Raw genomic sequence first — 57,671 nt, 5'->3', positions numbered from 1 at the left:
TACCAACAAATTTATAACAATCCTTCTAGTGTAGAATATAGCTTTGTTTATTGGCTGTCTGGAGTAATTGGTGGTTTATGGTATGCTATTTTTCCTAATGGTGGTATACTATGGTTTAAGTTTTTTACCGTAATAATTAATACACTTACTTTTTTAATAGGGTATAAAATATTTAAACCCTTTATGCCTAAACGCATTGTATTATTAGGAATGCTTATTATTTTATTTGTAAACGATTTTGGTTTTTTAATATTCTACCATAATCACTTAACTGCACTATTAGCACTAATTAGTGTGTATTATCTTTTAAACGGATTAATTAAAAAAAAGCCTTTATTCATAATACTTTCTGGACTTATTATAGGCGCAAACGTGTTTACTAGAATACCAAACTTAACGTTATTTGTATTCATATTAGCAATTCCTTTTTACTACATTCTTAATAAAGAGCATTTAAAATACGCTTTAAAACCAATGTTGCATTACATTTTGGGTATTATATTGGGCTTTGGTGTTATTGCTTTGTTACTTGTTTCATTAGGCCAATTTAAAATTATGCAAAATGCAATTTTAGGTTTGTTTGATTTGGGCGTAACTAAAGACAGTACACATAACTTTGGAGGTTTATTAAAAACATATTACTACAATTACCGTGTGCTATTTAGTGTAATAGGAGAGTTGTTACTTATTGTTAGTTCTTTTTTATTTATTCAAAATGGTTTAAAAAAGTACAATTGGCTTAAATATACATTACTTCTAATATGGTTAAGTTTTGTGTTTATATGGTTTAAAAACGGAAATTTATATACTACTTACGCTATTGCATATACAGGAAGTATTATTGCCATATTTTCAAAACAAAAGCCAGCTTTTAAAACATTAGCATTATTAGGTATTTTAATGCTAACGTTTTTACCAATGGGAAGCGGTGGCGCAATTGTAAGTAGCGGTTATATGTGTATTTGGCTTTCTGTACCTTTCTTTTTTAATTATTTTTATGGCTTAGAGCATACCTCAATTATTTTTAAAAACACTCAGGTAAGTACTATTAACTTAAATAAAAAAGGATTTACAACACTTATTATTTTTATAGCAGTTGCTTTCTTTTTGGCTAAAGCATTAAATGTTTCTAGAGAAGCTTACTTTGACAAAGGCAGCCGATTAAAAAAAACGCACACCATAAACAGTGATTTGGCAAAAGGAATCTATACAACCAAACGCAGAGCAGAAATTACCAATGCTTTATTAGTTAATCTTGAAAAATATGTAAAGCCAAACGATTATTTATTGACGTACGATAAAATACCTATGATTCATTTCTTAACCGAAACAAAACCATACATGTACAATTCGTGGGTTTGGATTTACGATAGCTATTCGTTTGAAAAAAAATTAAGCAAAGCAGAAAATGAAATAAAAACTTATCCTATTGTAGTAACACAAAAGTTTGAAACAACACGTAGCTTTTCGCAACCCATAACTAATTATTTAGCCGAAGACTTAACCAATACAAAAGGTATTATAAATGCTTACGATGCTAAGAAAAATATAACCATGAATAGGTTTTTAGAGCAAAACGAATATAAAATTGTTTGGAGCAATGCTTATTTTAATATTCTTAAAACTAAAAAAACGCACAAATAATTAGATTTACTTTTTATATTGTGATTTAAATATGAAAACACCCGAAAAACTTTCTGTAATAATTCCCATATTTAATGAGTCTGGTATAATAGATACATTATATGCTAGATTAGTAGCAGCAGTAACTAAAATAACAGATAATTACGAATTTGTATTTGTAAACGATGGTAGTAAAGATAATTCTATAAACGAAATTAAAGCAATTGCTTCACAAGACGAACAGGTTTTTTTTATAGATTTTAGTAGAAATTTTGGGCATCAAATAGCTGTGTCTGCAGGTTTAAAAAACGTTACAGGTGATAGTATTGTTATTATAGATGGCGATTTACAAGATCCTCCAGAATTAATACCAGAACTTTATAAAGCCTATAAATCTGGTTTTGATGTAGTGTATGCTAAACGAAAAAAACGTGATGGAGAAACTTGGTTAAAAAAAACAACTTCAAAATGGTTTTATAGAACACTTTCTAACATTACAAATTTTGATATCCCATTAGACACAGGAGATTTTAGATTAATATCTAAAAAAGTTGTAGATGCTTTAAATACAATGCCCGAGCAAAATAAATTTATAAGAGCTCAAATTGCCTGGTTAGGTTTTAAAGACACATCTGTAGAATTCGATAGAGATAGTAGAAAAATAGGCGTAACAGGATACTCATATAGCCGTTTAATTAAAATGGCTTTAGACGGTATTACAGGCTTTTCAGATAAACCTTTGCTTTTTGTAAGCCGTTTAGGGTTAATTATATCTCTATTATCTTTTGCAATAATTTTATACGCACTAATAGCTTACTTTTTCTTTAATCAACAAGTTACAGGATGGACATCTTTAATAGTAAGTACAATGTTTATTGGAGGTATTCAACTCATTTCGGTAGGTGTTATAGGTGAATATATTGCACGTATAAATACAGATGTTAAAAAAAGACCGTTATACATTGTAAATGAAACAAATATCGCTTCCGCAGAAGTGTTAGACGCTAACTAAAAACTAATTTTTATTCTTACTGTAAAAACATATCAATCTAGTGATTACAAGCTTTGGAATAGCTTTGTAGCCGAAGCAAAAAACGCTACGTTTTTATTTCAACGTGATTTTATGGAATACCATAAAGATAGATTTACAGATGGTTCTTTATTAATTTTTAAAGCCGATAAACTAATAGGTATATTACCCGGAAACACTGTAGATTCAGTATTACATTCGCATCAAGGTTTAACTTATGGTGGTTTGGTTTTAAATAAAACATTAAAGCTAAACGATACTATTGAAGCTTTTAAAGTGCTTTTAAAGTTTTTAGAAACAAACAATATTAAAACTCTTCATATAAAAAATATCCCAAGTATTTATAATTTAGTTCCAAGTGAAGAGTTAGACTATATTTTGTTTTTGTTAAATGCAAGTATCACTAGAACCGATGTGCTTTCTGTAATCGAAAATAATACCGTTTCACAACCTGTGTCTAAAGTAAGAACAAGAGGTGTAAAACGTGCAGAGGCTTTAGATTTAGAAATAAAAGAAGATGAAAACTTTAAGGCTTTTTGGGAAGACGTTTTAAAACCAAACTTACAAGAAAAGTACAATAAAAAGCCAGTACATAGTTTAGAAGAAATAATACAATTACAGCATAAATTTCCTAAAAATATTAGACAATTTAATGTGTATTATAAAAATGAAATTGTAGCAGGAACAACAATTTTTGAAACAAAAAATGTAGCACATGCGCAATACATTTCGGCAAAAGAAAATAAACAAGAATTGGGTAGTTTAGACTTTTTATTTAACCACTTAATAAATACTACTTTTAAAAATAAAAAGTATTTCGATTTTGGTATTTCTAACGAAAACAACGGCAAAAAATTAAATCAAGGTTTGTTGTATTGGAAAGAAAGTTTTGGCGCAAGAACAATAACACAACAATTTTATAGTATTTCAACAAAAAATCATAAACTTTTAAATAACGTTATGCTATGATTAAGTTTTTAGATTTACAAGCCATAAACGCTAGGTTTGACACAGCGTTTAAAAATCAGTTTCAACAGTTTTTAAATTCTGGTCAATACATTTTAGGTAACGGTGTAAAACAGTTTGAAACAGCATTTGCAAATTATTGCGGTACAAAATATTGTATAGGTGTAAGTAATGGTTTAGATGCTTTAATTATTACGTTTAAAGCTTATATGCAATTAGGAAAATTGCAAAAAGGAGACGAAGTTATTGTACCAGCAAATACATTTATTGCAACACTATTAGCTATAACAGAAGTAGGTTTGAAACCTGTTTTAGTAGAGCCAGATATAAACACTTTTAATATTGATGCTCAAGAAATAGAAAAGCATATAAATGCAAAAACTAAAGCCATAGTAATTGTTCATTTATATGGGCAATTGGCTAATATGGAAAGTATTAATTTATTAGCTAAAAAAAATAATTTATTAGTAATAGAAGATGCTGCACAGGCGCATGGAGCAATAAATAACAGCAAAAAGCGAGCAGGAAATTTAGGCGATTGCGCAACGTTTAGTTTTTATCCAGCTAAAAATTTAGGTGCTTTAGGAGATGCAGGAGCAATAACGACCAATAATAAAGATTTTGCAAATATTTGCAGTGCTATTAGAAACTACGGTAGCAGTGAAAAATACATTCATAATTATCTAGGAAGTAACAAACGTTTAGACGAATTACAAGCGCTGTTTTTAAACGAAAAACTTAAGGTATTAGATGCAGATAATGAAGCCAGAAGAGACGTCGCTAATAGGTATTTAAACGAAATTAAAAATAAAAAAATAACGTTACCATACTATAATGGTTCTAAAAACCACGTATTTCATTTGTTTGTAATTTTAGTTGAAAACCGAAATAAGTTTATAAATTATATGGAAACATATGGTATAGAAACGGCCATTCATTATCCTGTGGCACCACATAAACAAGAAGCTTTTAATACGTTCACACCGAAACATTTACCTGTTACCGAAAATATACACAACAATTGTGTTAGTTTGCCTATTAGTCCTATATTGTCTTCCAAAGCTATTACATCCATTATTACCACAATTAATAATTATAATTGAAAAAACTTCTTAATTATATAAACAATAACGTTTTAGTAAAAGTTGCTTCTCTTAATTCAGTTTCTGTAATAATTAAGATTATAGCTGGATTTCTTACATCTAAGTTTATAGCGATATTTGTTGGAGCCGAAGGTTTAGCTTTAGTTGGTAACCTTAGAAACTTTGTAAGTTCGGCACAATCTTTTTCTATTTTAGGTTTATACAATGGTGTTGTAAAATACATTGCGCAAAATAAAGAGAATAGGTTAGAGCTATCTAAAACATTATCGACAGCTTTTTATTTAGGTTTTATTGCAACTTCGGTTATTTGCATCTTTATTTATTATAATGCAAGTTTTATTAACGACACCATATTTCATGAGTATAATGATTACGCATACGTAATTAAAATTTTTGCAATAGTACTGCCATTTTATGCTTTAAATATGCTCTGCTATTCTATAATGAATGGCTTTTCAAAATTTAAATTCTTAATTGTCTTTAATATTTTCGGACAAATTTTAGGTGCGGTAATCGCCATTTTTCTAATCTGGCAAAACCAAATAGACGGTGCTTTAATATCTGTTGTTATAGCAGAATCCTTACTGTTTTTAATAACATTAGTAGGTATTTTAAACAGGCAAAATTTTACAAAATTAGTTAACGTAACACAATTTAGTTTAAGTTATGTAAAAAAATTAAGTTCATATTCAATAATGGCCTTGTTTTCTGCTATTGTAATGCCTTTGGTAGCAATAAGTGTGCGTTCATATATAATAGAAGAAGTTGGTTTAAAAGAAGCTGGTATGTGGGAAGCAATGAATCGTATTTCTAAATACTATCTCATGTTTGTATACTCGTTACTAACATTATATATATTACCACGTTTTTCAGAAATAGATTCAATTAAAGGTTTTAGAAAAGAAGTCTTTGGCTTTTATAAAACCATAGTTCCAGTTTTTGCTGCAGGTTTATTAGTTATTTATTTTCTAAGAGAATTTATTGTTCAAATTCTTTTTACTTTTGAGTTTGAGCCTGTAACCGACTTGTTTTTTTGGCAATTACTAGGCGATTTTGTTAAGGTACTTTCTATTATTATTGCTTATCAATTTCTTGCTAAAAAAATGTTTTGGCATTATATAATAACCGAAGCTTTTTCGGTAATAATATTATATTTAACAAGTATTTATTTTATAGATAATTATGGAGTAAAAGGTGCTAATATCGCGCACTTTGTTACTTACGTCATGTACTATGGAGTAATACTATTAATATTTAGTTCGTCGTTATTTGGAGTTTTGCCAGATGCCGAAATAGATAATGAAGATTCTCACGATTCCCACAACTCTAAATAGCGTTTTGCGCTATTAATATAATTATGTTCTTTATTTACAAAGCGTTGTGCTGCGCGTCCTATTTTGGTAATATTATCTGGGTTTTCTATAAGCGCGTTTAAATGCTTAATTAGCTCATTAATATTTGGTGTAGCATTAATGGCAATGCTATTTTTTTCTAAATTATAGTGTAGTAAACATTCATTTTCTAAACCTGTAAAAACAACTTTACCCTTAGCCATAGACTCTAAAGCATTATAACCTTGATCGTAACTATAAACCTGGTCTAGTATAATGTGTGCATCATTATAAGCTTTAATATACTCATTGTACGGTAAATTATGAGTTGTAATTATCTTAACCTTATCGCCATGAGTGTTTTTTATTTCCTTTAAAGCAATTTCAAATAAATCGTTACCTTTTTTGTAATAATTATTTTTGTTAATACCATGAAATATTACAATGGGATTTAAGTTTGTTAATGCTTTAAATTCTAAAACATCAACATTAATTGGGTTAGCAATCATACCTAAATATTTAGGATGGTTTTGTAATGGTAAATGGTAATCAAAATCTGAAGCAATTACACCTTCAATACCTTTAAAAACGGTATCGTGCAATTTTTTATATTCTGGTTTTAAGTATTTTAAAACAGATTGGTAGTTGCTTTTTTTTCCTTTTTTATCAAAATACGGTGTTAATATAGAGTATTTTAAGTTTTTATTATAGGCGTAGTTAACACTTGTATAGTCTGTACCACAAGAGAGCAAATAAGTTTTACTATTGTTTTTTTGTATTAAATTAAAAATATACGCTTCAATATTAGGCGTGCACATAAAAGCACTTTCGTTAATAAATTGCACAACATCAAAACCACTAAGTTCTGGTAAAGCATGTTTAATTTGCCTTTTAATATCTAAAGAATATAAATCGATTTTACTAAGCTTATAAATAAGCACTTTTAGTTTTTTAAAAAATCCTTTTTGGTAGCGTTTTTTTAAAAGAATATCTACTGGAAAATTTTTAAAACCATCATTTAATCCAGCAATAACAACAGTGTGTCCTAACTTTTCAAGGCCAGCCTTTAAAGAATTGTGTAAATTGCTATATTCTCCTATTAATAAAATCTTCATTCACTATATTTGATGCATCCAATAAACTAAAACGCTTGCAAAGTAACAATAAAAAAAAAATATGCCTAGTCGTATCATCTTTAGGTCAAGGTGGCGCACAAAAAGTAGGTGCTTTATTATCTAAAATGCTTCATAATTTAGGTCATGAAGTGCACATTGTTAGCGTTTTAAATATTGTAGATTATAGTTACAAAGGCACATTATTTAATTTAGGAAAAATAAATGCGAGCAGATTTAAAAAACTACTAATTTTTAAAAACTATTTAAAAGCTCATAATTTTGACTGTATTATAGATAATAGGTCGCGTGTTCAAGCTTTAAGAGATTTTATAATTAATAAGTTTATTTATAAAATTCCTACAATTTACATTGTACATAACTATAAAACATCACATGCTTTTTCAAAATACAACTGGCTTAATAAATATTTGTATAAAAATGAAATGCTAATTACAGTATCTCAAGCTGCAGAACATAAATTTAAAAGCTTATATAATTTAAAAAATTGCCGTACAATTTATAATCCTATAGATTTTATAGCGTTAAATAAAGAAGCTGAAATAACGCAACATTTAAATTCTAGTTTAACTAATTATATTTTGTTTTTTGGAAGACTTAATGAGCACCACAAAAACTTAAAATTTTTACTACGTACTTATAAAGCATCAATTTTAATAGAGAAAGGTTATAAACTGGTATTATTGGGTAATGGTAACGATACAGATACCTTAAAGGAATATGCTCAAAATCTAGATTTACAAAAGCATGTCGTTTTTATACCATATGTAGAAAATCCTTTGCCATACGTTAAACAAGCAAAGTTTACAGTGTTAACTAGTAATTTTGAAGGGTTTCCTATGGTGTTGTTAGAATCATTAGCATTAAAAACACCAGTTATTGCTGTAGATTGTAATTCTGGTCCAAGAGAAATTATAGAACATAAATTTAACGGACTGTTAATTGAAACTAATAACGAAACAGCTTTTGAAAATGCTATGAATAGCTTTATATTAGACGACACTTTATATCAAAACTGTAAGCAAAACAGTGTAAATAGCGTTAAGCAGTTTAGTATTAGTGAAATAGCAAAACAATGGGATAAAGCAATTACAGACCTTTTAAATTAAAATGAAAGACACCACAATAGAATCAGCCAGAATAATAGAAATTCCTAAAATTGAAGATCCTCAAGGTCGTGGCAATTTATCGGTAATTGAAAAAGATTGTGTGCCTTTTAGTATAGAGCGTGTTTATTATTTGTACGATGTGCCAAGTTCTGCTTATCGTGGTGGTCATGCTCATAAAGAATTGCAGCAATTATTACTACCATTAAGTGGAAGTTTTGATGTGATTTTAAAAGATGGTAAAAACACAAAAACAGTAACATTAAATAAGCCAAACAAAGGCTTGTTAATTGTACCTGGAATCTGGAGAGAATTAGAAAATTTTTCGTCTGGAGCAGTGTGTTTGGTTTTAGCTTCTGCTGTTTATAATGAAAACGATTATATTTCTAATTTCGATACTTTTAAGCGTATAAAAAGTTAAGCTTTTTCATTTACATATTGGTAACACATATAACTAATTCGATAAAACTGTAATAGTTTTATACTCGGTTTATTACTAAGTAAATTAGCTTTCATTTTTTCTTTAAATACAGCATGAATTTTACTAAAAATTCTTACTAATTTATATTTATTAAGCGTTACAAATAATTTTAAAAGGTCATTATCTGTGTCAAGCGCCTTATTCTTTTTATAAAACCTTAATAAGGTATTAACCGCTTGTTCAACTTTATTTAAGTAAACCTCATTTTCATCAAGACCTAAGTGGTACACCTCATTATCAATGTGTAAAACATTAATATTATTAGTTTTTAAAAACGCGCCAAAATAATAATCAAAACCATAACCTTTGGCTTCATTAATTTTGGAGTTTATTAATTTAAAAGTCTCTTTTTTAATTAAATAGTTGGCAGATATTATAATTTTATAGGCTTTTTTGTTACGTAGTTTTGCAGGTTTTTCTTCTTTAGTTTTCCCATACGTCCAGCGTAAAGTTTTATTGTGGTTTGGTGCTTGTTTTTTGTAAGCAAAGCCACCATAAATAGCTTTGTAATTAGTGTTCGTGGTTTTTAAATAATTTGTAATAAAACTTTCGTTTTTAGGCATAACATCTGCATCTAAAAAAAGTAACCAACTGTATTTAGCTTTGTTAGCTAATTCATTTCTAGCTCTTACACGACCAATATTTGTTGGGTTTGTAATTACAAAAGTATTACTCAAATCTATAGTGTTTAAATTTTGAGTACTACCGTCTTCAAAAATTAAAATTTCAAAAGGTGTAGTTTGTAAACTAAGTTGTTTATGTAAAACATCAACTAAGGCAGAAACGTTATAATTATATGTAGGAATTAAAACTGAAAGCATATTATTTATAAGGCTAAAAATACACTAATTTCTGTATGAAAAAATATAAATTCAGGTTTTTAACTTACTTATTATAATTACTAATAAAATGCTAACTTGCAATTGTAATTATGTTTAAAAAGCAATTTTTATTAACCAGAAAAAACTATCCGCTAATTCATGGTTTTATTAAAAAACCTATTGGTGGATTTTATTTGCAATTTCACAAAAATTGTGTGTTTACTACTGCACGAAACTCATTTTGTGAAGTTATAATTCTTGGAGAATTATTTAGTTATACAACTCCGGAATTAACAAATCAAAACATTTTAAATCAATTAATTGAGCAAGAAAATTTAGAAAGATTCCAAGCTGAAATTTCAAATTATTACGGGCAGTACGTTGTTATTTATAAATCTAATACGCAATTTTCTGTTTTTAATGATGCTTGTGGTCAAGCAGAAATTTATTATACCAAAAATTTTGAAAATTATGCATCACAAGTAAAATTGCTTCAGTATATATTACCATTACAACAAACAGATGAAACGTATTACACTTCAAAAGAGTTTAATAAATTAAGGCTGTTTATAAATAATTCGACGCCATTTAAACAAGTAAAAAAGTTGTTGCCAAATCATGCTATTGATATTATAGCTAAAACGTGTAGCAGGTTTTTTCCTATTAAAAAATTAGAGCAAGGAGATTATAAAGCGGTTGCAGTAGAAGTTGCTAATATGCTTAAAGGGTATTTAAAGGCCATTTCATTAAGGCATAAAATATGTTTGCCAATTACAGCAGGTTACGATAGTCGTGTTTTATTTTTAGCAAGCCTGGATTTAGACTGCGAATATTTTGTAACTCAATTTAAAAACATGCCAGATACACATAACGATTTGGTGATTTCTAAACAATTGGCAGCAATTTACAATAAGCCGTTTAAGGTTATTAAAGATGTGGAAATGCAACCTAAAGATTTTGATTTAAATTACTCGGCGAGTTTAGATTTTCCGTTGTATTTAAGTCCAGATTTGGTTGATGATAAGGTTATTATAAATGGTAATATTAGTGAAATTGGCCGCAACGGATTTTATTATTGCATTAAGCCAAACGCTAAAAATTTAAACGTTATTAATTTTTTTAAACCTCATACCTTTATTCAAAATGAGTATAAAAAATGGTTAGATAACAATAAGGCCGTTTTAAAAAAATATAAATACCATATTTTAGATATTTTTCTTTGGGAACAATTTATGGGTATTGTTCATGCAAAAGCAAAATCTCAAAACAAGCAATTAGGTGTTAATGTAATGACACCTTATAATTCTAGGGTTTTATTAAATACATTGTTGAGTGTAGATAGAGGTAAAAGAGACAGAATGGATAATGTTTTATACAATGAAATAATTGCATATTTATCTAAAAATAATACAAAGGTTTTAAATTTATCTATAAACCCAAGTAAAGAAAAATCTAAATATTTAAAGCTGAAAAAGTTTGGATTGCATAAAGTATATAGTACAATTAAAGTGAAGCTAAAATCTTAATAATTTGAAATTTAAAACAAAAATTTATAGTATTTCTGCACTTGGTTTTTGCTTGCTAATCTTACAATTCGCTGTAAATAGAAGCTTATGGCTTGACGAAGCAAAATTGGCTTATAGTATTGTAGATCGTGATTTTTTAGAATTATTGAAACCTTTAGATAGCGGGCAAATGGCACCAATTTTATATTTATGGTGTACTAAATTATTTGTTTTAATATTTGGTAGTAACGATTTGGCTCTTCGGGTTTTTCCGTTTTTAATGTCTTTATTATCAATTATTTTACTTACTAAACTTAGTATGCTGTTAATTAAAGATAAAACGATAACATTAGTAGTTTTATTGCTGTTTTGTTTGTGTCCTTCTGTAATTTATTATAGTTCTGAAGTTAAACAATACAGTACAGATATAATGGTGTTTTTATTGCTGCTATATGCTTATTTTAAAACTTATAAAAGTGTAAAAAATCAATTGATAATTTTAAGTTTAGTTGGTGTTTTAGCAGTAGCATTATCTAATGTATCTATAATAGTTTTTTTTATTTTAGGCTTATATACTTTAATTTTTAAGCTCGAAAAACTTAAACTATTAGTCTTTCCTTTTACAGTTTGGTTAATAGCTTTTGCGTTGTATTATTTTACGTTTTTATATAATCACCCATCTAAAGATTTAATGCAAAATTATTGGGAGTTTGCATTTATGCCATTAAATCCTTTATCTATAGATTTTTGGCTTTGGCACAAAACGAATACCACTTTGGTATTTACACAATTATTAAAATTTCCTCCACAATTGTATGTGTACTGTATTATAATTGCGGTGTATGGTTTTGGTGTTTTTAATTTAATTAAAAGTAAAAATTACAAGTTACTATACCTTGTTTTAGTTCCTGTATTGGTTCATTTAATCTTATCGGCATTTGGTTTGTACCCTTTTTATGTTAGAATCATTTTGTACCAAATACCATTGTACTTAATTACTATAGCATTTGGTTTAAGCTTTTTAGTAAAGCAGTTAAATATAATAGTGGCAAAACAAATAGCTGTATTATGCTTTTTGTTTCCTGTAGCTATATATACGTTTATAAATGTTGTAAAAATGCCTTATTTAAAAGAACATATAAAGCCTGTTTATAGTTTTGTAAACGCTAATATTAAACCCGAACATCAAGTATATGTATTTAGCGGTAATGTAGATGTGTTTGATTATTATAAAAAAATAGAGTACATAAATTTTAATAATTCAATTGTTTTAGGTGAAGCGCACCATTACGATTATACAGGTCACCATTCCCAATTAAAAACATTAAAAGGTAAAGTATGGTTTGTGTTTTCGCATGTGTTTAGTCCTGGAAAAAGTGGCGAATTAGAATCTAATTATATTATAGATTACTACAAAAATAAAGCGACCATTATAAAGCAAGCACATCATGGTAGATGTGCAGCTTATTTATTAGATATTAAATAAATTAGGCTTTACGTTGTACAACTTCAAAAACTTGATTTTCATCACACTTTAAAGTTTTACTTGGGTACTTTAAAAGCAAAGCATAATCATGAGTTGCCATTAAAATAGTATTACCGTTTTTATTAATTTCTTGTAATACTTCCATAATTTCAACACTAGTTTGTGGGTCTAGATTTCCAGTAGGCTCATCGGCTAAAATTAATTCAGGATTATTTAAAAGGGCACGAGCAATTGCAACACGTTGTTGCTCTCCACCAGACAATTCATGTGGGAATTTAAAACCAGTGGTTTTCATGCCAACTTTATTTAAAACTTCTTCCATACGTGTAGCCATAGCAGCTTTGTCTTTCCAACCAGTTGCTTTTAAAACAAACTCTAAATTTGCATTTACAGTACGGTCTGTTAACAGTTTAAAATCTTGAAATACAACACCAAGTTTACGTCTTAAAAACGGGATGTCTTTTTCCTTTAAGGTTTTTAAATTAAAGTCTACAATGCTTCCTGAGCCTGTTTTTAAAGGTAAATCGGCATAAAGTGTTTTCATAAAACTACTTTTTCCAGAGCCCGTTTTTCCTATTAAATAAACAAAATCGCCTTTGTTAATTTGAACGTTAACGTCTTTTAAAACGAGACTTTCACCTTGAAAAATAGAAGCATCTTTAAACTCTAAAACAGTATTTGGCATAAATATATTGTTAGTATTTTTTAAACGTGATTTTTTTAAGAATAGTATAAAAAATGCACTGTGGTAAATGTATCATTTTTAGTTGAAACAATAAAAATAGAGATTAATTTTTTAAGAATATAATTAAGAATATACTTAGCTTTAAATTAACATTTAATAACTCGGTTTATAATTATAACAAAATTCTAACGTTAACATATTAACATTAATTTATCTTTGATTTTAAATAAAAAAACCTTCAGTCTATGACTAAAAATCACATAGCAATATTTCTTTTTTCAATTGTGTTAAGTATCAACGCTTTTGCTCAAAAATCTGAAACATATACCAATCCTATAACAGATTTTCAAAAAGCTTTGTCTTTATATAATAACCAGCAATATTTAGCAGCACAAACTGTTTTTAGCAAAATAAAAAAGAATACTCAAGAAGATAATATAAAAAGTGATTGCGCATACTACATTGCTAATTGTGCGGTTAGGTTAAACCAGCAAAATGCCGATGAACTTATAGAAAGCTTTGTAGAAGATTACCCAACAAGCACAAAAAAAAATACCGCTTTTGTAGATGTAGCCGATTACTATTTTGAAAACGGAAAATATGCTTACGCACAAAAATGGTATGATAAAGTAGACGAGAGTGCATTAGCTAGAAAAGAACGTGAGAAGTTTTATTTCAATAATGGTTATACAGCATTTACAACTAAAAATTACGACGATGCTAAAACCTATTTAAATAAAGTAGAAAGCTCTCAAGAATATGGATCGCAAGCCAAATATTACATTGGTTTTATGGCTTATCAAGGTGATGATTATGATAAAGCAAATACCTATTTCGACCAAGTTAAAGATCAAGAAAAATATCAAGAGAAATTATCATATTATCAAGCCGATTTAAATTTTAAACTAGGTAAATTTAAAGAAGCAATCGCGCTTGCTAGTGCAAGATTAGATGATAGTAGCCAAGAAGAAGTTTCAGAATTATCAAAAATTATTGGAGAAAGCTATTTTAACTTAGAGCAATACGAAGAATCAATACCATTTTTACAAGCCTATAAAGGCAAACGTGGAAAATGGAACAATACAGATTATTACCAATTAGGTTACGCTTATTATAAGCAAAAAGATTACGAAAAAGCCATTTCAGAATTTAATAAAATTATTGGCGGCGATAACAGTGTAGCACAAAACGCTTATTATCATTTAGGTGAAAGTTATATTAACTTAAACAAAAAACAAGAAGCTTTAAATGCTTTTAGAAATGCATCTCAAATGGATTACGATCTTAAAATTCAAGAAGATGCTTGGCTAAATTATGCTAAAATTAGTTACGATATTGGTAATCCCTACCAATCTGTACCACAAGTTTTATCGGGTTATTTAGAGCAATACCCAGAAACAACTTACAAAGAAGAAGTTGAAAATTTATTAATAGACTCTTACATAACTTCAAAAAACTATAAAGAAGCTTTAACGCTATTAAAAGGAAAAAACAGCCAAAAAAATAAAGCAGCATACCAAAAAGTAGCATTTTATCGTGGCGTAGAATTGTATAACGAAAGTAATTATAACGAAGCCGAAACATTATTTGATAATTCTTTAAAAGAACCTCAAGATCCCAATTATGTCGCAAAAGCAACGTTTTGGAAAGCAGAGACAGATTATAACCTTACTAATTATAACGATGCTTTAAATGGGTTTAATACATTTAAACAAACAGCTGCTTCAAACTTAAAAGAAACACAAAATTTAGATTACAATTTAGCATACACTTATTTTAAGCTTAAAGATTATGCTAATGCAACACAATACTTTAATACGTTTATTTCTAAAAAGCCACAAGACCAAATAAGATTAAATGATGCTTATTTAAGATTGGCAGATGCACATTTTGTATCAAGTAGATATAATGATGCAATTATTGCCTACAATCAAGCAATAGAAATAGGAAAAATTGAAGCCGATTATGCTTACTTTCAAAAAGCAATTAGTTATGGTTATTTAGGTCAAGCTAATAAAAAAATAACAGAGTTAGAAACGTTTATTGATACATATAAAGCATCTAAATTAAGAGATGATGCCATGTATGCTTTAGGTAATGCTTATGTAAAAGCAGGAAGTAAAGAAAAAGCAATGGCTACTTATAATAACTTAACAGCCACTTATAGTACAAGTCCATTTGTATCTAACACATTATTGCGTCAAGGATTAGTGTATTATAATAATAATCAAAATCAAGAGGCTTTAACCAAATTTAAAACTGTAGCTAAAGACTTTCCAGCATCACCAGAAGCAAACCAGGCAGTAGCAACAGCGCGATTAATTTATATAGATTTAGGAGAGGTAGAAAACTATGCTGCATGGGTTCAAACTCTAGACTATGTAGAGGTAACAAATGCAGATTTAGATCATGCATCATATCAAGCAGCAGAAAAACAATATTTAGACGATAATACTAACAATGCAATAAAACAATTTGAAAAATATAATAGGGAATTTAAAAACGGATTACATGCTACTCAAGCTCACTTTTATTTAGCTCAACTATATTTTAAAGAAAACGAAAACCAAAAAGCAGCACCAAATTACCGTTATGTTGTAGATGCCTCACAAAGTGAATTTACAGAAGAAGCTTTATTAAGGTTATCGCAAATAACTTTAGAAAATAAAGATTGGGAAAGCGCTTTGCCAATTTTAAAACGATTAGAAACCGAAGCAAATTTTCCTCAAAACAGTTTGTTCGCACAATCTAATTTAATGCAAGCCAACTATCAATTAAAAAAATATAATGATGCTGTGGCTTACGCCGAAAAAGTCCTGAGTAATTCAACTTTAGATAATAAAGTAAAAAGCGATGCTCAAGTCATTATAGCACGTTCTGCAATAAAAACAGGAAACGAAGCCAAAGCAAAATTAGCTTATGAGCAAGTAGAATTAACAGCAACAGGAGTAACTGCTGCCGAAGCCTTATACTATAATGCATACTTTGAAAATAAAGCCGGAGCATACCAAAACTCTTTAAAAGCAACGCAACGTTTAGTTAAAGATTTTTCTAGTTATAGATATTATGGAGCAAAAGGATTAATTGTTATGGCAAAAAATCAATATGCGCTTAACGATGCTTTTCAGGCTACATATATTTTAGAAAGCATACCTAAAAACTTTGGCGAATTTGAAGATGTTGTTGCAGAAGCAGCAGAAGAGTTATCTAAAATTAAAGCAGAAGAAGCTAAAACAAATGCTTCAGTAGATACTCAAGATTAATTAGTTATAAAATAAAGCAGTTAAAACTGAATAAAAAAATTAAATTTTTTCAACTTTAGAAATTTAAAAGCTATAAAAACAAACACTTTTTTATGTTTAATAGAAAAAAACAAATCATCTTATTAATTGCATCAATAGTTACAACTATTATGGTTGCTCAAGAGCGTGAGCAGGACACATTAAACCCAGATGTTATAAATGTAATTAAACCTTACACACCATCAATAAGTGATGCCTTTAAAGTAAAAGAGTCGCCAACCATAGATGACGACCAAACACAAACTAAAAAAGAAATAGAATACAATATATTTTCTTTTCCAGTAGCATCTACATTTACACCTGCAAAAGGTAAAGCAGCCGTTGTAGATAAAGCGAAAAAAGTAAAGTTGTACGATAACTATGCGTCTTTAGGTTTTGGGTCTTATACAACTATTTTAGGCGAAGTATATTTAAATCACGAGTTAGGTCGTGGCGAAAATATTACAGCTTACGTAGGTCATCACTCATCAAGTGGTAATATAGATGGAAACTTTGTAGATGATGATTTTTTAGACTCTAAAATAGATTTATCCTACACTAAACGAGAAAGAGATCTCACCTGGATGCTAAATGGAGGTTTTCAATTACAAAAATATAATTGGTATGGTTTTCCAACTTTTTTAGTAGGTACAGAAATTCCTTTAGAAACGGTAAACGGTTTTGATGTTGGACATAATTTTACCAACGCATACATTGGTGGAGATATAGAATTTAACGATGGTATTTTTAAAGGAGCAAATGTGCTTTTTAGACGTTTTGGAGACAATCAAGGTTCTGGAGAAAATAGATTTAAAATAAAAGGTTTTGTAGATGTTCCTGTTAATAACGAAACATTAAATACCGAAATTAAATTAGATTACTTAAGCGGTAGTTTTGAAAGAAATTATTTTAACACTAATGAGCTAAATTACAGCAATTTTCAAGTAGCAATTTCTCCAACGTATCAATTAAAGCAAGACGATTTAACGGTAGATTTAGGCGCTACAGTAACCTTTTTAAATGATGGAGAAGCTGGTGAAAATAAATTTTATATATATCCAAATGTAAGTGCGACATATAGAGTTTTAGACGAAACAGTTATTGCTTTTGGTAGTATAAAAGGAGAATTGCTTCAAAATTCTTATTACGACTATGCTACACTAAACCCATTTGTCTCTCCAACATTATTTATTGTACCAACAGACCAGCAATACAATGCCACAGTAGGAATAAAAGGAAAACTATCTAACGCTTTAAATTATGCAGTTAGCGCAAGTTATAAGTCGGAAAAAGACAAAGCTTTATTTCAAAATAATTTAATGCCTTATGGTTTTGCAAGTGAAGAAGCTTATCAATATGGTAACTCTTTTGGAGTTGTTTACGACGATGTTTCAACCTTTGGTTTTGTAGGAGAATTAAATGTAGATATTAATAGAAACTTTACTTTAGGAGTTAAAGGTGAATATTTTTCATACAACACAAAAGCACAAGAAGAAGCTTGGAATTTACCAGAACTAAAAGCATCAATATTTATGGATTACCAAATTACAAACCAATGGTTTGCTGGAGCAAATGTATTCTATACAGGAGAACGTAAAGCATTAATTGGTTTTAACGATGTTATGAATCCAGATTTCCCAACATTTATTAACGCTACACAAACAGTTGTTTTAGGAGATTATTTAGATTTAAACGCACATGTAGGCTACCATTTAAACGACCGTTGGTCTGTATTTTTAAAAGGTAATAATCTTGTAGAAGGCACATATAATAAATGGCTAAATACAAGAGTGCAAAGTTTTCAGGCATTAGCTGGAGCAACATATAAATTCGATTTTTAAAAAATAAAAAATGTATTAATTTAAATAGGAAAAACGTCTGTATAAAAAAGACGTTTTTTTTATGCCTATCTTTATCCGAAAAATTTTAAAAAACCATGAAAAATCTTCTTACTAGTTTCCTTTTAATTATTTGTTTCAGTTGTACTTCTGGTAAAAAAGAAGTGGATACCATTGTAACCAATGCAAAAGTATACACGGTAAATTCAAATTTTGAAACAGCCGAAGCTTTTGCTATTAAAGATGGTAAGTTTGAAGCTGTAGGTAGCACTTTAGAAATACAAGAAAATTATTCAGCAGAAAATATAATAGATGCGCAAGGAAAAGCCATTGTACCTGGTTTAATAGATGGTCATTGCCACTTTTACGGTTTAGGTTTAAATAGGCAAACCGTTAATTTAGTTGGTACAACAAGTTTTGATGAGGTAATGAAACGCGTTATAGACTTTCAAAACACCAAGCATACCAATTTTATTATTGGTCGTGGTTGGGACCAAAACGACTGGGAAGAAAAAACATATCCAAATAAAGCATTACTAGATAAATTATATCCAAATACTCCAGTAGCATTAACACGTATAGACGGTCATGCTATGTTATGTAACCAAGCAGCATTAGATTTAGCAAATATTACTAGTAAAACCGAAGTTTCTGGAGGAGAAATAAAAAAAGAAAACGGAAAACTTACAGGTATACTAATAGACAATCCTATGGAGTTGGTAGAAGCCATTTTTCCTGAGCAGACGAGACAGCAGCAAATAGACGCACTTTTAGATGCACAATCATATTGTACAAGCTATGGTTTAACAACAGTAAGCGATGCAGGATTAGACAAAAATGTTATAGAACTAATAGATAGCATGCAGCAAGCCGGTGATTTACATATGCGCGTTTATGCTATGATTAGCAATAAAACCGAAAATCTAGACTACTATTTATCTAAAGGTAAAATTAAAACCGAAAGATTAAACGTGCAGTCTGTAAAAGTTTATGCAGATGGTGCTTTAGGATCTCGTGGAGCTGCATTAAAACAACCTTATAGCGATGAGCATAATCATTTTGGAGCTATGGTAATTGGTACAGAAGCTTATAAGGAATTGGCAAGTAGAATTGCGAAAGCAGGTTACCAAATGAATACACATGCTATAGGAGATTCGGCAAACCGCTTTGTATTAAAAACCTACGAGAAAACTTTAAAAGGAGAAAGTAATAGACGTTGGAGAGTAGAACATGCACAAGTAATTACAGATAATGATTTCGATTATTTTAAAAATGAAAACATAATACCTTCAATACAACCAACACATGCTACCAGCGATATGTACTGGGCAGAAGATCGAGTTGGAGCAGAAAGAGTAAAAGGAGCTTACGCTTACAAAACACTATTAGAAAAAAGTGGAAAAGTAACCTTGGGTACAGATTTTCCTGTAGAGCAAGTAAATCCGTTTTATACTTTTTATGCAGCAGTAGCAAGAAAAGATTTAAAAGGATTTCCTGAAAACGGATTTCAAAAAGAAAATGGTTTAACAAGAGAAGAAACTTTAAAAGGAATGACTATTTGGGCAGCTTATGCCAATTTTGAAGAAGAAGAGAAAGGAAGTATAGAAAATGGTAAGTTCGCAGATTTTGTTATCTTACAACAAGATATAATGGAAGTTCCAGAGAATCTACTACCCAAAACAAGCGTTTATAAAACCTACATTAATGGCGTGGCACAATAATTGTGTTTGCCAATAAAACAATATTATACCAAATGAAAAAAATACTATCCCTCATTTTAATGTTCACAGTAACATTAGCTGTTAATGCTCAAGTTGATGATTATAGTGCAGATGTAAAAAAATGCATTACAAGTAATGGTACAATGTCTTATTACGAAGATGTAATGGAACAAATGTACGAGATGCTACAAGTACAATTTAAAGAAGAAAATGTACCAGATACTGTTTGGGCTCAAGTAAAAGAAGGAAAAAGTGATGCTATGGATAAATTGGCACAAATGATAGTGTCTGCTTATCGAGGTCACTTTACGCATCAAGATGTAAAAAACATGAACGCTTTATATGCTTCTCAAGCAGGAAAGAATATGTTTAAAAAAGATGGATTAACAGAAAGTGATAAAGTAGCTTTAAGTAAGTTTTATAGTAGCGAAACTGGTAGAAAAATTACAGGATCTCAAGATTCTATGAATGAGTCTATGAGTAAAATTTCTGAAACTTGGAGTAGCAATGTTTATCGTGGTGCTATTGCTTTCCTTTCTGAAAAAGGATATAATCTTTAAACGTAAATTTTAGCTAAATAATCAAAATGCTCGCCTTGTGTGAGCATTTCGCATTTTAAACCAACAGAAGCGCAAGCAATATTTAAGGTTGTAAAATCTAAGTACAACCATTTCATAGGTGTTTCAGCTTCACCTTTGTAGCTTAAAAAATAATCAAGTTCACCATAATAGCCAGAGTTTAAATCTTGCCAAAAGCCACCATCTTCATCTTCATACATATATTTAATATCACTAGAGTCAATTAAAATTTGTCCGTCTTTATTTAATAAACTTTTTAAATGTTTTAAATACTTTGGTAACTGCTCAATGGTTTGAAAAATTCCGGTGCCATTCATTAATAAAAGAATAGTGTCAAAAGTTTCAGTTTCATCTAAAAGAGAAATTTGCTGCGCATTAATAACACCTCTTTTTTTTGATACTGCAATTGCACCTTTAGAGACATCTATTGCTTTTACTAGTTTTCCTTTTTCTTGTAAGTATAAACTATGACTTCCTGCACCACAACCAACATCTAATATTTTTCCTTTAGAAATTTCAAGCGCCTTTTGTTCTACCTTAGGCATGTTAGTATAGTCTCTAAAAAGGTAGTCTAATGGTAAGGTATCTTCGTCAGATATATTTGTTGAGGTAATAATATCTTCTGAAGCTGTATTGTTGTAGTAATCTAACAAAGCGTTTCCAAAAAGGTCTTTCATTTTAAATGTTTTTTTATTTCTATAGCGCAAACTCAATTAACTTTTTCAAGCTATAAAACTCGTTTTAAAAGTATTATTTTTGCACGATGCAAGATTATATAAATAACCTACCAAAGCTCGCCAAAGATAAGCATAAGGAAAACAAAACCTTTTTTACAAAGCTTAAAAAAAAGCCGCCAAAACAGTTAGATTATATTATGCAGGAATTGCATGAAGAAGAGTTTACAAAAACCGATTGCTTGGAGTGTGCAAATTGTTGTAAAACAACAGGACCTTTATTTACAGATAGAGATGTAGAGCGCATTGCAAAGCATTTTAAAATGAAAACTCAAAAGTTTATTGATCAGTTTTTAAGAGTTGATGAAGATAACGACTATGTTTTGCAAAGTGTGCCTTGCACTTTTTTAAGTGCAGATAACTACTGTTCTATATATGATGTTAGACCAAAAGCATGTAGGGAGTTTCCGCATACAGACCGTAAAAAGTTTCAGCAAATTTCAAATCTTACTTTAAAAAATGTAGCCATTTGTCCTGCAGCATTTAATATTGTTGAAAAAATGAAAGCACAAATTAAAGTTTAAAACAATTTCAGCTTTAGGATTGGTAAAACTCATTTTTATTTTTTCGTTATATTTATAAAAATTAAGATTTTGGAAACTATAATACATTATTTTGAAACCATACCATCATTACACAGAAGTATTCTATTAGTAGGTGGTATCACTTTGTTTTGGCTACTTGAAGGTGTATTACCATTATTTAATTTTAAGTATAAAAAATGGAAGCATGCTTGGCCAAATTTGTTTTTTACAATCACCACTATAATTGTAAATTTTGCCTTAGCATTTTTATTATTAAAAACTGCAGATTGGGTAACCATAAATAATTTTGGGATACTTAATTGGTTACCAGATATGCCATTATGGTTATTTGTAGTTTTAGGACTGTTACTTTTAGATTTTATTGGAGCTTATTTAGCACATTTTACAGAGCATAAAGTTAGTTTTTTATGGATGGTGCATTTGGTACACCATAGCGACCATGAAGTAGATACTACAACAGCAAATAGGCATCATCCACTAGAGAGTATCATTCGTTTTTTGTTTACGCTTTTAGGTGTGTTTATTATTGGAGCTCCAATAGGTGTAGTCATGTTGTATCAATCAATATCTCTAGTTTTTGCACAGTTAACACATGCCAATATTAAAATGCCAAAGCAGTTAGATAAATTGCTTAGCTATGTAATTGTATCGCCAGATATGCATAAAGTACATCATCATAATGTATTGCCATATACAGACTCTAACTATGGGAATATATTTTCTATTTGGGATCGTATTTTTGGCACTTTTATGAGTTTAGATAGAGAAAAAATAATCTATGGTGTAGATACTTTTCCTAATGCCGAAGAAAATGCTAGTTTAAAACACTTATTAAGGCAACCATTTCACAAATATAGAAGACCAACTACAGAAATTAAAGCTTCAGAATAAAGTACATAAAATCAATAATTTTCTATTAAAAACCTATTCTTTTTTAATAATATGTTGTCACTTGTTTAAAACATTATTAATTATATAATTTGTACGTAGTTTTACGTAGCAACCTATTGATTATCAGAATATATTGCGCTTAAACGAATAATTTATGTGTTTTAACTAATTTCTCTTAATTTAAAGGTAATAAACTATGGTATATTCTAACAATGCGATAGTTTTACAGTCCCTGAAACGAACAATTGATTTTTAGCAGAATTAAACTAATTGTAAAGTTTTAATTATGAGAAAAATAAAAACATACTACTTATTCGCTTTAACATTTATGTTAAGTTTTACTTGCTTTGGTCAAGATTTAGCTGTTACAAATATTAAAAAAAATATTAATGACGAAGCTAAAGGCTTAGAGCAGCGTTTAAATACTACGCTTGATACATTAATTCTTAAAAGTGATAAAGAAATTTTACGTGTAACGTTTTTAAGTCACGAAGAAAAAGACAGTGAAATTATAGATGTAGGAAGTCACGAAGTAAACATCCCATTATATCATTTAAAACAAGGAAGATACACTATCGCAGTATATAGAGAAGACAAAATTATTGCTTTAGGTGTAAAACGTGTGGATCCTATTCCTGTACCAGACAATGCTATTGCAGATTTAGAAGAAAGTATATTAAGATCAAGCTTAACCGAAGAACAACAACTTGATAGAAATATTAAACCGCTTAAAAAGAAAATTTATATTTCTAACGACAATACTAAAAATACGCGATTAGCATCTGCTAAACCTAAACAAAAAGTAAATAATAGAACATCCTCGAATAGAGCTAGTAAAGATAGAACTTCTAGAGCATCTCAATCTCAGTCTACTAAGCAAAATACTAAAAGTAAAGACATAAGAGTTGCAAGTGCTAATTCTAAAAGTCATAATCACTCAAATGTTAATTCTAGATATTCTAGATACAATACTAAAAACAAGCAGAATACTAGGATAGCTAGTGCAAAATCAAAATCTACAGACGATAATAAAAATACAAGTATAGCATCTGCCAATTCTAAAATAAAAGAAACAAGCAGAGATAAACAAGAAAAGTCTATTAAAACAAACTCTAAAACAAGTACAAAAAACAATAAAGATGTTAGAGTAGCAAGTGCTAATTCTGAAAAAGAAACGAAGCCAAAGCGTAAAGTAAAAAAGAGACCAAATGCTGGTAAAAAATCTGGTTTCGCTTTAGCGTTAGAGCGAAAAGAAAAAGCAGCGAAAGAGTCGTTAGCTAGCCTTGAAAAAGAAATTGATTTAAAAGAAACAGTAGCTAATAAACCAGCTTCAAAAGATAAAAAATCTCAAGGTACTTTAATTACGGTAACAAAAGTTACTTACAATTTAACCGATAAAAATAGCGAGACTTTAAAAAAGCAAACGCGAGCAGATTATAGAGCAAATAATTTAAGGCCAAACGGAAAGCCTTACGAAAACTAGTTATAAAGCAAATATTTGTTTCTAATAGAATTAAAATTATCTAAGCCATCTTTCCAGGTGGCTTTTATTTTGTTTTCTGTCCAACCAGCTTCAATCTGGTTTTGCAGTTTTTTAGTACCAGCTAATTTTCCAAAAAAACCATTTTTTAAAAAAAATGTACTCTTATCTTTAGTAGTATTATATGCAGAAATTATATAGCTTAAATTAATAGAATCAAGCCTTGTTGTATTAGTAAGGTTAAAACCATAGCATAACTTATTTTCATGTTTAGGGTATTTTGCACCATCATTAGGTTGAGGTGTAAAAGTAAAATTAGTTCTAGTTTTATTTAAAAATGGCGAGCCAAAAACTTGAAACTGCAAATCTGTACCACGACCAGCACTAACATTTGTACCTTCAAAAAAACATAAACTAGGGTATAAGTTAATAGCAATATCGTTAGGTAAATTAGGTGAAGGTTTTATAGGTAAACTATAAGGTAAATCATGCGAATAGTTTTTCATTTTAATAACTGTTATGTCGCATTTAATATCGTTATCCAGCCAATTTTCTCCATTAATCATTTTTGCATATTCGCCAATAGTCATGCCATGAACAATAGGTATTGGGTGCATACCAACAAAACTTTTGTATTCAGGTTCTAAAACAGGACCATCAATATAGTGACCATTTGGGTTTGGTCGGTCTAAAATAATCATAGGTATGTTGTTTTCTGCGCAAGCTTCCATTACGTAATGAAGCGAAGAAATATAAGTGTAAAAACGTGCGCCAACATCTTGAATATCAAAAATAACAATATCTAAATCTTGTAATTGCGAAGCAGTAGGCTTTTTGTTTTTGCCGTATAAAGAAACAATGGGTAAGCCTGTTTTAGTATCAATACCATCTTTAACCACTTCACCAGCATCTGCAGTACCACGAAAGCCATGCTCTGGCGCAAATACTTTTTTTAGGTCAACATTTAAAGAGACTAAAGAGTCAACAATATGCGTTTGCGAGTTACATTTAAAAATTACACTCGTTTGGTTAGCAACAACACCAACACGTTTGCCTTGTAATAAATTTAAATAAGCATGAGTTTGGTTAGCACCAATAGTTAGAGGTTTTACGGTTTCAGTTTGTTTTTCTATACTTAGCTTAGAGTGTTCACTTTTATTAGCAATAGTACTATTAATAGTTTTATCTTCTACTTTATTAGCCTTTCCGCATGAAAATGCTAAAAAAAGAAATAATAAAACTGTATTTTTGAGGAAAATTAATTTCATATTATAATTTGAATTTCGAATACTTTATAGCTAAACGCATAATTGATAGTAAAGCGTATAAAAGTAGTATATCGGCACCAATAATAAAAATTGGTATAGCTGCAATTGCTATTGGTATAATAGTAATGATGATTGCTATAGCAACCGGTATCGGGCTACAACACAAAATTAGAGATAAAGTAGTAGCCTTTAACGGTCACGTAACCATTACAAATTACGATAATAATAATTCACAAGAAAGCGAAAACCCAATAAGTACAAATCAAGAGTTTTATCCTAATTTTACAAGTGTAAGTGGAGTTCGCCATATACAAGGCGTAGCAACAAAAGGCACAGTAATACGTTTAGAAGACAATGTAGAATACTTAGTAATAAAAGGTGTTGGTGCAGATTACGACTGGCAGTTTTTCAAAGAATATTTAATAGAAGGTCGTTTACCAGATTTTACAAAAAAAAGAAACGAAGACTTACTAATCTCCAAATATTTTGCAAACAGGCTTAAAATAAAAGTTGGCGATAAAATACAAGCCAATTTTATAAAAGAAAATCTAAACCAACCGCCAAGAATCATGCAATATAACATTGTAGGAATTTATGATTCTGGATTTAAAGAGTACGACCAATTATATGCCATAGGCGATATAAAGCACATACAACGTCTTAACAAATGGGACGACAACCAAGTAGGCAATTTTGAAGTATTTATAGAAGATTTTAATACCTTAGACCAAACAGGCCAAGCCATAAGGCATGAAATTCCATCTATTTTAGACTCTAAAACCATAACGCAACGCTTTCCAACAATATTCGAGTGGATAAGCATATTTGTAAACAACATATTTGGCATAATAGGTATCATGATACTTGTAGCAGGAATAAACATGATAACAGCATTGCTGGTATTAATTTTAGAGCGCACACGCATGATAGGAATAATAAAATCGCTAGGCGGTAGCAACCTAAGCATACGAAAAATCTTTATTTATAATGCAACCTATTTAATAGTATTAGGCTTATTTTGGGGAAACCTTATAGGATTAGGCTTACTATTAGCACAAAAATATTTTCAGTTTATAAAATTCCCAAACCCAGAAAATTATTACATGACGTATGTTCCAGTATATTTAGACATAAGCTACATACTAGCCTTAAACATAGGCACATTTATACTCTGTTTAGTCATGCTATTATTACCATCTTACATTATAACAAAAATATCACCAGTAAAAGCAATGCGCTTCGAATAAGTAAAAAATTGGGCGTTACCTAAAGGTCGCGTTTTCCGCAGTCGCTCTCTGCGAGGAGCTCCAACAATGCTACAACCGCTAACGCGGGCAAAACGATAAAGAATAGTTAATTATAAAGGCAATTCTCTTTTTAGTACTGCGGTTTTTACTACTTTTGCATAAGCAAAAAAACACATATGCAATACGCAAAAAATATTCTCGAAACCATAGGTAATACACCATTAGTAAAACTAAATAAGTTAACCCAAGAGTTACCGTGTTTAGTACTAGCAAAATACGAAACCTTTAATCCAGGAAACTCTGTAAAAGACCGTATGGCTTTGCAAATGATAGAAGATGCAGAAGCCGATGGTAGACTAAAACCAGGCGGAACCATAATAGAAGGAACCTCAGGAAACACAGGAATGGGACTTGCATTAGCAGCCATAGTAAAAGGCTACAAATGTATATTTGTAATGGCAGATAAGCAGTCTAAAGAAAAAGTAGATATATTAAAAGCCGTAGGAGCAGAAGTAGTAGTATGCCCAACAGCGGTAGAACCAGACGATCCAAGATCGTACTACTCAGTATCAAAACGATTAGGAGAAGAAACACCAAACTCTTGGTACGTAAACCAATACGATAACCCAAGTAATGCAAAAGCACATTACCAAAGCACAGGACCAGAAATTTGGAAACAAACCGAAGGTAAAATAACACACTTTGTAGTTGGAGTAGGAACAGGTGGTACAATCTCTGGAGTAGGTAAATATTTAAAAGAACAAAATCCAGATGTTAAAGTTTGGGGAATAGATACTTACGGTTCTGTATTTAAAAAATACCACGAAACAGGAGTTTTCGATGAAAATGAAATATATCCTTACGTAACCGAAGGTATTGGAGAAGACATATTACCAAAAAATGTAGATTTCGATATCATTGATGGCTTTACAAAAGTAACCGATAAAGATGCTGCCGTTTACACACAGCGTTTAAGTAAAGAAGAAGGTATGTTTTTAGGCAACAGTGCAGGAGCAGCAATAAAAGGCGTGTTACAACTTAAAGAACACTTTAAACCAGAAGATGTAGTTGTGGTACTATTTCATGATCATGGCTCACGTTATGTAGGTAAAATGTTTAACGACGAGTGGATGCGTGAATTAGGTTATATAGAGTAACAAATACCTGCAAATACAGGAATCCCATATTATAAAATCAAAAAGCACAGTTTTAAACTGTGCTTTTTTTATGTTATAGAAAAGGTTTTTTTAACGGGTTTGTATAAGATTAGTTACATGTTTTAAGGACTAAAGTTAGCAAAAGTGGACAAGTCATAGGGATATCCGAAGGAAATTCTGAGTAGACCTGTACCAAGCAATTAATTACACATGTTGTTAGGCTTAGTTGTTTTTCGTTTTCTTATAATCAGTGATTTCGCCATCATTATCTATGATAAATGTGAACTTATATTTTTTAGATTTAAAAACGAATTTTGCTACTTTACATTTAGATGCGTCATCTACGAAATTAAAATCTTCGTCAGGTTCGTTTTCCTGTATTAATTTTTTTGTTTTAATAAGTTCAAACTTCTTAATGTCATTTTGCATTAATTCAAATCGGCAAAGGTTTTCAAGAATTTTCATATTTAAAAGTCTAGGAAGCCTATCTACTTCTCTAGTTGCTTTAAAATGCTTACTTATTTTTTCCCAAATTACAATTGTCGCTAAAGTGCATTCTGGCAGAGAAAGAATTACCTCTATTAGTATTCCTGCAAACTCACCACTTACAGCTCCAACAAATTGCCTATGTAATTTAAAATCAAAAACAGTTTTATCTTCTAAAGTTGAGAGAACATCAGTTTTTATTTCAAGCCAAAATTTTTCAATTTCAGTTTCGTAGTTTCCACATTTTATATATTCGATACTTCCTTTTTGCATTTTTTTTATTAAGTCAAAAGCGTTTTAATATTAAACATTAAATACATTTTATATCAAACGCTAAACGAAGTTAGTAGAAAAAAATAACAAAGCCAACATTGTAATGCGCTAAAATTCGTACATTTAAAATATGCAAGAAGATTTTCTACATTACATTTGGAAGCATAAAAAACTAGAGACTTCAAACTTAAAAACTCAAAATAACGAGTTGGTAAGTATTTTAAAAACTGGAGAGCATAACCATAATACAGGACCAGATTTTTTTAACGCGCAATTAAAAATAGGTAATCAGCTTTGGGCAGGAAATGTAGAAATTCATGTGAAATCTAGCGATTGGTATTTGCATAATCACGAAACAGATAGCAATTACGACAATGTAATTTTACACGTTGTATGGGAGCACGACACAGCAATTTTTAGACAAAACAATACAGAAATACCTACGGTAGAACTTAAAAATAATGTATCTAATCAAGCATTAAATAACTACGTAAAGCTTTTTAATAATTCTCAAAAATGGATAAACTGTGAAAACGATTTTACATCTATATCCAGTTTTACAATGTCTAATTGGTTAGAGCGTTTGTATTTTGAACGTTTAGAACGAAAAGCAAAAGATATAAACATAATTTTAGAACAAAGTAAAAACAATTGGGAAGCAGTATTATTTAAATTACTTGCAAAAAACTTTGGTCTAAAAGTAAATGGCGATTCTTTTTTTAGCCTTGCCAATAACCTTGACTTTTCTATTGTTAGAAAACAACAATCTAAACAAGTTGGTTTAGAAGCTTTATTTTTTGGTCAAACTCAATTGTTGAGAGAGGATTGTCAAGACCCTTATTTTTTAGAACTTAAAAAAGAATATACTTTTTTAAAGCAAAAATTTAATTTAAATGAAATAGGTGTACTACCGTTACAGTTTTTTAGATTACGACCACCAAACTTTCCAACGATTAGACTATCTCAATTAGCAACATTATATACAACACATAATAATGTGTTTTCTAAAATTATAAAAACAAATAACATAATAGATTTTTATACTATATTTAAAATTGAAGCATCCCAGTTTTGGCAAACGCACTACACCTTTAATAAAGAATCTAAAAAGTCTAAAAAACAACTTACAAAATCGTTTATAGATTTATTATTAATAAATACAGTAATACCTATTAAATTTAGTTATGCAAAACAGCAAGGTAAAAATATAGATCAGGACATTGTTTTATTGCTTGAGCAAATAGCGCCAGAGAAAAATAGCATTGTTTCCAAGTTTAACAGTTTAAAAAATGTAGCAGACTCTGCATTGCAGTCTCAAGCATTAATTCAGTTAAAAAACGAATATTGCAATAAAAACAAATGTTTACAGTGTGCAATAGGTAACCAATTAATAATTAAGTAGTGCCTAAATTTATTTTAATTAGAATTTTTAAAATTTATAATTAACTTGCAACATGCAATTATTTCACAAGCCATTATTATATTTTCAAAAAAGAGGCTATTATGTTTGTCAGCGAATAGCCGATAAATTAGGTATTCGCGCAAAAATTGTTAGAACCTCTTTTATGTATCTAACCTTTGTAACGGTAGGTTTTGGTTTTGCTTTATATTTATTTCTTGCGTTCTGGATACGTATAAAAGATATTATTTATACCAAGCGCACATCGGTTTTTGATTTGTAAACTATGCTAAATCCAATACTATCTTTTTTTAGAAAAAAAATATATGTAGCATTAGCCTTATTGCTGTTAGTGTTAGTTATTGGGGTTTTTGGATATAGATTAATTTCTGGTTACACTTGGGTAGATTCTATTTACATGACGGTAATAACAATTACTACCGTAGGATTTGGAGAAGTACAACCATTAGATGAAACATCAAAACTCTTTACAGTTTTTCTTATACTAACCAGTGTGGTTATTGTTGGTTATGCACTATCAATTATTACAGAATATATTTTAAGTAGAAACAGCTTAGAAGAATTAAAACGAAAGAAAATGCAAAAAAAAATTGACACTTTGCAAAACCATACAATAATTTGTGGGTATGGAAGAAACGGAAAACAAGCTGCAAAAAAATTAATGTCTTATAAAAAACCTTTTGTAATCATTGAAAAGGATAAAGAAATAATAGAAAAGTTTGAAAGTGAAATGATACCAATGGTTCATGGTAATGCAAATGAAGATGATATTTTAATGCTTGCAGGTTTAGATAGAGCAAGCACATTAATTTCTGCTTTGCCAAGTGATGCAGATAATTTATTTGTAGTACTATCTGCAAGACAATTAAATAAAAATGCTTGTATAATTAGTCGCGCATCTCAAGAAACATCTTATCAAAAGCTAAAATTAGCAGGAGCAAACAATGTTATTTTACCAGATATTATTGGTGGTGATCATATGGCATCTTTGGTTGTTGTACCAGATTTAATTGAGTTTATAGATAACCTTGCTGTTGGTGGAAATGAAGACGTAAACATTGAAGAGATCGATGTCGATAGATTGTATAACACATCTAGTAAAGTGCAAACAATCAAAGATTTAGATTTAAGAAATAAAACGGGTTGCACCGTAATAGGTTATAAAAATTGCGATGGCGAATACATTGTAAATCCAGAAGCAGAAATAAAACTTGTCCCTAATTCTAAAGTAATTGTACTTGGTAGACCAGAACAAATTCAAAAAATGAATTCTATTTACGAATTAGATTAAAGCTGCTTTTTAACAACTTCCGTTTTAAATATTCACCTTTTTTTTGCATATTGCTACATTAAATTTAACATTAAACTAACAAAAACTAATTATGAAGAAGTATCTTCTTTCAATTTTTACATTAATAATACCAATTCTAACTTTCGCACAAGACAGCACAGCAGACCAAATTGATGCGACATTTAAAAAATATACAGGCTGGTTTGTTGAAGGCATTTTCTCAGAAATCCCATTTACAGACACAATAAAAATTCCATGGGTATTAATAGTATTAATTGGAGGAGCTTTATTTTTTACAATTTACTTTAAATTTATAAACATTACTGGTTTTAGAACCGCAATCAAAGTTGTTCAAGGTAAATATGAAGATATCGAAAAACACGGTGTAGACTCACTTTATGGAGATCAAACTCCTGGAGGAGATGTTATCGAAACAATGAAAAATGAAGGTGCAGACGGTGAGGTTTCTCACTTTCAAGCATTAACAGCAGCACTATCTGCAACCGTAGGTTTAGGTAATATTGCAGGTGTTGCAGTAGCATTATCAATTGGTGGTCCTGGAGCAACGTTCTGGATGATTATTGCAGGATTGTTAGGTATGGCTTCTAAGTTTGCAGAATGTACCTTAGGTGTTAAATATAGAGACGTAGGAGAAGATGGTACTGTTTATGGTGGGCCAATGTATTACTTAACTAAAGGTTTAAAAGAAAAAGGTGCTGGAGGAATTGGTAAGGTTTTAGCAGTACTTTTTGCAATATTTGTAGTTGGTGGATCATTTGGTGGTGGTAACATGTTTCAAGCAAACCAAGCAGCAGCGCAGTTTACAAAGTTATTTGACTTAACAGGAGAAAATGCAGGTATGTACTTTGGTATAGTTATGGCCGTTTTAGTAGCAATTGTAATTATTGGAGGAATAAAACGTATTGCATCTGTAACAGAAAAAGTAGTACCTTTTATGGCAGGAATTTATGTATTAGCTGCTTTAATAATATTATTTGCTAATTTCACTTTAATAGATGATGCTTTTGCAGCAATTTTTAGCGGAGCATTTACTCCATTAGCTGGTTTAGGTGGTGTAATTGGAGTTATGATTCAAGGTGTGCGTCGTGGTGCATTCTCTAACGAAGCAGGAGTTGGTTCTGCAGCAATTGCTCACTCTGCAGTACGTACTAAATATCCAGCAAGTGAAGGTATAGTTGCATTATTAGAGCCATTTGTAGATACTGTAGTTATTTGTACAATGACTGCTTTGGTAATTGTAATTACTAATTTTGATGGTGGATTTATAGAATACGGAGTAGAAATTAAAGAAGGTGTTGAAATTACAGCTACTGCTTTTGATAGTGTAATACCTCATTTCTCAATTGTATTAACTATTGCTGTTATATTATTCGCTTTTAGTACCATGATATCTTGGTCTTACTACGGTATGCAAGGTTGGGTATTCCTATTTGGAAAAGGAAAAATAACAGACTTAGTTTATAAAGTATTATTCTTATTCTTTGTAATAGTTGGAGCTTCAATTAGTTTAGGAGCAGTAATAGACTTCTCTGACGCTATGATCTTTGCAATGGTAGTTCCTAATATTATTGGTGTGATTATGCTTTCGCCAATAATTAAAAAAGAACTTAAAAAGTATATGAATGCAATCAATAAAAAAGAAGAAGCGATAGAAGATGGCGCAACAGATTTAACAGAAGAAATGTAAAACATACGTTCTGTCTTATGTGTTAAACATATAATTATGACATTTAAATCTCATTTCAAGTTTTCAAAACAACAACGAAATGGGATTTTTTTATTGTTGCTTTTAATTATTGTACTTCAATGTGTTTATGCTTTTGTAGATTTTAATTCAAAAGAAATAACTGTTAATTCTAAAGAGTTAAAAGAATTTCAAGCAGAAATTGATTCTTTAAAATTAGTAGAGATTGAAAATAGAAAGCCTAAAATTTTTCCGTTCAATCCTAATTTTATTACCGATTATAAAGGCTATACCTTAGGAATGTCTAACAAAGAAATTGATAGATTACTAAAATTTAGAGCCAAAAATCAATGGATAAACTCAGCAAAACAATTTCAACAGGTAACTAAAATTTCAGATACTCTTTTTAATAAAATATCACCATACTTTAAATTTCCAGATTGGGTAACAAACCCTAAGCCTAAAAAGCAATACACAAAGTCTTTTAATAAAAGTAAAACAATAACCGAAGCAGAGAAAATAGATTTAAATAAGGCAACTTCTGCTCAACTTCAAAAAGTATATGGCATAGGAGAATATTATGCAAATAGTATTATAAAGTACCGTTCTAGACAAAATGGATTTGTTTCTATGGTAGAATTAAATGAAGTGTATGGCTTAAAACCAGAAACAATTAATGAAATTAAAAAGTCTTTTACACTAAAAACACCAAAAACAATAAGTAAAGTTAATATCAATACAGCTACAAAAGCACAATTAGTAACGGTTAGATTTATAGATTACGAAATTGCCCATAATATTATAGAGTACAGAACACTACATGAAGGTATACGTTCTCTTGACGATTTAATAAAAGTTAAAGACTTTCCTATTAAAAAAATAGAGATAATTAAGTTATATTTACAACTTAATTAGAATATAATAAAATGGATAACAGATACTTCACAGAAGAGCATAATTTATTTAGACAAAGTTTAGCAGATTTCCTTCAAAAGGAAGTTGTTCCTCATATCGAAAAATGGGAAAAAACAGGACAAATAGAACGTTTTATATGGGAGAAATTTGGAGAAATGGGATTCTTTGGTATTGCATACCCAGAGGCCTATGGAGGGATGGATTTAGATTTATTTTATACTGTTATATTTTTAGAAGAATTACAAAAAGTTAATTCTGGAGGATTTGCAGCAGCAATGTGGGCACACGCTTACCTTGCTATGACTCATGTTAATGCAGAAGGCAGTGAAGAAATAAAACAAAAATATTTAACTAAAAGTATTACAGGAGAATACATTGGTGCCATGGCAGTAACGGAGCCTTTTGGAGGTAGTGATGTAGCAGGAATGCGAACTACAGCAGTTAAAAAAGGTGATACTTATGTTTTAAATGGCTCTAAAACATTTATTACAAATGGCGTGTATAGCGATTATATAGTTGTAGCAGCCAAAACAAGTCCAGAACTTGGTAATAAAGGAATAAGCATGTTTATTGTAGATAGAGATACAAAAGGTGTAAGTGCAACCAAGCTAGATAAATTAGGTTGGAGAGCAAGTGATACAGGAGAAATTGCATTCGATAATGTTACCATTCCAGCAAGTCACTTAATGGGAGAAGAAGGGAAAGGTTTCCCGTACATTATGCAACACTTTGCATTCGAGCGTTTAATTATGGGAATCAATGCACATGCAAGAGCAGAGTTTGCTTTAGAGTATGCTGTAAAATATATGGGAGAACGTCAAGCCTTTGGTAAATCTATAGATAAGTTTCAAGCCTTACGTCATACAATGGCAGATTGCTTTGCAGATATGGAAGTATGTAAAGAATTTAACTACACTGTAGCAGCGCGATTAGATAAAAATGAATATGTTGTAAAAGAAGCAACCATATCAAAACTACGTTCCACTAAAATGGCAGACGAGGTAATTTACCAATGTCTTCAAATGCTTGGCGGTTATGGTTATATGGAAGAGTATCCAATGGCACGTTTATTGCGTGATAGTAGGTTAGGACCTATTGGTGGAGGAACTAGTGAAATCCTTCGAGAGATTATCGCTAAAATGGTAATTGATAAAAAGGAGTACAAACCTGCAGTAAAGCATTAAATTAAATTATTGTTTTAGCGAAAATTATTTATCAATTCGCTAAAATGGTAATTGATAAAAAGGAGTACAAACCTGCAGTAAAGCACTAAGTTAAATTATTGTTTTAGCGAAAATTGTTTACCAATTCGCTAAAATGGTAATTGATAAAAAAGAATATAAGCCAGCAGTTAAGCATTAATTACTATTTAAATAGTAATACCTATAATCGATTTTTATATAAATTAAAACCCTTATTTAAAGGGTTTTAATTTATAATTCAATAATTTATAAATAACTTCGTTTATAGAAAAGGTTGTAATAAAGTATAACGCATTATTATTTTTTTAAAATGAAACACCCAAACAAAATTACCTACATTCTATTTTTATTTCTATTATGCACAACATTTGCATTTTCGCAAGTAGAATTAAAAAATAAAGTTGTCGATTTTCAAAAAGATGAACCAGTAGAAAGTGCTAGTGTATATATAAAAGGCACAGCAATTGGGACAATAACAAATGCAGATGGTAACTTTTCACTTAAAGTACCAAAAGAAAACATAAACGACACCCTAGTTGTATCCTCAATAGGATACTCGACCGAGAAGTTTCCAATATCACAATTCGATGCTCAAGCACCAATCTATTTAATAGAAGAAGTAGCCGCACTAGACGAAGTAACAATAGAATCAGACCCAAGACCAAAAACAGGAAACGATATTGTACTACGCGCATTAAGGCAATTGCCAGAAACAATGCCAGACTCATCATACATACAAAAAGGATTTTTAAGACATAAAGAAAGAAACAAAGTAGAATTCAAATGGTTAATAGAAAGTGCTATTTCAGTTTACGATTCAGGGTATAGTGTTCCAGCACAAGACTATCTCAAAATCAATGTAGACCAAATGCGAAAAAGTTACGATTTGCGAGATGTCGATAGTATTTTCGCATATGCTTCCTACTTAAATCAAACCACAAAAAGAAGAACAAACTACAGAAATTTAAAAAGAAGCCAGATTAAAACAGCTTCAATAGAAAAAGCAATAAAATGGAATGATAAACGAGTTAACGGACTCCAAAACATTTTTCAAGGCAAGCTAAACATATTTAGAAATTCAAACGTAAAAAAAGCACTCTTTGGAGAAAATTTATTAAAAATACACCAGTTTAAGCTAGACACAATATTAGTAGATAACGAGCGTAAACTCTATAAAATACAAATACTAAATGGAGAAGAATATGTAGGATTAGGAACAAAAGGCATCTACAACGAAGGTTTCGAGCCACAAGGTTGGGTATATATATACTACGATAATTACGCCATTAAAAAATTAGAATACGAGCTAATTGCAGCATCAAAAGAGCAAATAAGCCGAAGCAAACGATTGTTTGATACCAAGCTAAATCACAAACTAGAGATAACCTATAAAGAGTACAAAGAAAAAATGTACCCAAGTTACATCTATTACGAAACACCAAAGCTAGTAAACGTAGGCTTTAAGCCCAAAAACAAAGCCGAAGAAGAGTTAGAATCAAGGTTTAACCAAGAAGAACGTTTCTACTATACAGTTCAAGAAATACTATTTACAGATATTATTTTAGATAACGAAAAAATAGAAACAGCACTCCAACACAAATGGGATATGGATATATTCTCACCAAAACCATATAACAAAGAATTCTGGAAAACATACAATGTACTTTTAGAAAGCGAAGACGAAGAAAAATTAATCGACGATCTAAGTCAGCGCGCATCACTATTTAAAGAATAAAATTAGGGCGTTACCAATACAAGCAAAAAAAGCATGTATTGGTCGGGCTATCGGCAGTCGCTTCCCGGCAAAAAAGCCAGGAGAGCTTCAACAAAGCCTCTATCCCTAACGCAGGCATACCAGAAAAAGCAGTTTTAAACCCAAAAACAAAACCGCTTAAATTTGTTATATTTATAAAACAAACCCATAAAAATGTCTTTAAAAGCTTTTGTAGATTATCTAGAGTTAGAACGAAACTATTCACAACTAACAATAAAAGCCTATTCAAAAGATATAGAAGCTTTTCAAGAATACCTAGAAAAAAATCACGAAACAACCACAATAAAAACAGCTAACTACTCACAAATAAGAAGCTGGATTGTACAATTAGTAGAAAGTAAAATTTCAAATAGAACAATAAACCGAAAAATCTCAGCATTAAACACCTATTATAAATTCCTTTTAAAAATAGAGCACTTAAAAACAAATCCCTTAGCCAAACATAAAGCACTCAAAACAAGCAAAAAAATACAAGTGCCATTCTCACAAACAGAAGTAGCCATGGCGATAGACGATTTACAACACGAAAACAATTTTAAAGGCTTAAGAAACAAACTAATAATAGAACTGTTTTATTCCACAGGAATACGTCGCATTGAACTAGTTAATTTAAAAATAAAAGACATTAATCAAGCCAATAAAACACTTAAAGTATTAGGAAAGAGAAATAAAGAACGCTATGTCCCACTATTAGATTCCGTAAACAAAACAATTAATCAATATATAGAAAAGCGACAAGAATTAAAAAACATAAAAGATCAAGAATATTTATTCTTAACAAAAAGAGGCGTTAAAATTTACGAAACTCTTGTTTACAGAATAATAAATGAGTATTTTAGTCTAGCATCCAATAAAGTGAAAAAGAGTCCACATATACTAAGGCACTCATTTGCCACACACTTATTAAACCAAGGTGCAGATTTAAATGCTGTTAAAGAACTCTTGGGGCATTCAAGCCTGGCAGCAACACAGGTATATACACATAATAGTATAGCTCAATTAAAAGAAGTTTACTTAAAAGCGCACCCAAGAAGTAAAAAATAACAGCCATTGTATAACTTAATTAATAGCAATGCTTATGAAAGTGAACACGCAAGCAGTAAATTTCAATGCAGATCAAAAACTGTTAAACTTCATTCAAACCCGAATGGATAAACTCGATAACTACTACGATAAAGTCATTAAATCCGATGTGTTTTTAAAAGTTCAAAACACAAGTGATAAAGAAAATAAAATTTTTGAAGCAAAAGTCAGTGTACCAGGCGATAGCTTAGTAATAAAAAAACAATGTAAAACTTTTGAAGAAGGTGCAGATATGGCTGTAGCGTCACTTCAAAGACAGTTAAAAAAGAGAAAAGAGAAATTAAGAGCACATTTATGAAAATAATTGTGAAAAATATTTTTGAATAACTAAATAAATATTTACATTTGCAGTCCGTTAGAAATAGCGGGCTTTTTTTATACGTAAAAAAAGTAACAAAAGCCGATGTAGCTCAGCTGGCTAGAGCAGCTGATTTGTAATCAGCAGGTCGTGGGTTCGAGTCCCTCCATCGGCTCTTAAAAATTAAGAAAGTGTAAAAGCTTTTTTAAAGTTCTTTAAAAAATTGAATAAAATTTAAAATTGGGGAGATACTCAAGCGGCCAACGAGGGCAGACTGTAAATCTGCTGACTATGTCTTCGCAGGTTCGAATCCTGCTCTCCCCACATTTTTTACCAAGAAAATGTAAGTTTTAAATTTGAGAATTTAAATAATTGCGAGAGTAGCTCAGTTGGTAGAGCGTCAGCCTTCCAAGCTGAATGTCGCCAGTTCGAACCTGGTCTCTCGCTCTATATTTAGCCGGTGTAGCTCAGAGGTAGAGCGTTTCCTTGGTAAGGAAGAGGTCACGGGTTCAATTCCCGTCATTGGCTCGATTTTTTAAAAAACAAAATTTGAACACTAATATTATTATATAACTAAGATTAAATTATTTAAAACATGGCAAAGGCAACTTTCGATCGTTCAAAACCACACTTAAATATTGGTACAATTGGACACGTAGATCACGGTAAAACAACTTTAACTGCTGCTATTACTAAAGTATTAGCTGATGCAGGTTTATCAGAAGCAAGAGATTTCGATACTATCGATAACGCTCCAGAAGAAAAAGAAAGAGGTATTACAATTAATACTTCGCACGTAGAGTATCAAACAGCTAACCGTCACTACGCACACGTAGATTGTCCAGGTCACGCCGATTATGTTAAGAACATGGTAACTGGTGCTGCACAAATGGATGGTGCTATTTTAGTAGTAGCTGCGACTGATGGTCCTATGCCACAAACTCGTGAGCACATCTTATTAGGTCGTCAAGTAGGTATCCCAAGAATTGTTGTATTCTTAAACAAAGTGGATATGGTTGATGATGAAGAGTTATTAGAGTTAGTAGATATGGAAGTTCGTGAATTATTATCATTCTACGAATATGATGGTGATAATGGACCTGTAGTATCTGGTTCTGCTTTAGGAGCTTTAAATGGTGAGCAAAAATGGGTTGACACTGTTTTAGAATTAATGGAGCAAGTTGATGCTTGGATTGAAGAGCCTTTAAGAGAAGTAGATAAAGATTTCTTAATGCCAATCGAAGATGTATTCTCTATTACTGGACGTGGTACTGTAGCAACTGGTCGTATTGAAACTGGTATTGCTAACACTGGAGATCCTGTAGAGATTATTGGTATGGGTGCAGAAAAATTAACTTCTACTATTACAGGAATCGAGATGTTCCGTCAAATATTAGATAGAGGAGAAGCTGGTGATAATGCTGGTATCTTATTAAGAGGTATTGAGAAGTCTCAAATATCTAGAGGTATGGTTATTACTAAGCCAGGTTCTGTAACACCACACGCTAAGTTTAAAGCAGAGGTTTATATCCTTAAAAAAGAAGAAGGTGGACGTCACACTCCATTCCATAATAACTACCGTCCACAGTTCTACGTACGTACAACTGATGTAACTGGTAACATTGCACTTCCTGATGGAGTTGAGATGGTTATGCCAGGAGATAACTTAACAATCACAGTTGAGCTTATCAATACAATTGCGATGAATGTTGGTCTTCGTTTCGCTATCCGTGAAGGAGGAAGAACAGTTGGAGCTGGTCAGGTAACTGAGATTTTAGACTAATTTTTTAGTCTTTTAAATATAAAGGTTAAGGTGTCCCGTTATTCGTGGCACCTTGACTTATATTTACGGGTTTAGCTCAGTTGGTAGAGCACTGGTCTCCAAAACCAGGTGTCGGGAGTTCGAGTCTCTCAACCCGTGCTTAAAGAGTTATAGTTTTAGTATTAAACTCTTAAACAAATTAAATGCTTGTAAAACAAGTGTTAGTAAAACAAAACATTAAAAATGGCTGGAATAGTAAATTATATAAAGGAATCATTTGGAGAGTTAAAAAATAATGTAACATGGACTCCTTGGTCAGAAGTTCAAAGCTTAACTATTTTAGTTGCTGTGTTTTCAATTGTTTTTTCATTAGCTATATGGGGAATTGATACTGTATTCAGTAAAGTGATAGGTTTCTATTTTAATAATTTTGTAAACTAAGATTATTATGGCAGAAGTTGGAGAGAAAAAATGGTATGTTGTTAGAGCTGTAAGTGGTCAAGAAAATAAGATAAAAACTTATATAGAAAACGAAATAGCTAGACTTGGTTTACAAGATTATGTAGAACAAGTATTGGTACCAACAGAAAATGTAGTCCAAATACGTAACGGAAAAAAAATAAACAAAGAGAAAGTTTATTTTAGTGGTTACATAATGATAAAAGCAAATTTAACAGGAGAAGTGCCGCATATTATTAAAGGTATTACAAATGTTATAGGTTTTTTAGGAGCTACAAAAGGAGGTGATCCTTTACCATTAAGACAATCTGAAGTTAATAGAATGTTAGGTAAAGTAGATGAATTAACTGTAGAGGCAGATACAAATGTTGCAATTCCTTACACAAAAGGGGAAACAGTTAAGGTTATTGATGGTCCTTTTAATGGATTTGATGGTACAATAGAAAATATAAACGAAGAAAAACGTAAGCTTGAAGTAATGGTGAAAATTTTTGGAAGAAAAACACCACTTGAATTAAGTTACATGCAAGTTGAAAAAATATAATAATTGTTACAATAAAGATGGGATTGATTTTCGCTTCCAATTGAAAATCGATACCGAACTAAATTATTAAAAATGGCAAAAGAATTAGGTAAAGTAGTTAAGTTACAAGTAAGGGGAGGTGCAGCGAATCCGTCGCCACCGGTTGGACCCGCTTTAGGTGCTGCTGGAGTTAATATCATGGAGTTCTGTAAGCAGTTTAATGCTAGAACACAAGATAAAGCTGGTAAAGTATTACCAGTTGTAATCTCAGTTTACAAAGACAAATCATTTGACTTTGTAATTAAAACTCCTCCAGCTGCAGTACAATTATTAGAAGCGGCCAAGGTGAAAAAAGGATCAGGTGAACCTCACGTACGTAAAGTAGCAAAGGTTTCTTGGGATCAAATCAAAACTATTGCAGAAGATAAAATGGTAGATTTAAACGCATTTACTATTGACTCTGCAATGAAAATGATTGCTGGAACAGCAAGATCTATGGGTATAACTGTTAAAGGTGGAGACGCACCAAATTAACCTAAAAAGATTTAAAAGAGATGGCAAGATTAACAAAGAAACGTAAAGAAGCTGTAGCAAAATTAGAAAAGGATAAAGTATATTCAGTTCAAGAAGCTTCAGCATTAATAAAAGAAATTACCAACACAAAGTTTGATGCATCTGTTGATTTAGCAGTGCGTTTAGGAGTAGATCCTAGAAAAGCTAACCAAATGGTAAGAGGTGTAGTATCTCTTCCTCATGGTACTGGTAAAGATGTAAAAGTTTTAGCATTAGTAACTCCAGATAAAGAAGCAGAAGCTAAAGAAGCTGGAGCAGATTATGTAGGTCTTCAAGAATACCTTGATAAAATCAAAGGTGGATGGACAGATGTAGATGTAATTATTACAATGCCAAGTGTAATGGGTAAGTTAGGTCCTTTAGGACGTGTATTAGGTCCTCGTGGTTTAATGCCTAACCCAAAAACAGGTACAGTAACTATGGATATCGCTAAAGCGGTAACAGAGGTTAAGGCTGGTAAAATTGACTTTAAAGTTGATAAAACAGGTATCGTACATGCAGCAATTGGTAAAGCATCTTTTAGTGCAGATAAAATTGCAGGTAATGCAAACGAATTATTAACAACATTAATGAAACTGAAACCAACTGCGGCGAAAGGAGTATATGTAAAAAGCATTTATATGTCTTCTACAATGAGTCCTAGTATAGCAGTTGATACAAAAATCGGTTAGTAGTTAAATAACTTTATATCATGACAAGAGAAGAAAAATCACAAGTTATAGAAGAATTAACTGCACAATTAGCCGATAATGCTAATATATATTTAGCTGATATATCAGGTTTAAATGCAGGTAGTACTTCAGATTTACGTCGTGCTTGTTTTAAAGCAAACGTAAAACTAGCAGTAGTAAAAAACACATTACTTGAAAAAGCAATGGAAGCTTCAGATAAAGATTTTGGAGACTTACCATCAACGCTTAAAGGAAATACATCAGTAATGTATTCTGAGACTGGTAATGCACCAGCAAAAGTAATTAAAGCGTTCCGTAAAAAATCTGAAAAACCTTTATTAAAAGGAGCATTTATTGAGGAAGCAGTTTATATTGGAGATGAGCAACTAGATATGTTAGTTGATATCAAATCTAAAGAAGAATTAATTGGAGATATTATTGGATTATTACAATCTCCTGCTAAGAATGTTGTTTCTGCACTTAAATCAAGTGGAGGAAAACTTTCAGGAATTCTTAAAACATTATCTCAAAAAGAGGGATAATTTAAAAAGTACGCACTTTACACTTAAATATTAAAATTAAAAAATTATTACAAATGGCAGATTTAAAAGATTTCGCAGAACAGTTAGTTAACCTTACAGTAAAAGAAGTAAATGAGTTAGCAACTATATTAAAAGATGAATACGGTATTGAGCCTGCTGCAGCTGCAGTAGCTATGGCTGGACCAGTTGCAGGTGGTGGAGACGCTGCTGAAGAGCAAACTGAGTTTGATGTAATCTTAAAAGCTCCAGGTAGCGCTAAGTTAGCTGTAGTAAAATTAGTTAAAGAATTAACTGGTTTAGGATTAAAAGAAGCTAAAGGTTTAGTTGATGAAGCACCAAGTGCAATCAAAGAAGCAGTATCTAAAGATGAAGCAGAAGCTTTAAAGTCTCAGTTAGAAGAGGCAGGAGCAGAGGTTGAGCTTAAGTAAGCTTAACAACCATAATTAACAAAGGTTTAGGTCTGGAGCAAGTGCTCTAAGACCTAGACCATTTGTCGTATATAGGTAATACTATGTACAAACCAATTTTTTTTAATCAAAATTTCGTCCATTGATGTTAGTAACACAAGCTGAAAGATTAAATTTCTCGTCTATTATTAATAGAACTGAATATCCAGATTTCATGGATATTCAAATAAAATCCTTCCAGGATTTTTTCCAACTTGAAACAAAATCTGAAGAAAGAGGTAATGAAGGATTGTATAATACCTTCATGGAGAACTTTCCAATCACAGACACACGTAATCAATTCGTATTAGAATTCTTAGATTATTTCGTCGACCCACCAAGATATGCTATTGAAGAGTGTATAGAAAGAGGACTTACGTATAGCGTTCCATTAAAAGCAAGGTTAAAACTATATTGTACAGATCCTGAGCATGAAGATTTCGAAACCATAGTTCAAGATGTGTATTTAGGAACAATACCTTACATGACACCTTCTGGTACTTTTTGTATCAACGGTGCTGAACGTGTAGTAGTATCTCAATTACATAGATCTCCAGGTGTATTTTTTGGACAATCATTCCATGCTAATGGAACAAAATTATATTCAGCAAGAGTAATACCTTTTAAAGGTTCTTGGATTGAATTTGCTACAGATATCAACCAAGTGATGTATGCATACATCGACCGTAAGAAAAAGTTACCTGTTACAACATTATTTAGAGCAATCGGTTTCGAAAGAGATAAAGATATTCTTGAAATTTTCGACTTAGCCGAAGAGGTTAAAGTTTCTAAATCTGGACTTAAAAAAGTTTTAGGAAGAAAATTAGCTGCTCGTGTATTAAATACATGGTATGAAGATTTTGTTGATGAAGATACAGGAGAAGTAGTATCTATTGAGCGTAATGAGATTGTCTTAGACCGTGATACAGAATTAGATAAAGATAACATTGAAGAAATTCTTGAAATAGGTGTAAAAACTATTCTTTTACATAAAGAAACTGCACAACAAGGAGATTACGCAATTATTCACAATACGCTTCAAAAAGATCCAACAAACTCTGAAAAAGAAGCCGTAGAACACATCTATAGACAACTACGTAATGCAGAGCCGCCAGATGAGGAAACAGCTCGTGGTATTATAGATAAATTATTCTTTAGTGACCAACGTTACTCTCTTGGAGAAGTAGGTCGTTATAGAATGAATAAAAAATTACAATTAGATATCGGTATGGATAAGCAAGTGCTTACCAAAGAAGATATCATTACAATAATAAAATACTTAATCGAGCTTATTAACTCTAAAGCAGAGATTGATGATATTGATCACTTATCTAACCGTCGTGTACGTACAGTAGGAGAACAATTATCTTCTCAATTTGGTGTTGGTCTTGCTCGTATGGCACGTACAATTCGTGAGCGTATGAACGTTCGTGATAACGAGGTATTTACACCTATCGACTTAATTAATGCAAAGACATTATCGTCTGTAATTAATTCTTTCTTTGGTACAAACCAGTTATCTCAATTTATGGATCAAACCAATCCATTAGCCGAGATTACACACAAACGTCGTTTATCAGCTTTAGGACCTGGAGGTTTATCTAGAGAAAGAGCAGGATTCGAGGTTCGTGATGTTCACTATACTCACTACGGAAGACTTTGTCCAATTGAAACTCCAGAAGGACCAAACATTGGATTAATCTCTTCATTATCTGTTTACGCTAAAGTAAACTCTATGGGATTCATTGAAACACCTTATAGAAAAGTTACAGATGGTGTAGTAGATATTAAAAGTACACCAACATATTTAAGTGCAGAAGAAGAAGAAGAAAAATTAATTGCGCAAGCAACTGTAGATGTAGATGAAAATGGAAAAATCTTACACGACAAAGTAATTGCTCGTATGGAAGGTGACTTCCCGGTAATGGATCCAAAAGACATTCATTATACAGATGTTGCACCAAACCAGATTTCTTCAATATCTGCCTCTTTAATTCCGTTCTTAGAACATGATGATGCCAACCGTGCATTAATGGGATCTAACATGATGCGTCAAGCAGTACCATTATTACGTCCGCAAGCGCCAATTGTTGGAACAGGATTAGAAAGACAAGTAGCATCAGATTCTCGTGTATTAATTAATGCAGAAGGAAATGGAGTTGTAGAGTATGTAGATGCAAAAGAAATTATAATCAAGTACGAAAGAACAGAAGATGAAGCTAAAGTAAGTTTTGACAGCGATGTGAAATCTTACCCATTAGTAAAATTCAGAAAAACAAACCAAGGTACTTCTATTAACTTAAAGCCAATTGTTAAAAAAGGTGATAAAGTTAAAAAAGGCCAAGTTTTATCTGAAGGTTACGCAACACAAAATGGAGAATTAGCTTTAGGTCGAAATATGAAAGTAGCCTTTATGCCTTGGAAAGGGTATAACTTTGAGGATGCAATTGTAATTTCAGAAAAAGTTGTTCGTGAAGATATATTCACATCAATTCATATTGATGAATATTCTTTAGACGTAAGAGATACAAAATTAGGTAACGAAGAATTAACTAACGATATTCCTAATGTTTCAGAAGAGGCTACAAAAGACTTAGATGAAAACGGAATGATTCGTATTGGTGCAGAAGTTAAACCAGGAGATATTCTTATTGGAAAAATTACTCCTAAAGGAGAAAGCGATCCAACACCAGAAGAAAAATTACTACGTGCAATCTTTGGAGATAAAGCAGGAGATGTTAAAGATGCATCATTAAAAGCTTCTCCATCACTACACGGTGTAGTAATTAATAAAAAATTATTTTCTAGAGCAATCAAAGATAAACGTAAGAGAGCTCAAGATAAAGAAGATATTGCACAATTAGAAACAGTATACAATATCAAGTTTGATGAATTACAATCTGTATTAGTTGAAAAACTATTTGCTATTGTAAACGGAAAAACTTCACAAGGTATATTTAATGATTTAGGAGAAGAAGTTTTACCAAAAGGTAAAAAATTCACACTTAAAATGTTAAATGCTGTTGATGATTATACGCACTTAACAGGTGGAACTTGGACGACTGATGACCATACAAATAAATTAGTTGCAGATTTAATTCACAACTATAAAATTAAAGAGAACGATTTACAAGGTTCTCTACGTCGTGAGAAATTTACAATTTCTGTAGGTGATGAATTACCAGCAGGAATTATAAAATTAGCAAAAGTATATATTGCTAAAAAACGTAAGCTAAAAGTAGGAGATAAAATGGCAGGACGTCACGGTAACAAAGGTATTGTTGCACGTATCGTTCGTCAAGAAGATATGCCTTTCTTAGAAGACGGAACGCCAGTAGATATCGTATTAAACCCATTAGGTGTACCATCGCGTATGAACATTGGGCAAATTTACGAAACAGTACTTGGATGGGCTGGACAAGATTTAGGAAGAACATATGCAACACCAATATTTGACGGTGCTTCTATAGATCAAATTAACGAATTTACAGATGAAGCTGGAATTCCAAGATACGGTCATACTTACTTATACGATGGTGGAACAGGAGAGCGTTTTGACCAACCAGCAACAGTTGGTGTAATCTACATGCTTAAATTAGGGCATATGGTAGACGATAAAATGCACGCACGTTCTATTGGACCATACTCATTAATTACACAACAACCATTAGGTGGTAAAGCACAATTTGGTGGTCAACGTTTTGGTGAGATGGAGGTTTGGGCACTTGAAGCTTATGGAGCATCAAGCACCCTAAGAGAAATCTTAACAGTAAAATCTGATGATGTAGTTGGTAGAGCCAAAACTTACGAAGCAATCGTAAAAGGTGAACCAATGCCAGATCCAGGATTACCAGAATCTTTTAACGTACTTATGCACGAATTAAAAGGATTAGGATTAGACATTAGATTAGAAGAATAAAAAAACTAGTAATCAGTTATCAGTCTACAGTAAATGTAGACTGAATACTGAGTACTGAATACTAGAACAAATGGCAAGAAAGCAAGATAAGAATACAGTACAGAGATTTAACAAAATCTCAATTGGTTTAGCATCACCAGAATCTATTTTAGCAGAATCTAGAGGTGAAGTTTTAAAGCCAGAAACTATTAATTATCGTACACATAAACCAGAAAGAGATGGTTTATTCTGTGAGCGTATTTTTGGTCCTGTAAAAGACTATGAATGTGCTTGTGGTAAATATAAAAGAATTCGCTACAAAGGTATTGTTTGTGACCGTTGTGGTGTAGAAGTAACAGAAAAGAAAGTACGTCGTGATAGAGTAGGACACATCAACCTTGTTGTGCCTGTTGCTCATATCTGGTACTTCCGTTCTTTACCAAATAAAATAGGTTACTTATTAGGATTACCATCTAAGAAATTAGATATGATTATATACTACGAAAGATATGTAGTAATCCAACCTGGTAACGCTAAAAATGCAGAAGGAGAACCATTACAAAAAATGGATTTCTTAACAGAAGAAGAATACTTAAATATTCTAGAAACGCTTCCGCAGGATAATAACTATTTAGAAGACACAGACCCAAACAAGTTTATAGCTAAAATGGGAGCTGAATGTCTAATCGATTTATTAGCACGTATAGATTTAGATATTTTATCTTTTGAGTTACGTCACAAAGCAAATACAGAAACGTCTAAACAACGTAAAACTGAAGCATTAAAAAGACTTCAGGTAGTAGAAGCTTTACGTGAGTCTAACCAAAATCGTGAGAATCGTCCAGAATGGATGATCATGAAGGTAGTGCCAATTATTCCACCAGAATTAAGACCATTAGTGCCTTTAGATGGTGGACGTTTTGCAACTTCAGATTTAAATGATCTTTACCGTCGCGTAATTATTCGTAACAACCGTCTTAAAAGACTAGTTGAAATAAAAGCACCAGAAGTTATTTTACGTAATGAAAAACGTATGTTGCAAGAATCTGTAGATTCATTATTTGACAACACACGTAAATCATCTGCAGTAAAAACAGATTCTAACAGACCATTAAAATCATTATCAGATTCACTTAAAGGTAAGCAAGGACGTTTCCGTCAAAACTTACTTGGTAAGCGTGTTGATTATTCTGCACGTTCTGTAATTGTTGTTGGACCAGAATTAAAATTATTTGAATGTGGATTGCCTAAAAATATGGCAGCAGAACTTTACAAGCCTTTCATTATTCGTAAATTAATAGAAAGAGGTATTGTAAAAACTGTAAAATCTGCAAAGAAAATTATAGATAAAAAAGAACCTGTAGTTTGGGATATTTTGGAAAACGTTCTTAAAGGACATCCAGTATTACTAAACCGTGCGCCTACGCTGCACCGTTTAGGTATACAAGCATTTCAACCTAAACTTATTGAAGGTAAAGCTATACAATTACACCCATTAGCATGTGCGGCATTTAATGCCGATTTCGATGGAGATCAAATGGCTGTTCACTTACCATTAGGACCAGAAGCTATTCTTGAAGCGCAATTATTAATGTTAGCGTCTCATAATATCTTAAACCCTGCAAATGGTGCTCCAGTAACTGTACCTTCTCAGGATATGGTACTTGGTTTATATTATATGACCAAATTACGTACATCTACTCCAGAAGTTCCAGTAAAAGGACAAGGTTTAACTTTTTACTCTGCAGAAGAAGTAACAATAGCTTACAATGAAAAGCGTGTAGATTTAAATGCACAAATTAAAGTAAGAACTATAGACTTTAATAAAGATGGAGAATTAGTACCGCAAATAGTAGAAACAACTACAGGTCGTGTATTATTTAACGAAAAAGTACCAGCAGCAGCAGGTTTTATTAACCAAGTACTTACTAAAAAATCTTTAAGAGATATTATTGGAGATATTTTAAAAGTAACTAGTGTACCAGAAACAGCTGCTTTCTTAGATGAAATAAAAACTTTAGGATATAATTTTGCCTTTAGAGGTGGTTTATCATTTAGTTTAGGAGATATTATTATCCCACCAGAAAAACAATCAATGATTGATGCAGCAAATGCTAAAGTTGATGGTATTACTGGTAACTATAACATGGGATTAATTACAAATAACGAACGTTATAACCAAGTAATTGATATTTGGACTTCAACAAATGCAGAATTGACAGAGTTGTCTATGAAGCGTATTAGAGAAGATCAACAAGGATTTAACTCGGTATTTATGATGCTTGATTCTGGAGCCCGTGGATCTAAAGAACAGATTCGCCAGCTTACAGGTATGCGTGGATTAATGGCAAAGCCTAAAAAATCTACAGCAGGTGGAGGATCTATTATTGAAAATCCAATTCTTTCTAACTTTAAAGAAGGTCTTTCAATTTTAGAATACTTTATATCAACGCACGGTGCACGTAAAGGTCTTGCCGATACCGCACTTAAAACTGCCGATGCCGGTTACTTAACACGTCGTTTAGTAGATGTATCTCAAGATGTAATTGTAAACAGTGTAGATTGTGGTACTTTAAGAGGTGTAGAAGTTTCTGCACTTAAGAAAAATGATGAAGTTGTTGAAAAATTAGGAGCTCGTATCTTAGGACGTGTTGCACTTAATGATGTTTACAACCCATTAACTGAAGAATTACTAGTAGAGTCTGGAAAATTAATTGATGAATCAATTGCAGATAAAATTGAAAATTCACCAGTAGACTCTGTAGAAGTTCGTTCACCATTAAGTTGTGAAGCTAAAAAAGGTATCTGTGCACAATGTTACGGTAGAAACTTAGCAACTAATAAAATGGTTCAAAGAGGTGAAGCAGTAGGAGTTGTAGCAGCTCAATCTATTGGAGAACCAGGTACACAGTTAACACTTCGTACGTTCCACGTAGGAGGTATTGCAGGAAACATTTCAGAAGAAAACAAGCTAGTAGCTAAATTTGATGGTGTTGCTGAAATAGAAGAACTTAAAACTGTAAAAGGTACAGATGGCGAAGGAAACGAAATTGATATCGTTATATCTCGTACATCAGAGTTAAAGTTAATAGATAAGAAAACAGGTATTACACTTAGTACAAATAATATTCCTTACGGTTCTACAATCTTTATAAAGAGTGGAGATGAACTTAAAACGGGAGATGTTGTTTGTCAATGGGATCCATATAACGGTGTAATTATTTCTGAATTTGCAGGAAAAGTAAGATATGAAAATATCGAACAAGGTGTTACTTACCAAGTAGAAATTGATGAGCAAACAGGTTTCCAAGAAAAAGTAATTTCAGAATCTAGAAACAAAAAATTAATTCCAACACTTATTGTTGAAGACGGTAATGGTGAAGCCATTCGTTCTTACAACTTACCAGTAGGTGCGCACATAATGATTGACGATGGAGAAAAAGTTGAGATTGGTAAAGTCTTAGTTAAAATTCCTCGTAAATCTGCTAAAGCAGGAGATATTACAGGTGGTTTACCAAGAGTAACAGAGTTATTTGAAGCTCGTAATCCATCTAATCCAGCAGTAGTTAGTGCAATTGACGGTGTTGTTTCTTTTGGAAAAATTAAAAGAGGTAATCGTGAGATTATTGTAGAATCTAAACTAGGAGATGTTAAAAAGTACTTAGTAAAATTATCAAGTCAGATTCTTGTACAAGAAAACGATTTTGTTAAAGCAGGTATGCCTTTATCAGACGGTTCTATAACTCCAAACGATATCTTAAACATAAAAGGACCAGCAGCTGTACAGCAATACTTAGTGAACGAAGTTCAAGAAGTATACCGTTTACAAGGTGTAAAAATTAACGATAAGCATTTTGAAGTTGTTGTAAGACAAATGATGAGAAAAGTTAAGATAATTGATTCTGGAGATACAATCTTCTTAGAAGATCAATTAGTTCATAAATCTGATTTTATCGAAGAAAACGATGCTATTTTTGGTAAGAAAGTAGTTGAAAATGCTGGAGAATCTTCTAAATTAAAAGAAGGACAAATTATAACGTCGTTCGAATTAAGAGATGAAAATTCTTTATTACGTCGTGAAGATAAAGCTTTAGTTGAAGCTCGTGATGCGAGACCAGCAACAGCAACGCCAATACTACAAGGTATTACACGTGCATCTTTACAGACTAAGTCGTTTATTTCTGCAGCATCGTTCCAAGAAACAACAAAAGTTCTTAACGAAGCAGCTGTGGCAGGTAAAGTTGATTCTTTAGAAGGCTTAAAAGAAAATGTTATTGTAGGACATAGAATTCCAGCTGGTACTGGTATGCGTTCTTACGAAAACATAATCGTAGGGTCTAAAGAAGAGTTTGATCAAATGATGCAAGCTAAACAAGAAGTAAATTATAACTAATAATTTAGCTTTAATATAATAATAGAAAAGAATCCTGCTTAATAGCGGGATTCTTTGTTAAAACCAAAAAATTATGGACGATAATCAAAATAAAAAGCCAAAACAAGGGCAGATTAATATTGAGTTAGATGAAAAAATTGCTGAAGGTACTTACTCTAATTTGGCTATAATAAATCATTCAGTTTCAGAGTTTGTTGTAGACTTTGTAAGTATTATGCCTGGTACACCAAAAAGTAAAGTGAAATCTAGAATTATATTAACTCCACAACATGCAAAAAGATTATTAAAAGCTTTAAATGATAATGTAAAGCGATTTGAAAAAGCACATGGTGAAATTAAAGATTATGAGCAACCACCTATTCCTTTAAATTTTGGACCAACAGGTCAAGCTTAGTAAAAACTAAAAAATCCTCACATATGTTTTTGAGGATTTTTTTAGGAACAAAAACAGATAATAGTAACCGTTTATTATAATTGTTTTCAAAATAAATTTTAATTATTAAACACAAAAAAACAACGTTTTAAAACGTTGTTTTTTTGTGTTTAAAATTTTAGAGCTATAGATTTATTTAAATGTTTAATTATGTCGCTTAAAACGCTTTAAAATAAGTTTTTGCTATTCAAACTCAGAAACATAATGAAATTTTACATTTGGATATTTCTGTTCGGTCATTTGTAACGAGAAAGAAGAATCTGCTAAAAATACTAATTGCCCTCTTTTATCCTTTGCAAGAAAACGTTGTTTTACACGTTTAAATTCTTTAAATTCTTCACTTTTTGGATCTTTAGGGTCTACCCAACAAGCTTTATACACATTTAAATTTTCGTAAGTACATTTTGCACCATATTCATGTTCTAATCTATATTGTATAACTTCATATTGTAAAGCTCCAACGGTTCCAATTACTTTTCTACCGTTTAATTCTAATGTAAATAATTGTGCTACACCTTCATCCATTAATTGGTCAATACCTTTATATAATTGTTTAGATTTTAAAGGATCGGCGTTATTTATATATCTAAAATGTTCCGGAGAAAAACTAGGAACACCTTTATAATTAAGCACTTCACCTTCGGTTAAAGTATCTCCTATTTTAAAAGTACCAGTATCTTGTAAACCAACAATATCACCAGGATAAGAAATATCTACTATTTCTTTTTTCTCTGCAAAAAAGGCATTGGGACTAGAGAATTTTACTTTTTTATTATGCCTAACATGTAAATATGGAGTATTTCTTTTAAATTCTCCCGAGACTATTTTTACAAAAGCTAATCTATTTCTATGATTAGGATCCATATTTGCGTGAATTTTAAAAACGAAACCAGAAAAGTTTTTTTCATCTGGTTGTACTAAGCGCTCTTCACTTTGTTTTGGTCTTGGTTTAGGAGCAATTTCAACAAAGCAGTCTAATAATTCTCTTACTCCAAAACTATTTAAGGCAGAGCCAAAAAATACTGGCTGCAGTGTACCTTTTAAATACTCTTCGTTATTAAATTGTGGGTATATACCTTCTACAAGTTCAATTTCTTCTCGTAGTGTATTTGCAGATTTCTCACCAACCAAATCATCTAATTCTGAAGAATTTAAGTCGGAAATTTCAATGGTTTCTTCAATATTTTTACGGCTATCACCACTAAATAAGTTTATGTTTTTTTCCCATATATTATAGATACCTTTAAATTCGTAGCCCATACCTATAGGAAAACTTAAAGGAGTAACTGTAAGCCCTAATTTTTGTTCAATTTCATCCAATAATTCAAAAGCATCTTTTCCTTCACGATCCATTTTATTAATAAAAACAATCATTGGTATGTTACGCATACGGCAAACTTCAACTAATTTTTCAGTTTGCTCTTCAACACCTTTTGCAACATCAATTACTACTATAACGCTATCTACAGCAGTTAAAGTTCTAAATGTATCTTCCGCAAAATCCTTGTGACCAGGTGTGTCTAAAATGTTTATTTTTATACCATCATATTCAAAAGCTAGTACAGATGTAGCAACAGATATTCCTCTTTGGCGTTCAATTTCCATAAAGTCACTAGTTGCTCCTTTTTTTATTTTATTACTTTTAACAGCACCAGCTTCTTGTATTGCTCCACCAAATAATAAAAGCTTTTCAGTTAACGTTGTTTTACCAGCATCTGGATGCGAAATAATTCCAAATGTTCTTCTTCTTTTAATTTCTTCTAAAAATTTCATTGTAATAATTTGTGCAAATATAGTTGTATTGAAATTAGTATCAATTTCTCTTATAACAATTTGTGTTAGGTACTTTTGTTATTTAAATTTATAGATTAACAAATGTTAATTTGTAGGAAAATATATAAAAAATACAAATGTTTTTTTATATTTGTTTAAGTGATTTTAAGTGTAACAAATGCATTATAACTAATAAAAACGCATATAAACGATGTTTCGATGTTTTAGCATCTTACAATCGTTAATTCTTGTTAATAATTTAGTTATTGCTCCTAAAATAAAACCACTTAATCGAAAATAATTATTTTTTCTATCAAAATTTTAATTTTGATATTTCAATATAATTATATTCGTGCAACATTTCGATTTTGTGAATCCCTTAAAAATCAAATATCGTACAATAGTATATTTTATATGACAAAATTTACTTTTAGATTTTTAGTGTTCATTTTTAGTAAAATCAAAAACACGCTTGTTTTTAATTTACAATCCTATACCAGTATTTTTACTGGTTTATTTCGTTATACCTACACCCAAAAAAATATTAAATCAAATTACATTCATTCCAATATGAAAAATTCTACTCTATTAAGTAATAGCTTTTTAAGCAGTATTCTGTTTTTTATTGCTTTTCTGTTTATAACACCTAATGTGTTTGCAGATGGTACAAAACAGGTTATGCCAAATGAAACAAATGGTACTTCAATTTATATTGTAACAGATACCAATTTAGGAGGAAGCGTTTCAGGTCCTTATTTAGGAGCGCCTGAATCTGAAAGAATATATTTTACAATAAATGATGCTACAACAGAGAATTTTTATTTTGGATTACAAGCCCGTATGAGAAATAGTTTCGCTGGTGGAAACAATCCTTTAGGTACAAATTTTTATTATCAAATTTTTGATGCTGCAGGTAATTCTGTAGCAGGTCCTTTTTTAATGGGCAATAATAATGGGAGTGCAGGATTTATTAATAACTATGCAGAGGCCGTAGCAGGACCTAATATTGGAGGAGCTACTCCTGGAGGTTATACGCCAATTACTTTTAACCCATCTGCAAATGGTGATTACTACATTTCATTATATAGTAGTTATGATGGTGGTGCAACTGTTGCAACTGGAGGTAATACTATTAATGGTTTAGATCAATTAATGTTTTTACCTTATTTTGATTTTACAGTTTCAACGGCTGCAAATAATCAAACAGAAGGACGTATATGGTCAAGAAAATGGAATTTTATTACCTATTTAGTAGAAGATGCAGATGGTGATGTTTCAACTGCAAATGTGCCAAATCCTACAGAAGCTGCATCTTTTGAAGGAAACTTTTTTGTGTATACAGACGATCAAGTTATCTTAGAAGTTGATTTTGAAGAAGGTTTTAGACCTTTTGGATATCAATTAGCAATGAATAGATTTGGTGTTGTTAATGATGATACAGATCCAGCAAATGATTTTATTGCAGATAGAACTTCTAAAACTTATGGTTTAGGAACCGCACCACTTTTAGATAATGGTTATCAAGTGTTTATTGCTTCTCCAGATCAAAACGTATTTATACCAAGTCCTGAACCAAGTCCAGTAGTAGCAAATGGTATTATAGGTTGTCCTGGAAGTTATTTTATTCCAATTACCTTACAATTAGCTCAAGATACAGCAATTGTTATAGAATTTAATGGTACGCCAGGATATCAAGAAGGTACTACAGACGTACTTTTAGAATCTTTTGAAAACGAGCCTGGTGAAATTTTTGTGCCTTGGGACGGTAATGATGGTTTAGGTAATCCTGTTACAGTAAGTACCATAAGTGTAACTGTAAATTCTTTTATAGGTAGAACAAATATACCTATGGTTGATGCAGAGTTAAATTTAAATGGATTAAGTGTAAATGGTGTTGCACCAAATACTAATAGTCGTTTATTACGTTGGGATGATAGAGAAATAATTACTACAGGTACAGTTTGTGATGCAAGTAATGCATTAAATAATATAACCACTGCAAGTCCAACATTTCATAGATCAGAATTGTTAGATGGTATAGTTGGTCCTGCTCACGCATGGAGTTCTAGTAATCCAGATGACACTGTTCCGGCAATTAGTCAAGGAGGAAATGATACAGATAACTTGCTTTGTAATGATTTTGGTAATACGCGTGTAATAAATACATGGACTTATGGTTCTACGGTAGAAACTGCACCAGCAACTTTAGATTTACCTAATTGTGATGGAGATACAGATGATGATGGTATTGATGATATTACTGATTTAGATGATGATAACGATGGAATTTTAGATACAGATGAATTAAATTGTTCTTCTGGTTTTGTGGATTTAGCTCAAACCTTTAATGATAATACTTCAAACCCTGTTATTGTAAATAATGCTTATCCATTTAATGGAGTAGATGTCGATATGACATTTGAAATTCAAGGAGGTGCAACATGGACTTCAGGTGTAAACAGCCAGAGTTCAGCTGGTGTTTCAGGTGCTTATATTAATACACAACCAGCAAATACAAATTTTGCTAATGGAGATATAGGTGTTTATACTTTAACATTTTCGCAAACAGTTTATAATATAAAATTCAAGCTTGGAGGTTTAGACAATCTAGATAGAGCAGATTTTACTGCTTCAGAGTCTGGTTTTAATGTGCCAGTGCAATTAACAGATATTAATTTAGGAGCTAATGGTACTTTCACTGGTTCTTCAGTTGTAAGTTCTGCTGGTCCTGGTAATGCACCAGATAATAGTGTGCAAATTGAAGTTGCAGGAGCAAATCAAGTAGTTATTAGAGTTGGTAAAAATGATGGAAATGCAGGTACGGTTACACTTCAAATTTATGAGGTAGAATATTGTTTGCCAATAAACTCAGATATTGATGGTATTCCAAACCACTTAGATGTTGATAGTGATGCAGATGGTTGTGTTGATGCTTTAGAAGGTGATGGAACTTATCAAGCTAGTATAATTGCTGGTGATGGAAGCTTAGGTACTAATGTTGATGCAAATGGTGTACCTGAAACTGCAGGCTCAGTATCATTACAACAGGCAGATGTTAGTTCAACAGACCCTAACGTATCTAGTGCTCAATGTACACCGGTAGCGGTAGATGATACGTTAACAAATTTACCAATTAATACAAATGCTGTTGTTGATGTTTTTGCAGATAATGGTAATGGTGTTGATTCTGATGCAAATGGAACTTTAGATCCAACAACCGTTAGCTTAGTTCCTAGTGGAACAGCTAATCCAGCTAGTATTGTTACAGATGCCAATGGAGATGTAACTAGTTATGAAGAACCAGGCCAAGGAGTTTGGACTGTTAATCCTACAACTGGAGCAGTTACTTTTGATCCAGACCCAGGTTTTACAACAAATCCTACTCCAGCATTATATAATGTAGAAGATAATGATGGAAATCAATCGAATGATGCTACCATAACTTTAGAATTTCAAAATCCACCAGTAGCAGTAGATGATAATTATACAGTAGCAGAAGAAGGAACAGTAACTTTAACACCATTAGATTTAGATTCAGATTTAGATGGTGATACCTTAAGTATTGTATCAATCAATGGTGTAGCATTAACACCAGGAACCGCTCAGGTTATTGATACACCAAACGGCACAGTAAATGTAGATGCAGCAGGTGTCATCACATTCACACCAGATGCTAACTACAACGGAACAGAAACGTTCCCATATGTAATAACAGACGGAACAGATACCGCTACGGCAGAT

The 57,671-nt window shown here is 31.3% G+C and carries 45 protein-coding genes and 5 tRNA genes (1 of these 50 running past the window's edge); 43 read left to right on the top strand and 7 right to left on the bottom strand.

Features of this window, described 5'->3' with window-relative positions:
* From BM549_RS12950 to BM549_RS12930, 5 genes are all read left to right on the top strand, one after another.
* Nucleotides 1-1,644: the 3' portion of a hypothetical protein gene (locus BM549_RS12950; protein WP_290470651.1), read on the top strand. The gene continues 126 nt to the left of window position 1, outside the view; the window shows 1,644 of its 1,770 coding nt (coding positions 127-1,770); the start codon falls outside the window, past its left edge; its stop codon occupies nt 1,642-1,644.
* A gap of 31 nt (nt 1,645-1,675) precedes the next feature.
* The gene (locus BM549_RS12945; RefSeq protein ID WP_290470650.1) at nt 1,676-2,635 is read left to right on the top strand and encodes a glycosyltransferase family 2 protein; all 960 of its coding nucleotides are present in this window, start codon (nt 1,676-1,678) and stop codon (nt 2,633-2,635) included.
* A gap of 111 nt (nt 2,636-2,746) precedes the next feature.
* Nucleotides 2,747-3,622, top strand: a complete 876-nt coding sequence (locus BM549_RS12940; protein WP_365336699.1) for a GNAT family N-acetyltransferase — start codon at nt 2,747-2,749, stop codon at nt 3,620-3,622.
* Nucleotides 3,619-4,722 carry a DegT/DnrJ/EryC1/StrS aminotransferase family protein gene (locus BM549_RS12935; protein ID WP_290470649.1) on the top strand — a complete coding sequence of 368 codons (1,104 nt, stop codon included), beginning with the start codon at nt 3,619-3,621 and terminating at the stop codon, nt 4,720-4,722. Before BM549_RS12940 ends, BM549_RS12935 begins: the two co-directional genes overlap by 4 nt.
* A complete protein-coding gene (locus BM549_RS12930; protein ID WP_290470648.1) occupies nt 4,719-6,056 on the top strand; it encodes an O-antigen translocase in 1,338 nt (445 codons plus the stop codon). Before BM549_RS12935 ends, BM549_RS12930 begins: the two co-directional genes overlap by 4 nt.
* On the opposite strand, the gene BM549_RS12925 is transcribed toward BM549_RS12930, so the two are convergent.
* A complete protein-coding gene (locus BM549_RS12925; protein ID WP_290470647.1) occupies nt 6,032-7,168 on the bottom strand; it encodes a glycosyltransferase in 1,137 nt (378 codons plus the stop codon). The two genes, BM549_RS12930 and BM549_RS12925, sit on opposite strands and share 25 nt — an antisense overlap.
* 35 nt (nt 7,169-7,203) lie before the next feature.
* Here BM549_RS12925 and BM549_RS12920 point away from each other — a divergent pair, with 35 nt between their 5' ends.
* Nucleotides 7,204-8,295, top strand: coding sequence for a glycosyltransferase (locus BM549_RS12920; RefSeq protein WP_290470646.1), 1,092 nt, complete (start codon nt 7,204-7,206; stop codon nt 8,293-8,295).
* 1 nt (nt 8,296) lies between these two features.
* Nucleotides 8,297-8,713, top strand: a complete 417-nt coding sequence (locus BM549_RS12915) for an FdtA/QdtA family cupin domain-containing protein (RefSeq protein WP_013870418.1) — start codon at nt 8,297-8,299, stop codon at nt 8,711-8,713.
* Here BM549_RS12915 and BM549_RS12910 read toward each other — a convergent pair.
* Entirely contained in the window at nt 8,710-9,594 is an 885-nt protein-coding gene (locus BM549_RS12910; RefSeq protein WP_290470645.1) for a glycosyltransferase family 2 protein, read from the bottom strand. The genes BM549_RS12915 and BM549_RS12910 overlap by 4 nt on opposite strands.
* A gap of 110 nt (nt 9,595-9,704) precedes the next feature.
* On the opposite strand from BM549_RS12910, the gene BM549_RS12905 reads away from it, so the two are divergent.
* Nucleotides 9,705-11,120, top strand: coding sequence for a hypothetical protein (locus tag BM549_RS12905; protein WP_290470644.1), 1,416 nt, complete (start codon nt 9,705-9,707; stop codon nt 11,118-11,120).
* Nucleotides 11,121-11,124: 4 nt separating this feature from the next.
* Nucleotides 11,125-12,585 (top strand): glycosyltransferase family 39 protein, encoded by a 1,461-nt coding sequence (locus BM549_RS12900; RefSeq protein ID WP_290470643.1) that lies wholly within the window; start codon nt 11,125-11,127, stop codon nt 12,583-12,585.
* 1 nt (nt 12,586) lies between these two features.
* On the opposite strand, the gene BM549_RS12895 is transcribed toward BM549_RS12900, so the two are convergent.
* Nucleotides 12,587-13,270 carry a cell division ATP-binding protein FtsE gene (locus BM549_RS12895; RefSeq protein ID WP_290470642.1) on the bottom strand — a complete coding sequence of 228 codons (684 nt, stop codon included), beginning with the start codon at nt 13,268-13,270 and terminating at the stop codon, nt 12,587-12,589.
* 245 nt (nt 13,271-13,515) lie between these two features.
* Here BM549_RS12895 and BM549_RS12890 point away from each other — a divergent pair, with 245 nt between their 5' ends.
* From BM549_RS12890 to BM549_RS12875, 4 genes are all read left to right on the top strand, one after another.
* Entirely contained in the window at nt 13,516-16,533 is a 3,018-nt protein-coding gene (locus BM549_RS12890) for a tetratricopeptide repeat protein (protein ID WP_290470641.1), read from the top strand.
* Between the two features lie 92 nt (nt 16,534-16,625).
* Nucleotides 16,626-18,392, top strand: a complete 1,767-nt coding sequence (locus tag BM549_RS12885) for a TonB-dependent receptor (RefSeq protein WP_290470640.1) — start codon at nt 16,626-16,628, stop codon at nt 18,390-18,392.
* 95 nt (nt 18,393-18,487) lie between these two features.
* Nucleotides 18,488-20,110 carry an amidohydrolase gene (locus BM549_RS12880; protein WP_290470639.1) on the top strand — a complete coding sequence of 541 codons (1,623 nt, stop codon included), beginning with the start codon at nt 18,488-18,490 and terminating at the stop codon, nt 20,108-20,110.
* A gap of 32 nt (nt 20,111-20,142) precedes the next feature.
* Complete coding sequence (locus tag BM549_RS12875; RefSeq protein ID WP_290470638.1) at nt 20,143-20,670, top strand: DUF2059 domain-containing protein; 528 nt, start codon at nt 20,143-20,145, stop codon at nt 20,668-20,670.
* Here the strand turns inward: BM549_RS12875 and BM549_RS12870 are convergent.
* On the bottom strand, nt 20,667-21,365 hold the full coding sequence (locus BM549_RS12870; protein WP_290470637.1) for a bifunctional 2-polyprenyl-6-hydroxyphenol methylase/3-demethylubiquinol 3-O-methyltransferase UbiG: 699 nt from the start codon (nt 21,363-21,365) through the stop codon (nt 20,667-20,669). The two genes, BM549_RS12875 and BM549_RS12870, sit on opposite strands and share 4 nt — an antisense overlap.
* A gap of 86 nt (nt 21,366-21,451) precedes the next feature.
* Here BM549_RS12870 and BM549_RS12865 point away from each other — a divergent pair, with 86 nt between their 5' ends.
* The 3 genes from BM549_RS12865 to BM549_RS12855 all read left to right on the top strand — a co-directional run bounded on the left by BM549_RS12865 (nt 21,452) and on the right by BM549_RS12855 (nt 24,341).
* Entirely contained in the window at nt 21,452-21,946 is a 495-nt protein-coding gene (locus BM549_RS12865) for a YkgJ family cysteine cluster protein (RefSeq protein WP_290470636.1), read from the top strand.
* A 69-nt stretch (nt 21,947-22,015) separates the two neighbouring features.
* Nucleotides 22,016-22,858, top strand: coding sequence for a sterol desaturase family protein (locus BM549_RS12860; protein ID WP_290470635.1), 843 nt, complete (start codon nt 22,016-22,018; stop codon nt 22,856-22,858).
* Between the two features lie 286 nt (nt 22,859-23,144).
* On the top strand, nt 23,145-24,341 hold the full coding sequence (locus BM549_RS12855; protein WP_290470634.1) for a hypothetical protein: 1,197 nt from the start codon (nt 23,145-23,147) through the stop codon (nt 24,339-24,341).
* Here the strand turns inward: BM549_RS12855 and BM549_RS12850 are convergent.
* Nucleotides 24,338-25,606, bottom strand: a complete 1,269-nt coding sequence (locus BM549_RS12850) for a DUF1343 domain-containing protein (RefSeq protein ID WP_290470633.1) — start codon at nt 25,604-25,606, stop codon at nt 24,338-24,340. The genes BM549_RS12855 and BM549_RS12850 overlap by 4 nt on opposite strands.
* Nucleotides 25,607-25,614: 8 nt before the next feature.
* Here BM549_RS12850 and BM549_RS12845 point away from each other — a divergent pair, with 8 nt between their 5' ends.
* Nucleotides 25,615-26,853: an FtsX-like permease family protein gene (locus BM549_RS12845; protein WP_290470632.1), complete on the top strand. Its 1,239-nt coding sequence runs from the start codon at nt 25,615-25,617 to the stop codon at nt 26,851-26,853.
* 176 nt (nt 26,854-27,029) lie between these two features.
* Complete coding sequence (locus tag BM549_RS12840) at nt 27,030-28,010, top strand: PLP-dependent cysteine synthase family protein (RefSeq protein ID WP_013870433.1); 981 nt, start codon at nt 27,030-27,032, stop codon at nt 28,008-28,010.
* A gap of 222 nt (nt 28,011-28,232) precedes the next feature.
* On the opposite strand, the gene BM549_RS12835 is transcribed toward BM549_RS12840, so the two are convergent.
* Nucleotides 28,233-28,769 carry a hypothetical protein gene (locus tag BM549_RS12835; protein ID WP_290470631.1) on the bottom strand — a complete coding sequence of 179 codons (537 nt, stop codon included), beginning with the start codon at nt 28,767-28,769 and terminating at the stop codon, nt 28,233-28,235.
* A 130-nt stretch (nt 28,770-28,899) separates the two neighbouring features.
* On the opposite strand from BM549_RS12835, the gene BM549_RS12830 reads away from it, so the two are divergent.
* From BM549_RS12830 to BM549_RS12715, 24 genes are all read left to right on the top strand, one after another.
* Entirely contained in the window at nt 28,900-30,171 is a 1,272-nt protein-coding gene (locus tag BM549_RS12830; RefSeq protein WP_290470630.1) for a DUF2851 family protein, read from the top strand.
* Between the two features lie 52 nt (nt 30,172-30,223).
* On the top strand, nt 30,224-30,451 hold the full coding sequence (locus BM549_RS12825; protein ID WP_290470629.1) for a PspC domain-containing protein: 228 nt from the start codon (nt 30,224-30,226) through the stop codon (nt 30,449-30,451).
* 3 nt (nt 30,452-30,454) lie between these two features.
* Nucleotides 30,455-31,480 carry a TrkA family potassium uptake protein gene (locus BM549_RS12820; RefSeq protein WP_290470628.1) on the top strand — a complete coding sequence of 342 codons (1,026 nt, stop codon included), beginning with the start codon at nt 30,455-30,457 and terminating at the stop codon, nt 31,478-31,480.
* A 91-nt stretch (nt 31,481-31,571) separates the two neighbouring features.
* Complete coding sequence (locus BM549_RS12815) at nt 31,572-33,188, top strand: sodium:alanine symporter family protein (RefSeq protein WP_290470627.1); 1,617 nt, start codon at nt 31,572-31,574, stop codon at nt 33,186-33,188.
* Between the two features lie 36 nt (nt 33,189-33,224).
* Nucleotides 33,225-34,100 carry a helix-hairpin-helix domain-containing protein gene (locus BM549_RS12810; RefSeq protein WP_290470626.1) on the top strand — a complete coding sequence of 292 codons (876 nt, stop codon included), beginning with the start codon at nt 33,225-33,227 and terminating at the stop codon, nt 34,098-34,100.
* Nucleotides 34,101-34,111: 11 nt separating this feature from the next.
* Complete coding sequence (locus BM549_RS12805; protein WP_290470625.1) at nt 34,112-35,284, top strand: acyl-CoA dehydrogenase family protein; 1,173 nt, start codon at nt 34,112-34,114, stop codon at nt 35,282-35,284.
* A gap of 328 nt (nt 35,285-35,612) precedes the next feature.
* Nucleotides 35,613-37,037: a carboxypeptidase-like regulatory domain-containing protein gene (locus tag BM549_RS12800; RefSeq protein WP_290470624.1), complete on the top strand. Its 1,425-nt coding sequence runs from the start codon at nt 35,613-35,615 to the stop codon at nt 37,035-37,037.
* 192 nt (nt 37,038-37,229) lie between these two features.
* Complete coding sequence (locus BM549_RS12795) at nt 37,230-38,120, top strand: tyrosine-type recombinase/integrase (protein ID WP_290470623.1); 891 nt, start codon at nt 37,230-37,232, stop codon at nt 38,118-38,120.
* Nucleotides 38,121-38,154: 34 nt separating this feature from the next.
* Nucleotides 38,155-38,457 (top strand): ribosome-associated translation inhibitor RaiA, encoded by a 303-nt coding sequence (gene raiA / locus BM549_RS12790; protein ID WP_290470622.1) that lies wholly within the window; start codon nt 38,155-38,157, stop codon nt 38,455-38,457.
* 101 nt (nt 38,458-38,558) lie between these two features.
* Nucleotides 38,559-38,632: transfer RNA gene (locus tag BM549_RS12785), tRNA-Thr, on the top strand.
* 67 nt (nt 38,633-38,699) lie between these two features.
* A tRNA-Tyr gene (locus BM549_RS12780) sits at nt 38,700-38,781 on the top strand.
* 50 nt (nt 38,782-38,831) lie between these two features.
* Nucleotides 38,832-38,904 (top strand) — tRNA-Gly (locus BM549_RS12775).
* Nucleotides 38,905-38,913: 9 nt separating this feature from the next.
* Nucleotides 38,914-38,985: transfer RNA gene (locus BM549_RS12770), tRNA-Thr, on the top strand.
* A gap of 67 nt (nt 38,986-39,052) precedes the next feature.
* Nucleotides 39,053-40,240, top strand: a complete 1,188-nt coding sequence (tuf, locus tag BM549_RS12765) for an elongation factor Tu (protein WP_013870444.1) — start codon at nt 39,053-39,055, stop codon at nt 40,238-40,240.
* 65 nt (nt 40,241-40,305) lie between these two features.
* A tRNA-Trp gene (locus tag BM549_RS12760) sits at nt 40,306-40,378 on the top strand.
* Nucleotides 40,379-40,462: 84 nt separating this feature from the next.
* A complete protein-coding gene (gene secE / locus BM549_RS12755) occupies nt 40,463-40,660 on the top strand; it encodes a preprotein translocase subunit SecE (protein WP_013870445.1) in 198 nt (65 codons plus the stop codon).
* 7 nt (nt 40,661-40,667) lie between these two features.
* Entirely contained in the window at nt 40,668-41,222 is a 555-nt protein-coding gene (gene nusG, locus BM549_RS12750; protein ID WP_013870446.1) for a transcription termination/antitermination protein NusG, read from the top strand.
* 72 nt (nt 41,223-41,294) lie between these two features.
* On the top strand, nt 41,295-41,735 hold the full coding sequence (gene rplK, locus BM549_RS12745) for a 50S ribosomal protein L11 (protein ID WP_013870447.1): 441 nt from the start codon (nt 41,295-41,297) through the stop codon (nt 41,733-41,735).
* A gap of 20 nt (nt 41,736-41,755) precedes the next feature.
* On the top strand, nt 41,756-42,445 hold the full coding sequence (gene rplA / locus BM549_RS12740; protein WP_013870448.1) for a 50S ribosomal protein L1: 690 nt from the start codon (nt 41,756-41,758) through the stop codon (nt 42,443-42,445).
* A 20-nt stretch (nt 42,446-42,465) separates the two neighbouring features.
* Nucleotides 42,466-42,987: a 50S ribosomal protein L10 gene (gene rplJ / locus BM549_RS12735; RefSeq protein ID WP_013870449.1), complete on the top strand. Its 522-nt coding sequence runs from the start codon at nt 42,466-42,468 to the stop codon at nt 42,985-42,987.
* Nucleotides 42,988-43,040: 53 nt separating this feature from the next.
* Nucleotides 43,041-43,415 carry a 50S ribosomal protein L7/L12 gene (gene rplL, locus BM549_RS12730; protein WP_013870450.1) on the top strand — a complete coding sequence of 125 codons (375 nt, stop codon included), beginning with the start codon at nt 43,041-43,043 and terminating at the stop codon, nt 43,413-43,415.
* A 124-nt stretch (nt 43,416-43,539) separates the two neighbouring features.
* Nucleotides 43,540-47,352 carry a DNA-directed RNA polymerase subunit beta gene (gene rpoB / locus BM549_RS12725; RefSeq protein ID WP_013870451.1) on the top strand — a complete coding sequence of 1,271 codons (3,813 nt, stop codon included), beginning with the start codon at nt 43,540-43,542 and terminating at the stop codon, nt 47,350-47,352.
* Nucleotides 47,353-47,422: 70 nt separating this feature from the next.
* A complete protein-coding gene (gene rpoC / locus BM549_RS12720) occupies nt 47,423-51,724 on the top strand; it encodes a DNA-directed RNA polymerase subunit beta' (RefSeq protein WP_290470621.1) in 4,302 nt (1,433 codons plus the stop codon).
* Nucleotides 51,725-51,797: 73 nt separating this feature from the next.
* Entirely contained in the window at nt 51,798-52,118 is a 321-nt protein-coding gene (locus tag BM549_RS12715) for a DUF3467 domain-containing protein (RefSeq protein ID WP_290470620.1), read from the top strand.
* A gap of 222 nt (nt 52,119-52,340) precedes the next feature.
* Here the strand turns inward: BM549_RS12715 and BM549_RS12710 are convergent, their stop codons facing one another.
* Complete coding sequence (locus tag BM549_RS12710; RefSeq protein WP_290470619.1) at nt 52,341-53,930, bottom strand: peptide chain release factor 3; 1,590 nt, start codon at nt 53,928-53,930, stop codon at nt 52,341-52,343.
* 570 nt (nt 53,931-54,500) lie between these two features.
* On the opposite strand from BM549_RS12710, the gene BM549_RS12705 reads away from it, so the two are divergent.
* Nucleotides 54,501-57,671: Ig-like domain-containing protein (locus tag BM549_RS12705; RefSeq protein ID WP_290470618.1), on the top strand; the 3,171-nt coding region annotated here is incomplete at its 3' end.

Source organism: Lacinutrix sp. MedPE-SW (genome assembly GCF_001874145.1).
In the GTDB taxonomy this organism is placed as follows: Bacteria; Bacteroidota; Bacteroidia; order Flavobacteriales; family Flavobacteriaceae; genus Lacinutrix.
The sequence above is the reverse complement of the archived record's forward strand: the minus strand, read 5'-3'. Positions and strand labels throughout refer to the sequence as shown.

What these genes read in the sequence shown, in the direction of transcription:
- BM549_RS12805 (WP_290470625.1), top strand. Translation starts at nt 34,112, where the DNA reads ATGGATAACAGATACTTCACAGAAGAGCATAATTTATTTAGACAAAGT.
- BM549_RS12945 (WP_290470650.1), top strand. Translation starts at nt 1,676, where the DNA reads ATGAAAACACCCGAAAAACTTTCTGTAATAATTCCCATATTTAATGAG.
- rpoB (WP_013870451.1), top strand. Translation starts at nt 43,540, where the DNA reads ATGTTAGTAACACAAGCTGAAAGATTAAATTTCTCGTCTATTATTAAT.
- tuf (WP_013870444.1), top strand. Translation starts at nt 39,053, where the DNA reads ATGGCAAAGGCAACTTTCGATCGTTCAAAACCACACTTAAATATTGGT.
- BM549_RS12830 (WP_290470630.1), top strand. Translation starts at nt 28,900, where the DNA reads ATGCAAGAAGATTTTCTACATTACATTTGGAAGCATAAAAAACTAGAG.
- BM549_RS12850 (WP_290470633.1), bottom strand. Translation starts at nt 25,606, where the DNA reads ATGAAATTAATTTTCCTCAAAAATACAGTTTTATTATTTCTTTTTTTA.
- BM549_RS12890 (WP_290470641.1), top strand. Translation starts at nt 13,516, where the DNA reads ATGACTAAAAATCACATAGCAATATTTCTTTTTTCAATTGTGTTAAGT.
- BM549_RS12810 (WP_290470626.1), top strand. Translation starts at nt 33,225, where the DNA reads ATGACATTTAAATCTCATTTCAAGTTTTCAAAACAACAACGAAATGGG.
- BM549_RS12935 (WP_290470649.1), top strand. Translation starts at nt 3,619, where the DNA reads ATGATTAAGTTTTTAGATTTACAAGCCATAAACGCTAGGTTTGACACA.
- BM549_RS12880 (WP_290470639.1), top strand. Translation starts at nt 18,488, where the DNA reads ATGAAAAATCTTCTTACTAGTTTCCTTTTAATTATTTGTTTCAGTTGT.
- BM549_RS12865 (WP_290470636.1), top strand. Translation starts at nt 21,452, where the DNA reads ATGCAAGATTATATAAATAACCTACCAAAGCTCGCCAAAGATAAGCAT.
- BM549_RS12875 (WP_290470638.1), top strand. Translation starts at nt 20,143, where the DNA reads ATGAAAAAAATACTATCCCTCATTTTAATGTTCACAGTAACATTAGCT.
- BM549_RS12885 (WP_290470640.1), top strand. Translation starts at nt 16,626, where the DNA reads ATGTTTAATAGAAAAAAACAAATCATCTTATTAATTGCATCAATAGTT.
- BM549_RS12835 (WP_290470631.1), bottom strand. Translation starts at nt 28,769, where the DNA reads ATGCAAAAAGGAAGTATCGAATATATAAAATGTGGAAACTACGAAACT.
- secE (WP_013870445.1), top strand. Translation starts at nt 40,463, where the DNA reads ATGGCTGGAATAGTAAATTATATAAAGGAATCATTTGGAGAGTTAAAA.
- BM549_RS12815 (WP_290470627.1), top strand. Translation starts at nt 31,572, where the DNA reads ATGAAGAAGTATCTTCTTTCAATTTTTACATTAATAATACCAATTCTA.
- nusG (WP_013870446.1), top strand. Translation starts at nt 40,668, where the DNA reads ATGGCAGAAGTTGGAGAGAAAAAATGGTATGTTGTTAGAGCTGTAAGT.
- BM549_RS12710 (WP_290470619.1), bottom strand. Translation starts at nt 53,930, where the DNA reads ATGAAATTTTTAGAAGAAATTAAAAGAAGAAGAACATTTGGAATTATT.
- BM549_RS12820 (WP_290470628.1), top strand. Translation starts at nt 30,455, where the DNA reads ATGCTAAATCCAATACTATCTTTTTTTAGAAAAAAAATATATGTAGCA.
- BM549_RS12940 (WP_365336699.1), top strand. Translation starts at nt 2,747, where the DNA reads ATGGAATACCATAAAGATAGATTTACAGATGGTTCTTTATTAATTTTT.
- BM549_RS12795 (WP_290470623.1), top strand. Translation starts at nt 37,230, where the DNA reads ATGTCTTTAAAAGCTTTTGTAGATTATCTAGAGTTAGAACGAAACTAT.
- BM549_RS12800 (WP_290470624.1), top strand. Translation starts at nt 35,613, where the DNA reads ATGAAACACCCAAACAAAATTACCTACATTCTATTTTTATTTCTATTA.
- BM549_RS12825 (WP_290470629.1), top strand. Translation starts at nt 30,224, where the DNA reads ATGCAATTATTTCACAAGCCATTATTATATTTTCAAAAAAGAGGCTAT.
- rplK (WP_013870447.1), top strand. Translation starts at nt 41,295, where the DNA reads ATGGCAAAAGAATTAGGTAAAGTAGTTAAGTTACAAGTAAGGGGAGGT.
- rplA (WP_013870448.1), top strand. Translation starts at nt 41,756, where the DNA reads ATGGCAAGATTAACAAAGAAACGTAAAGAAGCTGTAGCAAAATTAGAA.
- BM549_RS12840 (WP_013870433.1), top strand. Translation starts at nt 27,030, where the DNA reads ATGCAATACGCAAAAAATATTCTCGAAACCATAGGTAATACACCATTA.
- rpoC (WP_290470621.1), top strand. Translation starts at nt 47,423, where the DNA reads ATGGCAAGAAAGCAAGATAAGAATACAGTACAGAGATTTAACAAAATC.
- BM549_RS12925 (WP_290470647.1), bottom strand. Translation starts at nt 7,168, where the DNA reads ATGAAGATTTTATTAATAGGAGAATATAGCAATTTACACAATTCTTTA.
- rplL (WP_013870450.1), top strand. Translation starts at nt 43,041, where the DNA reads ATGGCAGATTTAAAAGATTTCGCAGAACAGTTAGTTAACCTTACAGTA.
- raiA (WP_290470622.1), top strand. Translation starts at nt 38,155, where the DNA reads ATGAAAGTGAACACGCAAGCAGTAAATTTCAATGCAGATCAAAAACTG.
- BM549_RS12905 (WP_290470644.1), top strand. Translation starts at nt 9,705, where the DNA reads ATGTTTAAAAAGCAATTTTTATTAACCAGAAAAAACTATCCGCTAATT.
- rplJ (WP_013870449.1), top strand. Translation starts at nt 42,466, where the DNA reads ATGACAAGAGAAGAAAAATCACAAGTTATAGAAGAATTAACTGCACAA.
- BM549_RS12855 (WP_290470634.1), top strand. Translation starts at nt 23,145, where the DNA reads ATGAGAAAAATAAAAACATACTACTTATTCGCTTTAACATTTATGTTA.
- BM549_RS12895 (WP_290470642.1), bottom strand. Translation starts at nt 13,270, where the DNA reads ATGCCAAATACTGTTTTAGAGTTTAAAGATGCTTCTATTTTTCAAGGT.
- BM549_RS12910 (WP_290470645.1), bottom strand. Translation starts at nt 9,594, where the DNA reads ATGCTTTCAGTTTTAATTCCTACATATAATTATAACGTTTCTGCCTTA.
- BM549_RS12870 (WP_290470637.1), bottom strand. Translation starts at nt 21,365, where the DNA reads ATGAAAGACCTTTTTGGAAACGCTTTGTTAGATTACTACAACAATACA.
- BM549_RS12915 (WP_013870418.1), top strand. Translation starts at nt 8,297, where the DNA reads ATGAAAGACACCACAATAGAATCAGCCAGAATAATAGAAATTCCTAAA.
- BM549_RS12715 (WP_290470620.1), top strand. Translation starts at nt 51,798, where the DNA reads ATGGACGATAATCAAAATAAAAAGCCAAAACAAGGGCAGATTAATATT.